At 31.4% G+C, this 57,671-nt stretch carries 45 protein-coding genes, 1 pseudogene and 1 riboswitch (2 of these 47 cut by a window edge); of the genes and pseudogenes, 14 read left to right on the top strand and 32 right to left on the bottom strand.

Annotated elements, in window-relative coordinates:
* Positions 1-222, bottom strand: partial view of an ATP-grasp domain-containing protein gene (locus IPK06_15120; GenBank protein ID MBK7981305.1) — the beginning only. Its footprint begins 990 nt before the window's first position; 222 of the gene's 1,212 nt are visible here — the first part of the coding sequence; it begins with the start codon at positions 220-222; its stop codon lies beyond the left edge, outside the window.
* 134 nt (positions 223-356) lie between these two features.
* On the opposite strand from IPK06_15120, the gene sppA reads away from it, so the two are divergent.
* Positions 357-2,123, top strand: coding sequence for a signal peptide peptidase SppA (sppA, locus tag IPK06_15115; GenBank protein ID MBK7981304.1), 1,767 nt, complete (start codon positions 357-359; stop codon positions 2,121-2,123).
* 47 nt (positions 2,124-2,170) lie between these two features.
* Here the strand turns inward: sppA and IPK06_15110 are convergent, their stop codons facing one another.
* The 3 genes from IPK06_15110 to IPK06_15100 form a co-directional block, all read right to left on the bottom strand.
* Positions 2,171-2,842 (bottom strand): hypothetical protein, encoded by a 672-nt coding sequence (locus IPK06_15110; GenBank protein MBK7981303.1) that lies wholly within the window; start codon positions 2,840-2,842, stop codon positions 2,171-2,173.
* A gap of 177 nt (positions 2,843-3,019) precedes the next feature.
* Positions 3,020-4,387, bottom strand: coding sequence for a sigma-54-dependent Fis family transcriptional regulator (locus IPK06_15105; GenBank protein MBK7981302.1), 1,368 nt, complete (start codon positions 4,385-4,387; stop codon positions 3,020-3,022).
* Positions 4,380-5,858: a HAMP domain-containing histidine kinase gene (locus tag IPK06_15100; protein MBK7981301.1), complete on the bottom strand. Its 1,479-nt coding sequence runs from the start codon at positions 5,856-5,858 to the stop codon at positions 4,380-4,382. The genes IPK06_15105 and IPK06_15100 overlap by 8 nt, the downstream gene beginning before the upstream one ends.
* 240 nt (positions 5,859-6,098) lie before the next feature.
* Between IPK06_15100 and IPK06_15095 the strand changes: the two genes are divergently transcribed.
* Both IPK06_15095 and IPK06_15090 read left to right on the top strand, forming a co-directional pair.
* Positions 6,099-6,476, top strand: coding sequence for a response regulator (locus tag IPK06_15095; protein ID MBK7981300.1), 378 nt, complete (start codon positions 6,099-6,101; stop codon positions 6,474-6,476).
* A 21-nt stretch (positions 6,477-6,497) separates the two neighbouring features.
* A complete protein-coding gene (locus IPK06_15090) occupies positions 6,498-8,600 on the top strand; it encodes an ammonia-forming cytochrome c nitrite reductase subunit c552 (protein MBK7981299.1) in 2,103 nt (700 codons plus the stop codon).
* Positions 8,601-9,186: 586 nt separating this feature from the next.
* Here IPK06_15090 and ccsA (IPK06_15085) read toward each other — a convergent pair.
* From ccsA (IPK06_15085) to ccsA (IPK06_15070), 4 genes and pseudogenes are all read right to left on the bottom strand, one after another.
* On the bottom strand, positions 9,187-11,592 hold the full coding sequence (gene ccsA / locus IPK06_15085; GenBank protein MBK7981298.1) for a cytochrome c biogenesis protein CcsA: 2,406 nt from the start codon (positions 11,590-11,592) through the stop codon (positions 9,187-9,189).
* Between the two features lie 18 nt (positions 11,593-11,610).
* Complete coding sequence (locus IPK06_15080; GenBank protein ID MBK7981297.1) at positions 11,611-12,000, bottom strand: cytochrome c maturation protein CcmE; 390 nt, start codon at positions 11,998-12,000, stop codon at positions 11,611-11,613.
* The gene (locus IPK06_15075; GenBank protein MBK7981296.1) at positions 11,997-12,140 is read right to left on the bottom strand and encodes a CcmD family protein; all 144 of its coding nucleotides are present in this window, start codon (positions 12,138-12,140) and stop codon (positions 11,997-11,999) included. The genes IPK06_15080 and IPK06_15075 overlap by 4 nt, the downstream gene beginning before the upstream one ends.
* 18 nt (positions 12,141-12,158) lie before the next feature.
* Positions 12,159-12,856: pseudogene (gene ccsA / locus IPK06_15070) on the bottom strand (cytochrome c biogenesis protein CcsA).
* A 471-nt stretch (positions 12,857-13,327) separates the two neighbouring features.
* Here ccsA (IPK06_15070) and IPK06_15065 point away from each other — a divergent pair.
* The 6 genes from IPK06_15065 (at position 13,328) to IPK06_15040 (ending at position 23,037) form a co-directional block, all read left to right on the top strand.
* Positions 13,328-14,827, top strand: a complete 1,500-nt coding sequence (locus tag IPK06_15065; protein MBK7981295.1) for an OmpA family protein — start codon at positions 13,328-13,330, stop codon at positions 14,825-14,827.
* A 204-nt stretch (positions 14,828-15,031) separates the two neighbouring features.
* On the top strand, positions 15,032-16,366 hold the full coding sequence (locus tag IPK06_15060; protein ID MBK7981294.1) for a YihY/virulence factor BrkB family protein: 1,335 nt from the start codon (positions 15,032-15,034) through the stop codon (positions 16,364-16,366).
* A gap of 473 nt (positions 16,367-16,839) precedes the next feature.
* Positions 16,840-17,460: a TetR/AcrR family transcriptional regulator gene (locus IPK06_15055; GenBank protein ID MBK7981293.1), complete on the top strand. Its 621-nt coding sequence runs from the start codon at positions 16,840-16,842 to the stop codon at positions 17,458-17,460.
* Positions 17,461-17,465: 5 nt separating this feature from the next.
* Positions 17,466-18,800, top strand: a complete 1,335-nt coding sequence (locus IPK06_15050) for a TolC family protein (protein ID MBK7981292.1) — start codon at positions 17,466-17,468, stop codon at positions 18,798-18,800.
* Between the two features lie 16 nt (positions 18,801-18,816).
* Entirely contained in the window at positions 18,817-19,923 is a 1,107-nt protein-coding gene (locus IPK06_15045; protein MBK7981291.1) for an efflux RND transporter periplasmic adaptor subunit, read from the top strand.
* A gap of 12 nt (positions 19,924-19,935) precedes the next feature.
* Entirely contained in the window at positions 19,936-23,037 is a 3,102-nt protein-coding gene (locus tag IPK06_15040; protein MBK7981290.1) for an efflux RND transporter permease subunit, read from the top strand.
* A gap of 73 nt (positions 23,038-23,110) precedes the next feature.
* On the opposite strand, the gene IPK06_15035 is transcribed toward IPK06_15040, so the two are convergent.
* The 6 genes from IPK06_15035 to IPK06_15010 all read right to left on the bottom strand — a co-directional run bounded on the left by IPK06_15035 (position 23,111) and on the right by IPK06_15010 (position 28,468).
* A complete protein-coding gene (locus IPK06_15035; protein MBK7981289.1) occupies positions 23,111-23,707 on the bottom strand; it encodes a PepSY-associated TM helix domain-containing protein in 597 nt (198 codons plus the stop codon).
* On the bottom strand, positions 23,676-24,608 hold the full coding sequence (locus IPK06_15030) for a CbiX/SirB N-terminal domain-containing protein (GenBank protein MBK7981288.1): 933 nt from the start codon (positions 24,606-24,608) through the stop codon (positions 23,676-23,678). The genes IPK06_15035 and IPK06_15030 overlap by 32 nt, the downstream gene beginning before the upstream one ends.
* Before the next feature lie 31 nt (positions 24,609-24,639).
* Positions 24,640-25,605: an HmuY family protein gene (locus IPK06_15025; GenBank protein ID MBK7981287.1), complete on the bottom strand. Its 966-nt coding sequence runs from the start codon at positions 25,603-25,605 to the stop codon at positions 24,640-24,642.
* A 9-nt stretch (positions 25,606-25,614) separates the two neighbouring features.
* Positions 25,615-25,917, bottom strand: coding sequence for a hypothetical protein (locus IPK06_15020; protein ID MBK7981286.1), 303 nt, complete (start codon positions 25,915-25,917; stop codon positions 25,615-25,617).
* A gap of 21 nt (positions 25,918-25,938) precedes the next feature.
* Complete coding sequence (locus IPK06_15015) at positions 25,939-28,104, bottom strand: TonB-dependent receptor (protein ID MBK7981285.1); 2,166 nt, start codon at positions 28,102-28,104, stop codon at positions 25,939-25,941.
* 109 nt (positions 28,105-28,213) lie between these two features.
* Positions 28,214-28,468 (bottom strand): response regulator transcription factor, encoded by a 255-nt coding sequence (locus IPK06_15010; GenBank protein ID MBK7981284.1) that lies wholly within the window; start codon positions 28,466-28,468, stop codon positions 28,214-28,216.
* Positions 28,469-29,164: 696 nt separating this feature from the next.
* Between IPK06_15010 and IPK06_15005 the strand changes: the two genes are divergently transcribed.
* Complete coding sequence (locus tag IPK06_15005) at positions 29,165-30,571, top strand: amino acid permease (GenBank protein MBK7981283.1); 1,407 nt, start codon at positions 29,165-29,167, stop codon at positions 30,569-30,571.
* Between the two features lie 46 nt (positions 30,572-30,617).
* On the opposite strand, the gene IPK06_15000 is transcribed toward IPK06_15005, so the two are convergent.
* Positions 30,618-31,310, bottom strand: a complete 693-nt coding sequence (locus IPK06_15000) for a DUF2202 domain-containing protein (protein MBK7981282.1) — start codon at positions 31,308-31,310, stop codon at positions 30,618-30,620.
* Between the two features lie 326 nt (positions 31,311-31,636).
* Between IPK06_15000 and IPK06_14995 the strand changes: the two genes are divergently transcribed.
* From IPK06_14995 to IPK06_14980, 4 genes are all read left to right on the top strand, one after another.
* The gene (locus IPK06_14995; GenBank protein ID MBK7981281.1) at positions 31,637-32,089 is read left to right on the top strand and encodes a hypothetical protein; all 453 of its coding nucleotides are present in this window, start codon (positions 31,637-31,639) and stop codon (positions 32,087-32,089) included.
* A gap of 5 nt (positions 32,090-32,094) precedes the next feature.
* Entirely contained in the window at positions 32,095-33,207 is a 1,113-nt protein-coding gene (locus tag IPK06_14990) for a hypothetical protein (GenBank protein ID MBK7981280.1), read from the top strand.
* Between the two features lie 72 nt (positions 33,208-33,279).
* Entirely contained in the window at positions 33,280-35,298 is a 2,019-nt protein-coding gene (locus IPK06_14985) for an ATP-binding protein (protein MBK7981279.1), read from the top strand.
* Between the two features lie 10 nt (positions 35,299-35,308).
* A complete protein-coding gene (locus IPK06_14980; protein MBK7981278.1) occupies positions 35,309-36,685 on the top strand; it encodes a sigma-54-dependent Fis family transcriptional regulator in 1,377 nt (458 codons plus the stop codon).
* A gap of 77 nt (positions 36,686-36,762) precedes the next feature.
* Here IPK06_14980 and IPK06_14975 read toward each other — a convergent pair whose 3' ends face one another.
* The 17 genes from IPK06_14975 to IPK06_14895 form a co-directional block, all read right to left on the bottom strand.
* The gene (locus IPK06_14975) at positions 36,763-37,116 is read right to left on the bottom strand and encodes a hypothetical protein (protein ID MBK7981277.1); all 354 of its coding nucleotides are present in this window, start codon (positions 37,114-37,116) and stop codon (positions 36,763-36,765) included.
* A 161-nt stretch (positions 37,117-37,277) separates the two neighbouring features.
* Complete coding sequence (locus tag IPK06_14970; GenBank protein ID MBK7981276.1) at positions 37,278-37,496, bottom strand: cysteine-rich CWC family protein; 219 nt, start codon at positions 37,494-37,496, stop codon at positions 37,278-37,280.
* Between the two features lie 2 nt (positions 37,497-37,498).
* Positions 37,499-38,806, bottom strand: coding sequence for a T9SS type A sorting domain-containing protein (locus IPK06_14965; GenBank protein ID MBK7981275.1), 1,308 nt, complete (start codon positions 38,804-38,806; stop codon positions 37,499-37,501).
* A gap of 13 nt (positions 38,807-38,819) precedes the next feature.
* A complete protein-coding gene (locus IPK06_14960) occupies positions 38,820-40,745 on the bottom strand; it encodes a TonB-dependent receptor (GenBank protein ID MBK7981274.1) in 1,926 nt (641 codons plus the stop codon).
* On the bottom strand, positions 40,735-41,259 hold the full coding sequence (locus IPK06_14955; GenBank protein ID MBK7981273.1) for a hypothetical protein: 525 nt from the start codon (positions 41,257-41,259) through the stop codon (positions 40,735-40,737). The genes IPK06_14960 and IPK06_14955 overlap by 11 nt, the downstream gene beginning before the upstream one ends.
* On the bottom strand, positions 41,252-41,464 hold the full coding sequence (locus IPK06_14950) for a hypothetical protein (GenBank protein ID MBK7981272.1): 213 nt from the start codon (positions 41,462-41,464) through the stop codon (positions 41,252-41,254). Before IPK06_14950 ends, IPK06_14955 begins: the two co-directional genes overlap by 8 nt.
* 100 nt (positions 41,465-41,564) lie before the next feature.
* Positions 41,565-41,784, bottom strand: a riboswitch (cobalamin riboswitch).
* 106 nt (positions 41,785-41,890) lie between these two features.
* The gene (locus tag IPK06_14945; protein MBK7981271.1) at positions 41,891-42,673 is read right to left on the bottom strand and encodes a hypothetical protein; all 783 of its coding nucleotides are present in this window, start codon (positions 42,671-42,673) and stop codon (positions 41,891-41,893) included.
* A complete protein-coding gene (locus tag IPK06_14940; GenBank protein ID MBK7981270.1) occupies positions 42,660-44,192 on the bottom strand; it encodes a response regulator in 1,533 nt (510 codons plus the stop codon). Before IPK06_14940 ends, IPK06_14945 begins: the two co-directional genes overlap by 14 nt.
* A 6-nt stretch (positions 44,193-44,198) precedes the next feature.
* Positions 44,199-45,662 (bottom strand): HAMP domain-containing protein, encoded by a 1,464-nt coding sequence (locus IPK06_14935; GenBank protein MBK7981269.1) that lies wholly within the window; start codon positions 45,660-45,662, stop codon positions 44,199-44,201.
* 168 nt (positions 45,663-45,830) lie between these two features.
* Positions 45,831-47,363, bottom strand: coding sequence for a sel1 repeat family protein (locus IPK06_14930; protein ID MBK7981268.1), 1,533 nt, complete (start codon positions 47,361-47,363; stop codon positions 45,831-45,833).
* A 25-nt stretch (positions 47,364-47,388) separates the two neighbouring features.
* Positions 47,389-47,805 (bottom strand): ATP-binding protein, encoded by a 417-nt coding sequence (locus tag IPK06_14925; protein MBK7981267.1) that lies wholly within the window; start codon positions 47,803-47,805, stop codon positions 47,389-47,391.
* A gap of 130 nt (positions 47,806-47,935) precedes the next feature.
* Entirely contained in the window at positions 47,936-48,145 is a 210-nt protein-coding gene (locus IPK06_14920) for a cold-shock protein (GenBank protein MBK7981266.1), read from the bottom strand.
* Positions 48,146-48,651: 506 nt separating this feature from the next.
* The gene (locus IPK06_14915) at positions 48,652-50,196 is read right to left on the bottom strand and encodes an alpha-N-arabinofuranosidase (protein ID MBK7981265.1); all 1,545 of its coding nucleotides are present in this window, start codon (positions 50,194-50,196) and stop codon (positions 48,652-48,654) included.
* 36 nt (positions 50,197-50,232) lie between these two features.
* Complete coding sequence (locus IPK06_14910) at positions 50,233-52,173, bottom strand: glycoside hydrolase family 127 protein (protein MBK7981264.1); 1,941 nt, start codon at positions 52,171-52,173, stop codon at positions 50,233-50,235.
* Positions 52,174-52,185: 12 nt separating this feature from the next.
* Positions 52,186-53,922, bottom strand: a complete 1,737-nt coding sequence (locus tag IPK06_14905; protein ID MBK7981263.1) for a glycoside hydrolase family 43 protein — start codon at positions 53,920-53,922, stop codon at positions 52,186-52,188.
* 158 nt (positions 53,923-54,080) lie between these two features.
* Entirely contained in the window at positions 54,081-56,468 is a 2,388-nt protein-coding gene (locus IPK06_14900) for an endo-1,4-beta-xylanase (GenBank protein ID MBK7981262.1), read from the bottom strand.
* A gap of 26 nt (positions 56,469-56,494) precedes the next feature.
* Positions 56,495-57,671, bottom strand: the 3' portion of a protein-coding gene (locus tag IPK06_14895; protein MBK7981261.1) for an SMP-30/gluconolactonase/LRE family protein. It continues 38 nt past the right edge of the window; the window shows 1,177 of its 1,215 coding nt (coding positions 39-1,215); the start codon falls outside the window, past its right edge; the stop codon is at positions 56,495-56,497.

Raw genomic sequence — 57,671 nt, 5'->3', positions numbered from 1 at the left:
ATAACTTATACTTTTCATCACCACATCCATATTCCATTCATTTTGATTATCCGGAATGAAAAATATTTCATCAATAAATTCACGAGGCCAATTTGCTTCCATTAGACTTTGAGAAGTAACTAGCAAAACTCTGTTCCCCATATTTTTGCATTTAATTAAAAAATCAAAACCTTTTTCATAACTAGCCAAACACAGAACCGTTAACAGATTTGTCTTTTGCATAAATGCCTCAAGTATTTTTTATAATATGTACAAATATTTATTTTTGTTCAACACTATCTGTAAAACTTAACAAAATTGTAGAATGATTTAAAGTTATATAAATTTGTTTTGTAAATTTTTTATAAGAGGAAATAATGAAACAATTTTTCAAATTTATGTTTGCGTCAATGTTAGGATTTTTTATTTCAATGTTTTTAATAACATTAGTGATCTTTGTTTTTATGTTTGCCGTAATTTCATCATTAGAAACTGAAGAAACAGTTGACGTTAAAGATAACTCCATTTTAGAAATTAAACTTGATTATGAATTGCCGGAAAGATCCGCTAAAGACCCAAGTTTTAATTTTGGAATGATTCCGTCATTTGAAAATTTAGTAGGATTAAACGATCTTTTAAAAAGTATTAAAACGGCGAAAAACGACAAAAATATTAAAGGGATTTTTATTGATTTGGATAATTTTGTTTCGCCCGGCATAACCAAATTATCTGAGATCAGGAACGGTTTGATTGATTTTAAAAATTCAGGTAAAAAAATTATTGCTCACGGTAACTCAATAAGTGAAGCCGGATTCTATTTAGCCAGTGCCGCGGATAGTATTTATTTAACTCCAACCGGGTCAATGGAATTTGACGGTTTTGGAATTGAATTAACATTCTTCAAAAAAACTTTGGATAAGCTTGAAATTGAACCGCAAATTTTTCAGCACGGCAAATTTAAAAGTGCGACTGAACCTTTTAGAGTTGAACAAATGAGTGAAGAAAATCGCGTTCAATTAAACAAGTATCTAAGTTCGGTTTTCGATAAAATTATTTCTGAAATTTCAATTGACAAAAAGATATCTGTTAATGATTTGAAATCAATCTCTGCGGAACTGAAAATTAATTTTGCGGAAGACGCAAAAAAATATAGACTAGTTGATAACTTGAAATATGAAGACGAAGTTGATTCTGTTCTCGCGAAAATTGTAAACGATGATGATAATGAATTTAACTTAATTTCTTTTAAAAAATATTTTAAAGCTGCTGCTTCAAATGAAGAATACAGCAACAACAGAATTGCGGTAATTTATGCTGACGGCGAAATTTTAGAGTCCAAAGGTGATGATAATTCAATTGGGACAGAAAATATAATAAAAGCTTTAGATGAAGCAAACAACAATGACCGAGTAAAAGCAATAGTTTTAAGAGTTAATTCTCCAGGGGGATCCGCATTGACTTCAGATATGATTTGGAGAAAAATTAACTTACTAAAAAAAGAAAAACCAATTATTGTAAGCATGAGCGATTTAGCCGCATCAGGAGGATATTACATTTCATGCGCCGCAAATAAAATTGTTGCGGAACCTACGTCATTAACAGGATCTATTGGTGTTTTTGGCATTATTCCAAACGCGCAAAAATTCTTCAACGAAAAATTGGGAATTACATTTGACGAAGTTTCGACGAGTGAAAATTCAGGTTGGGCAACAATTACAAAACCCTTAAATAATGTTCAGAAAAAATTTATACAAAATTCGGTTGATAGAATTTATACGGATTTTGTTTCAAGAGTAGCCAGCGGCAGAAACATGACTTTTGAACAGGTTGATTCAATTGCGCAAGGAAGAATTTGGAGCGGAATAAATGCTAAAGAAATTGGACTTGTAGATACATTGGGCGGAATAAATTTAGCTTTGGATATTGCCGCAAAATCTGCCGAAATTGAAGATTATAAAATTGTGGAATATCCTGTACAAAAAGAAACTGTTGAAAAAATTATGGAAATGTTTTCATCCAAAATATTTTCTGGAATAAATTTTTCTATTTTTAATGAACAATTAAACCAAATTGAAAAATTATCAACTGCGATGAAATATACTGGAATTCAAACAAGATTACCGTTTGAATTTAAAATAAATTAATTATAAAATAAAACATCCTAAGTTATTTTTGCTTAGGATGTTAATTTCTAATAATAAAATTTAAAACCAATTCTTGCCATCAATCCGCTCATGTCAAATTCTCTTTCCAATATTTGTTTTCTTCCAACAAGCGGATCATTTATTTCATACGTCCAGCTTGGATTTGAAGAGTGATACGTAATTTCAGCGACAAAATCAGAATTTCGTCCCAACTGATATGCGACTCCAAAGCCCAATCTCCAATTAAAATCAAATGCGCCTTCAAATTCGTTTTCATTTGGATGTTGGTAATCTCTATAAAAAATTAACAAAGCTTCTACACCAACTCCAGCTGTAATAAACGAAGATAATCTCGAAGCCATAGGAAATTTCGCAGTCATATTGAATAAAATAGGAATGCTGTGCAAATTAGTTTTTGCTCTAACTTCATTTAGATCCGATTCGAAATAACCGTAATAATCATTAAATTCTTTTACCAAAACTTGATCAACATAATTTTTGTTGAACCAGTCAACGCTCCAGCCGATATCAAAATTTCTATCAATATATTTTCCGCTTTCATAGCCGATAATCAATCCTGATTCTGTTGCAGATGGTCCAAAATTACCTAACTTAATTGTTGATGATCTTGTAATTTCGTGTTTGTTAAAGTAATATCTTGACTGTGCAAAAATTTGTAAATAGAATGAAAAAATTATTAAAAATACTATACGTTTCATAAGCGCCTCGTTTTTGAATCTAATATTCCAAAACAATGATAGTGCCAGAAATTTAATTTGAAAATAAGGTTTTTTAGGAAGTATGCTTAAGGAATGTATAATATTTTCTACAATTATTTTTAAAACCGTAATAAATTTAGGTCAATTCTAATGAAATAAATTTTTAAAAGAGAAAAATTATTCTTTATAAATTATATTATATTTTGCAATTAGTCTGTGAAGTGATCTTCTGTCGAGTCCGCATTCAATAGCGGTTTTAGAAATATTTCCTTTATTTTTCTTTAAATGATATGACAAATATTCAGTTTCAAATTCAGTAATTGTTTTTTCTTTTGCGTCATTATATTGAAGACTTAAAATATTATTTGAAATCGGAAGTTCATCTTTCAAAATATACTTTGGCAGATCTTCTTTCTGAATTATGTTAGATGTTGAAAGATAAAACGCCCTTCCAATCATATTTTGAAGCTCCCTTACATTTCCCGGCCATTGGTATGATTTCAGCAAATCTTTCGCGTCATTGGAAAATGTTTTAACCTGCTTATTTTCTTTATCGCATAGAATTCTCAAATTATGCTCAAGCAGCGGCATAATATCCTCAACCCTTTCACGCAAAGGCGGAATATGAATTTGTATATTATTAAGCCTATAAAATAAATCTTCTCTGAAATTTCCGTTTTCAACTTCCTTCTCTAAATCTTTATTTGTAGCGGCAATTATTCTAACGTCAATATCAATTTCCTTTTGTCCGCCCACTCTTCTTATTCTTCTGTCTTCAAGCATTCGCAAAAGTTTAATTTGTAATTGCTGACTCATATCCCCTATTTCGTCAAAAAAGAAAGTCCCCAAATTTGCAAATTCCAACAGTCCAGGTTTTGTTTTTACGGCACCGGTAAAAGCGCCTCTTTCATGTCCAAACAATTCACTTTCAAAAAGGTTTTCGGGCAATGCGCCGCAATTAACCGGAACAAAAGGATTTCCATCACGATTACTTAATTTATGAATTATTCTTGCAATTAGTTCTTTTCCCGTACCGCTTTCACCAATAATTAAAACATTCATCTTTTGAGGCGCAATTTTTTTTAAAATTTCTATTACGTCTTTCATTTGCTGACTTTTATAAACAATTCCGGAATCAGCAATAATTGGGTCAACATCTTCAACAGTATTTTCCGATTGGATTAAAGATTCCAACGCTTTATCAATACATTGAAATAATTTTTTCGACGTAAAAGGTTTTTCAATAAAATCGAACGCGCCTAATTGAATAGCTTCAACGCTTGCTTCAATCGTTCCATAACCGGAGATAATAATTACATTTGCGTTTGGGTTATTCAATTTTGCTTTTTTCAGAATATCAATTCCGGAAAACTCGTTCATTTTGAGATCGGTAATGATTAAATCATATTTGTTTTTTTCAAGTAAATTAAGGGCTTTCTGCGGTTCCATCAAAGCTGTAACCTTTAAATTATTTCTGCTTGATAGAATTTTTTCTAAGCCGACCAGCATTTCCTTTTCATCATCCAATAAAAGAACGTCAAACATTTTCAGAGTCTCCGTTAAAGGTTATTGTGAAAGTCGTACCTTGATCTAAATTACTTTCACATTTAATTTCAGCATTATGATTTTTACAAATATTTTGAACAATATATAATCCCAAACCGGTTCCTTTGCCGGATTCTTTATTTGTATAAAATGGTGAAAATATTTTACCAATAGAATCGTTATCTATTCCAATTCCGTTATCACTAACGCTTAATTCAATTTTATTTTCCGTTTCAGCTTGAACTTTGACATCTATTTTTCCATTTTCCTTAATCGCATCCAAAGAATTTCCAACTAAATTTAAAATTACTTGTTCAATTTGATTAGGATCTCCGAAAATTTTTGCATGATCTATTTTTATTTCTTTTGATAAAACGACTTTTCTTTTTTTAATTAATGGTTCGAGCATATCTGTGCTTGTTTCAACAAGTTTGACCAAGTCAAAATTTGTAAAAGTTTTAGAAGTTTTTTTGCTGTGTTTTAAAATATTACCCGTTATTCTGGAAATTTTTTCAATTTGATCATTTACTACGTTGAGATCATCTTTATAACCGGATAGCGAATTATTATTTTCAGATTCAAATAATAAATAATCAGCTCTTGACATAATTATTGCCGAGTGATTATTTATATCATGAGCCATAGAAGCTGTAAGTTCTCCCAAAGTTACCATTTTATCCGCACGCTGTAACTGTTCAAAATGCATTTCTTCAATTTGTCCGCGCGAAGATTTTAATTCATTTACCATTCTATTGAAGTGGTTATGAAGTATTGAAAACTCATTTTCACCTGAAACGGGTAAATTTAAATTTAAGTTGCCCTTTTCAACTTCGCTTAGCGCGAGAATAAAATCATTTAATGGTTTATTAATATATTTATTAAATATGAGATAAAATGAAAATGCCAAAATAAAAATTAAAACGAGTCCTAAAAAGAACATATGAAAACTGCCGGTATAAAAATTAACCTCGGCTTTTGTCAAGTCAGTATCAACATCAAGAAAAGAATTTATAGGATTTTTGTGGCATGAATGACATCTTTTTTCCATAACAATAGGTTGAATGGCAGTATACGTATTAGTTTTAGAATTAAGTGAAATACTTCTTGCATGTATCTGTGATAAATTTGTTTTTAAATGACCTGGTTCAATAACATCAATATTTTTTCCAATTTCATCGCTGTGTATCGCGTATTTAATAATTCCGTCGCTGTTAATAATTCTTATGTGTTCAATTGATTTATTTTTTCCAATTTGTTCAACAATATTTTGAACATTCTTATTGTCGCCTTTCATCATTGAATTATTTAGTCCGAAAATCATCAGATCAATAGCGGCGCCGACCATAATTACGGATCGATCGTGAAAATTTTTATTAAACTGATTTAATAAAAATCCAACAGGAATTCCAATACTTAGTATTATTATAATGATTGAAAGTAAAATAAATTTACTTTTGATAGATTTGAACATTAACCCTCGAAAAATTATAGGTGTGACTAATTTGCCACACTGTGACAATAATATCACACGTAAAATTAGTTATTTTATTCTTTTAAAATATCATTTAAAAATATCAGCTTTAAATGAGATAAAAAAGGCTGATTTCGTTTAATTTTCAAACCATTTTTTTTAGTAAAAAGTTTTAGGAATAAAATATTAGTTTAAAATAAACTGGCATAAGTATTGCATTAATAAGTTATTATGGGAAGAATGCTAATAATATCGACAGACAATCAAATTTATGAATCTTTAGAAAATTTTTCTAAAGAATTCGGATGCGATTTCAGCATATACAATCGCTCAAACGATCCTTTAGATATTATATCGGAAGTGCTTAGCAAAAATTCAAATATCGTAATTTTAGATGATGATTTCATTGCTCCAAATTCAACCAGATTATTGGAAAATATTCGTAAAGTAAATCCAAAATTATCGGTGATATTTATTACATCAGACTTAAGTATTGAATTAGGCAGAGCAATAAATAGTATTGGCGTAAAGTATTATTTAATCAAGCCAATAGATTCAATGAATTTAAGAGAATTTATTAATTCAGTTAGAACTCAAAATCAAAATTTAATTTTTTAATCAACAAATAGGAGGAGCCTAATGCTCAAAAAAATAACTTTAACTATGCTGCTTTTATTCCTGTCTTTTGGAATGATAAACAGTCAATCATTAGAAGTTAGACCACTTGGAATTTCAGATCGTGGTGTAGCTGCTGATACATCGGATATTTTCAAAGTAAAATATAATGGTTTGACAAATGTTGGTGTCGGCTCAACCGTTTACTTGGTTGGCGAAGCCGTTGATACTAATTTTACAAGTCCGGCTTGGAGCATCACAACAAAACCTGAAGGTTCGGAAACTGTAATAATCGGCGAACAAGATTTAACCGAAACTAAGAAAGCAATTTCATTAAAACCAGATGTACTTGGAACATATGTAATTGAATTTACAGATGGCGGAATGACAACATCAATTACAATTAATGCCGCAAAATATATTGGAATGCCCGCAAGCGGATTAACATGCGGTACTTGCCATAATGAATTTGACGGTAGTTTTATCTATGATAAATGGAAAGAAACAGGCCACGCAAACACAGTAAAACCATATACAGATGATCCTGCAGGTCATTTTTCAAACAGATGTATGGGATGTCATACAACAGGTTATGATGCCGCAGCTTCAAATGAAGGTTTCGACGATTTTCCATTTGTATTCCCAAGCTCATTAGCGGAAGGTAATTACGATGCATTAGTTGCAGCTTATCCTGATGCAATGCAAAGAGCAAATGTACAGTGCGAAGCTTGCCATGGTCCCGGCAGCAACCACAACGGAATAGTTTCAAATTCAAAAATGACAATAAGCCAAGCAACATCTGTTTGTGCTTACTGCCATGATTCTGGTACACACCACGCAACACCTGCTTTGTTTGATCAATCCGGTTTAGATGCTTCTGATTTTGACGGACGCGGATTTGAAGGCGGACACGCTCGCGGAGAATATGTTCTTGACGCTGATAGAGACGGTTGTTCACCATGCCATAGCGGTGCCGGATATGTTCAATGGGTTAAAGAAGGAAGACCATCCGACGCTTTAGGTTTGCCTGCAAAAACAAGTGTAAGACCAAAAGCTTCAAACTTTACTTGCGTTACTTGTCATGATCCTCATGACGCAACTAATCCATTCCAATTGAGAGCAAAAGAAACCACGCTTGGTGACGGAACCGAAATTTCATTTGAAAAATATGGAACAGGCGCTCAATGTATGGATTGTCATAGAAGCAGACGTCTAGCTTCAACATACGCAAATGACATAAAGAACGGCAGTGCTCATTACGGCGCACATCATGGACCGCAAGGCGATATGCTTTTAGGAAAGAACGCTCCTGATTGGGGTGTTGAATTACCTAGTTCACCACACGCAATCGCTGGCGGAAATGCTTGCGTTGATTGCCATATGGCTGGTGAAAGCGCATTTGATTCAGAAGGTAAATTAGTTACATTCGGCGGTCATACATTCAACATGAACAATGAAGAAGGTGAAGATAATGTTGAAGCTTGCGAACCTTGCCATGGAAATGTTGGTGAATCGTTTAAAGAAAAGAAATTCTATATCAACGGTAATGCAGATATAGATGAAGACGGCACTGCTGAAGGATTGCAGGAAGAAGTTCATGGTCTATTAGCTACATTGGCTACATATTTGCCAAAAGATGCAAGTGGCGGTGTATTAATTCAATCAACAGCTGATTTTTCAACCGCAGCAGATACTAGTTTAACTCCAAGAATAATGAGAGCCGGTTATGCTTATTTCTTCGTAGAAGAAGACAGAAGCTTTGGTATTCACAATCCTCAATTTACCGTTGGAATGTTAAAAGCAGCTATTTCTGAAATGAAAGGCGGAGTTGTTGATATTAGTGATATGACAAATACTTTACCTACAGATTATAAATTATCACAAAACTATCCTAACCCGTTCAACCCAACAACTAAAATTAATTTCACAATTCCTGAAGCAACAAACGTAAAAGTAACGGTATTTGATGCAATCGGTAGAGAAGTTTCAGTTTTAGTAAACAAACAAATGAATGCAGGAAGTTTTGATATAGATTGGAACGCTGTTAATAATGCAGCTGGTATTTACTATTATAGAATAGAAACAAAGAACTTTGTTGAAACCAAGAAAATGGTTCTACTCAAATAATTTGCCTCTTACTTATGTGAAGAAAAACCCGGCTTTAGAGTCGGGTTTTTCATTTTAAATAATTAGCTTACCTTAATTCTTTTTCCATTTACTCAATTACTTTTTAATTTTTAACAGGCAATTAAATAGATGAATCTGACTAATAACCAGTTTAACAATAACTATTCAATATGTAAATACTGAATCCAAATAAAAAATTTACATTCAGTATTAAATGAAAGATTAGAAAGATTGTTGTTAAATGTAATTATCATTCATATTTCAGCTTCACATTTTTAAACTTTTACAGCATTTAGAGAACATATTAAAGTAATGTTAACATTTCGAATGTTCAATTTCTGTTCTTCATATGAGTATGAAAACTAAAAACTGTTAGTAAAAAAAATACATATTGCTAAAAAAAGAAGTAAAAAAATCTCACATTAATTGCTATATATATTCATCTTGTTTTAAAACAATTGGTGTCAATAATATAATAATTACAATTCTTTTGCAGAGACTGAGAATAAATTATTTGTCAATTTTACATTAGACAAAAAAAAAGCGAATAAAATATTCGCTTTCTTTTAAAAATATTTAGAATTGATTAAACTTCTTTAGTTCGCTTAATTGCGGAAATAATAAAACCCGCGACCATTAATAAAACTCCGGTCCAAACTAAATTAATATAAGGCTTAATACTGGCTTCAATTGAAAGTACTTCTTTAGGTTCACTCTGCACTTTGGTATCACCGTTGTTAGAGATATTTGAAAGTTTCAATCCAACCGAACCGCTTGCGTCTAAATTTGTCAATTCTATTTTTAGATCCGCGTCAGCTATTTCTACAGGAACATATTCTTTATTGCCGCCAGTGCTGTTCATTTTCGGTTCAACATTGAATTTTTTTCCATTGTAATCGACTATTAATTTTGCGCCAATAGTAAAATTACCGCCGCCCATCATAGCCGACATTGCTTCGGGAGGAAAATTAAAACTATCGAATGTAACCTTACTTCGCTTGAAATCGATATTGTCGCCTTTTTTCAAAGTAATATTTGTTCCGCCGCCGCCGGAAGAATTTTCTTCTGAGCCGTCAGTATAACTTAACGGAGTTACATAGAAATCTTTTGTAAACATGTTCCAAATATCCGGTTCTCTCATCAAACTATTATTCATTGATGAGAAAAACATTATCGGGGCAATTACTTTTGAGGAGCTTTCTTTTTCAACTTTGATTTTAAATTCAAATCTTTCCGTATTTTCAATTTTATCATACCCTAAAAAGGTTAAATTATAACCGAACGCGTTTGTGGTTTTTCCCTTTTCTAGATCAATTGATTCTTGTTGAGTAAAACCTCCTGTTGCCACAACACCCAATAAAAATAACGCTATCCCAATATGAGCAATATAAGCACCCAGTGATAATGTTTTTTTTCTGGCAATTTTATATGCAATTTCAAAGTTAACAACTATGGCAAATAGTGATGAAAATGACAAAATTATTAACATTAATTTACTAACGTTGAATAAAAATACAACAATCAAGGTAAGAACAGCAGATATTGCAACAGGAGCAATTAATTTTTTCCAAAGATCTTCGGCTTTATTGCTTTTCCATTTTAATATTAAACTGAAGCCGTTTAATAAGCCGATTATTATTGCGATGGGTAAATTTAGTTCGTCATAAAATCTTAGTTCAACGGATTTTCCAAAAATTGGCGCTGATGTTCCTGCAATAATAACAATTGCCGAAGCTATTAAAGCAATTGAACCAGTAAATAATGCCAGTTCTCTTGATAATATGCTATCTTCATTATCAAAATTGGAATTTAAAGATTTCCACCTGTAAATAAATCCCCCGATTCCCATAATCAAAAATGTAAGCATAAAAATTACTAGTAATAAATAGACAAGCATTCCGGGTTCTGCAAATGAATGAACCGACGAGTCGCCTAAAATTCCGCTTCGTGTTAAAAAAGTACTATACAGAACAAGAATATAAACAAGCATGGAAAGTATAATATTTGTTTTAACAAATCTTCCGGCTCCGCCCGATGATTGTGTTTTTTTCTGTATCAACATTGTATGAACGGAAGCAACGCCAACCAACCAAGGGATCAGACTCGAGTTTTCAACTGGATCCCAGCCCCAATATCCTCCCCATCCCAAAATTCCGTAAGCCCAATATCCACCAAGCATAATAGCTAATCCTAAAACCATTGTACCGACCAATAACCAAGGCAAAGATTGTTTTACCCAATCTCTGTAATCATTTTTAATTAAAGATGCGTTGGCAAATGCAAAAGGAACAGCGGACATTGCGAAACCGACAAATAAAATTGGAGGATGGATCTGCATCCAGAAATTCTGCAGCAACGGATTTAATCCTTTGCCTTCAATAATAAAATCGTTAACTGAAATTCCTGCCGCTTTCAATTGAGCATATAATTGTTGATCCATTCCAACAAAACTTTTGCCGCCGGCTTGATCTTGAAAAATAAAACTCTGCATAAACGGCATTGAGAGAAATTTACTGTTTATGTTTTTTAATTCAATAAAGCTTGGTTCCATCCAAATATAATTGAAAGGGCTTTTTAACAGCGGATTAACAAGAAGAAGTAAAAATGTGAAACTCAAAGAATACACCATCATTACTCTCGGTTCCAAATCACCTCTTTTAGAAGTATATTCTAATAATATTATTCCGATTATTGCGGTGAAGAGAGTCCATAGCATAAAACTTCCTTCTTGTCCGCCCCAAAATGTTGAAAGCAATAATCCTGTAGATAATGTACTGTCGCTGTAATTAAAAACATATTTATATTGATATTGATGAGTTAAGATTGCGTGGAATAATAACAAACTTGCTGCAATTGTCATTACAGAGGCAACATGGTAACCGATACGCGCTTTACCCAATGTATTTGAATAACCTTTATAGGTCAAATAATACATAAAAAAAGTGAACAATCCGGACAAAAAACCGATTGTTAAAATTATATTTCCAATCATTTGTTTTCGCCTTTCTAATTATGATTTTGAAGATTTATCAAACTGCTCTTCATATTTGGAAGGACATTTAGTCAAAATGTCATCAGCGTGAAAACAGCCGTTTTTATATTTTCCTGTAACAACAACAGATGTAGCGGATTCAAAATTATTTGGAATAGTACCGTTATAAATTACTTTCATTTCGTTTCCAAGATAATCTTTCATATAAAATGAAAATTCTTTTTTCGAATTATCCATATTATAATTCTTTTCTTTCACCCAGCTACCGGTAGCTTTCATCGTTTTGCTGGAATTCATTACTTCAGTAAAATTTTCTTCATAGGAAATATTTGTTTCCGTAAACAGATACGACATTATTCCTAAAAATACAACTATGATTATACCGCCGAAAATATATTTATTTTTCATTTTTTTGTTTCCTTTAATTCAATTTCTATTTCTTTTAATCTTTTATCTAATGAATTCATGTAAACAAATACACCAATCCATATTGTTAAAACAATGAATAAAACAATGTATAAAGAGTTGTTTTCCAAAAATCCTAAAATATTTTCCAACTTAATTCCTTATAAAATTTTTTTTGTGAGTCTATCTTTAATTATTATCGATTTATAACCAATTTTCCACATCCAATAGTAAAACATAGTAAAAGCAACTAACGACAGATAAAATATAATCTGCATAGTTCCGTTCATTTTAAAATCAACAACCGGACCCAAATTATCGTCATTTGAAGATCCCGGGTGTAAACCCGACATAATTCTGGGCATTATGAAAATAAAAAACGGTACCGTTAGAAACGCAATTATTGAATATACCGCAGAGAGTTTGGCTCTTTTATCCTCATTTTCAACTGCTGATCTTAACGCAAAGAGTGAACCGTAAATTAACAGAAGAATAAAAATGCTTGTTTCTCTCGGATCCCAATGCCAAAATGCACCCCATGTAAATTTAGCCCAAATTGATCCTGTAACTGTAGCCAAAATTGTAAAGATCATTCCCAATTGAAGAGCTGCCTGAGATTTCGCATCATCGTCCATATTTTGCTTGCGTAAATATTTTATTCCGTAAATCATTGCCATAAGAAAAGCGACAACGGAAAGCCAAGCTGTCGGGACGTGAAAAAGATTATTTTAGCTTTTTCTTCCAATCCGGGAATATTCGAAATTTCATACCAAGCTGATGGGCTTGATACAATCGGAAATGAAAATCCGCAGATAATTACAATTACCATTAAAGTAAAAAGAATTGATTTATATATCATAAGCTGCTATAATTTCAAAAATTGTTAAACAAATTTAACCAATATTATAATCTAAAAAAAGAACACTTTGTCTTAGAATTAATATTAAAAATTTCATGAAAAAATATGCGAATCAACTAATATATTCAAGTGAATTAAATTGGACTGTAATCCCTTTTTTTTCTTATAAGTTAAAATAGAAGAAAAATAAACAATATCAATATTGTTTGCTTTCTACATTTAATTTAATAATTTTGAAAATAGAATCTATTTGTTAATTTTATCAGGTAGTTTCAAATTGAGATTAAAAACAACTTTAATAAAATTATTGAGTCGTTTTAATTTCGAGCACGCATATAATCTTCATTTAATTGGGGGGATTAAGGAAAATTATCTGCCCAAACATTTAAATTTTCTTATACGAATTAATATTGAATATAAATTAAATTCAATATAAACTCAATTAATCATTCACAAATAAAAGGAAGAAATATGAAAGCAAAGTTATTAATATTTTTAACTATAGTAATTGTTGCAGTTTTCACTTCTACGTCATTTTCACAGTTAAACCAGCCAGGTTTAGGCGGAGGTGTTAGTCTTGGCGGTTCTATTGGTAAAACAGATTTTGGCAACAGAGAACATATCAACAGCATCGGCAGAGCATTTCTAAGATATGGTTTCAGCAGTTTTTTAGGTGCTGAATTAGGCGTCGGCGTATCTGTACTTGAAGGAACAGATTACAGAACTTTAGTAAGACCCCTTGACGCAAGATTATTGATTTATCCTTATTCTGAAGATAATATTGATTATTTCATTTATGGCGGTTATAGTTACATGAACTATGAAGTAGAAAATATACCTAGTGTAGCTACGCCTGGTGAAGACCTAAATGGCTGGATGGGAGCTGTTCCGGTAGGACTTGGAATTCAATTCAGATTATTGGATAATGTCGCGTTTGAAACAACAGCCGGATATTACATGGCTTTAAAAGATAATTTGGAATCGCTCGTTAAAAACGACAACAATGATGGCTTCTATAATATTACAATTGGATTAACCGTTGTTGGCGGCGATCCTAACAAAGATACAGATGGCGACGGTTTAACAGACAAACAAGAAAAAGAGCTTGGTACAGATCCGGAAGTTGCCGATACAGACGGTGACGGTTTATCAGACGGACAAGAATTCTTAACAACTAAAACCGATCCAAAAGCCGCAGATACAGACGGTGACGGATTGAATGACGGCGAGGAAGTTAATCAAACCAAAACTGACCCAAACAAAGCTGATACAGACGGTGACGGTTTATCTGATTCAGATGAATTAAATAATCACAATACAAATCCTTTAAAAGCTGATACGGACGGTGATGGATTAAACGATAACGAAGAAATCAGCAAAACGAAAACTAATCCAATAAAAACAGATTCTGATAATGACGGATTGAAAGACGGCGAAGAAGTAAATAAATATAAAACCGATCCTTTAAAAGCTGATACAGACGGCGATACTTTATCAGACGGTGATGAAGTTTTAAAACATAAGACAAGTCCATTTAAAAAAGATTCTGACGACGGAACAGTTGAAGATAACGTTGAAGTTAAAAGAGGAACAAATCCATTAAATCCGGATGATGACGTTGTTAAAGTAGGTGTTGCAATTGTATTGGATGGAATTACTTTCGCAACCGGAAAAGCCGACATTACAGCGGAATCCGAAGAAACTTTACAAAAGGCATTAAAAACATTAAATACTTATCCAGAAATTTATGTTGAGATAAGCGGACATACAGATAACGTAGGAAACGCAAAAAGTAATCAAAAACTATCACAACTTAGAGCAAATGCTGTTAGAGATTGGTTAATTGCTCAAGGAATTGACGGAAATAGATTGACAGCAGTTGGTTATGGTGCTTCAAAACCAATGGTAGCTAATGATTCTCCTGAAAATAAAGCTAAAAATAGAAGAATCGAATTCTCAAGAACAAAATAATTTCTAAAAGAAGGGTGTTTAAAAAGCACCCTTCTCTTTCAATTCAATTTATTTCACTCATTTCAATTTCGATAATGATTCTAATTAAACAAGTTATTAATTTTAATTGATTTGTTATAATTTTAGTTATTAATAACCGAAAAAATTTATTTAGTTGAATTTATCTCCAAATATCCGCTTTTTTGTTCCGGAATAAAAAAAATTATGAAAAATTTATCTTATCAAATTAAAAAGTACATTAAGTTTTTTACCGAAGACATTTGGAGAATTAGATTAAGTGAACTCAAAGGTAAAAAAGCCTTTTTCATAAAACATCAGAGAATTATTATTCTTTCAATCCGCAATTTCCGCGATGACAATTGCGTGTTAAAATCTTCCGGACTGACTTTTTATTCTATGCTTTCCGTTGTACCTGTTGTCGCAATTTTATTTGGAATTTTCAAGGGATTCGGACTTCAAGAAAATTTAGAAAAAATCCTAATGGAAAATTTCAAAGAATACGAAGCTGTTATGGTCAAAATTGTAAGTTATTCAAATATGCTTTTGGAAAATACAAAAGGCGGAATTATTGCCGGAGTCGGCATTATTTTACTTTTATGGACTGTAATAAAATTGCTTAATAATATTGAATATTCTCTTAATGACATTTGGAAATTCAAAACTTCACGTTCCGTTGTCAGACAGTTCAGCGATTTTCTCGCAATAATATTTTTGGCTCCGTTATTTTTTGTTCTGTCAAGCGGTTTAACCGTATTCATCAGCGTTTTTATTGATGATTTAGCGGAGAAATACAAATTGCTGGGAATGATAGTGCCGATAATTTCGTTTTTATTAAAATTTCTTCCTTATATAATAATTTGGATGTTATTTACTCTATTTTATGTCGTTATGCCAAATGGTCCGGTAAAATTTTCATCGGCATTTTTTGCGGCAATATTTGCCGGAACTCTTTATCAAATAGTTCAATATATTTATGTTACTTTTCAAATTGGCATTGCAAACTACAACGCTATTTACGGAAGTTTTGCCGTGTTTCCTTTATTTTTAATTTGGCTTCAAACGAGCTGGCTTATATTTTTATTCGGAGCCGAAATATCTTACGCGATTCAAAACATAAGTAATTTTGAATTTGAAGCGGATTCGAAAAATATAAATTACCACCAAAAAAAATTAATCTCTTTAGCCATCGCGCAAATTATCGCTAAAAATTTCCAGATGGGCAAAAAAGCAATGTCAACTAGTGAAATTTCCGAGAAATTAGGAATTCCAATAATACTAACGGATAAAATAATTTCCGAATTCGTTGAGGTTGGTTTATTTTCAAAAATTTATTTGGATAAAGATAAAGTGTTTTTATATCAGCCAGCTAAGGATTTAAAATATTTTACGATTAAAAATGTATCCGACGCATTGGATAAACGCGGTTCAAAAATACCATTAAAAAAGAATGATGAATTTAAAATTATTGATCATTTAACCGAAAATTTGGATCAGCTCATTACAAAATCTCCGGAAAATAAACTGCTAACCGATTTATAAATTTATTTAAAGTAAATTATTTCCAAAGCAATGAAAAATTGATTGACATTTTCATTCATTTTAAAACCAGATGCAAATGCAATTTTAAATTCTCCGCTTAAATTACGTTGAAGTGAAATACACTTGTCGTAAACCAGAACATCAAGCAATATTAAACGCTATATGTAATTTATTATTAATTTAGAATTTTAACGAGATATACATTATTATTGGATATTTGTCGAATCATCAAGAAAAATAATTGTAGATAAATTTAATTATCATAACTTATGAGATTTAATATTTCTTTTAACAATACATGTTATCGCAATAAATAATAAATATTCAAACGTAATTAATAATTTAGCATCTTAAAGAGCAAGCCGTAAAACTTTTTATATAATTCTTCGTCAAATTGAAATATTACTTAGCGGTAAGTAGAAAAATTTTCAAGAAATGATTAATTTACCGAACGGTAAGTAAAGGATTATTCAATGAGCAAAATACAAGATAAATTAATTTCAAACGAAACTAAAAATAAAATATTTAACGCGGCGGCAGAATTATTTGCCAGAGACGGATTTCATAAAGTTTCCGTTAGAGAAATTTGCGAAGCGGCTAATGTTACTAAACCTGTTCTGTATTATTATTTCAAGGATAAGGAAACTTTGTTGGAAGAATTAATGAAAGAAACTTATGTGAAAGTTGATGAATTAGTTCTTAAACATATTAACGAAAATGACCCAATAGAAATTTTGTTGCGGAATATTGTAAAACTGTACATTGAGTTTTTGTCGATTTATCCAACTCTAACAAAATTTTCGGCGTTTATTCAATCGACAAATGTCCCAAATAGAATTTTAGAAATGAAATTAATAAGATATAAATCCGAAATGGGAAAACTAATTTCAATTATCAAGGCAAATCAAAAACTTGGAATTATTTCAAAAGAATACAATCCCGAGACTTTGTCAATCAATTTCTTTGGTACAATTATAATGTACATAGGCGAATTTTTATTTTTTGATATATCAATTAAAGAAGTAAATAAAAAGCTAAACAATTTTGTTGAGTTCTGGATCAACACATTTATTATCAAAGATTCGGCGGAGTAATTTTTATGAGAAAACTATTATTATTTTCAATTTTAATTTTAATTTTTAACCAGTACTTATTCTCACAATCCAAAAAAATTATTGAATTGTCATTTGACGATGTTATTGGAATTTCTAAATCTGAAAATTTATCACTCAGATCAAAAATACTTGAAAATGAATATCAAGATTTAGAAGTGTGGAAATCTTATTCATATTTTTTACCGTCTTTAAATTACCAGGTTCTGGCAACAAATAATTTAGAACTTCCGGTTTTTGTTTTTATGGGACAAAAATTTACGGTAGGGACAAAATTTGCATTCCAGCATTCACTCGATCTTTCTTTACCAATATTAACCGGCGGTTCAAGATGGTTTAATATAAAAATTCAAAATAACATTAAAAAATCGTTAAGTGAAGAACTAAAAGGAAAAGAAAAAGAAGTTGTGCTTCAATCTCTTCAAGCTTATTACGGAACTATATTAGCTGCATCATTGCTGAAAACGGCAAATGAATCCGTTGATGTTTCTAAATCTAATCTTGAACAAGTTAAAAAATATTACGAAGCCGGCACAGCAACGGAATTGGATTTGCAAAGGGCAAAAGCACAATTAGCCGCTTCACTGCCAAATTTAGAAAAAGCTAAATCTGAAAAAATTCTAAGTCTGCAAAGATTAAAATTTCTTTTAAATATTTCATTTGAAGATTCCCTTGTTATTAGCGATTCATTAATGAAAAAAGATTTTCTGCAAGATTTTAGTTCAACAAAACTTAGCGAACTAAAAGATATTTCTTTTGAAAATAGAAATGACATTAAATCATTACTTTATAAAATTGAGGCAACAAAACAATCGGAAAACATTTCTTTAGGTAGTTTTACACCGACTGTTTCAGTCTCCGCAAATTTAGCGCATCAAGCACAATTGAGTAATTCAAATGTTATGTGGAATGATTATATCAGATCAAAATCAATTTCACTAGCTTTAATTTGGCCTTTGTTTGAAGGCGGCAGAAAAATATTAAATTATCAGCAAGCAAGAATTCAAACCGAGCAAATGGAATTAATGTTTGAGCAAGCCGATAAAGGACGCATTTTGGACGTTGAGCAGAACTACTACAACTTCTCCGAATCGGTTAAAAATTTGGAAAGTTTAAATGAAGCTATGATTCAATCAAAAGAAAGTTTACGTCTTGCAAACTTGCTTTATGCGGAAGGAATGAGTACGCAGTTAGATGTTTTAAATGCACAGCTGCTTAACACATCAAACCAGACTCAATATTATCAAGGGATTTATAATTATAATATCAGCCAACTTAACCTTTTGTATTCGATGGGAATATTGAATAAAATTTGGGAATAAATTCATAGAGGATAAAATGAAAAAATTATTACTGATATCTGCAGTTTTTTTAATATTAATTGTTACAGCTTGCAATGAAGAGACCGAACAAAAAAGTGAGAAGATTATACCCGTAAAGGTATTTACTATTAAATTAAACAATATCGAAAATTACGTTAAAGCAACGGGAACGATTACCGGAGGAGAAGATGTTGTACTATATTCAAAGGTTTCGGAAAGAATAACAAACATTTCGGTAAAGCCTGGCGATAAAGCCGCAAAGGGTCAAACTTTAGCAGTTCAATATAATGCAATTTTTAAGCAAAGCGTAGAAGCGGCAGAAACCGGGGTTAAGTCTGCTCAAGCGCAATTTAATTTAATTCAGCAGGAATTTGCAAGAATGCAGAAACTGTATGATCAAAAAGCAATAAGCAATCAGCAATTTGATCAGACAAAAACACAATATGAATCTTCTGAATTAGGTTTGCAAGCTGCAAAAGTCCAGCTTCAGCAAGCAAAAGAACAATACGCAAATAGTTTTATTACGGCTCCTTTTAGCGGAACTATCGCATCAGTATTTGTTGAGCAAAACCAAATGGCAGCCGCAGGTTTGCCAATTGTTCAATTAATAAATTCAGGCGAAATGAAAGCGAAAGTAAAAATCCCTTCAACTGAAATTGAAGGAATTCATAAGGGACAGTCTGTTAATGTTGAATTCCCTTCCGTGCCAAATAAAATTTATGAAGGAACAGTAACTGAAATCGATCATGCCGTAGATCCAATTTCTAAAAATTTACAAGTCGAAGTTGAATTAAAAAAACCTGACAATTTATTAAAGTCAGGAATGTTCGGCGAATTTTTGATTAAAAATGCGGTTAAAGAAAATTCAATTATTATTCCCGAAATCGCGATACAAAGCAGAACAGAAGTCAAAATAGACCGTGAGACCGGACTGCAAAAGTCATTTAAAAAATATTTTGTTTTTGTAATAAAAGACGGCAAAGCTAATCTATTGGAAATTAAACCCGGCATTAGCAGTGATGGAAGAATAGAGATTATTTCGGGTTTAAATGTTGGAGACACGGTGGTAGTTGTCGGGCAAAATATAGTTAAGACCGGTGATAAAGTTAAAATAATTGATTAGAGCGAGCAGAAAATGATACTAACAAAATTTTCATTGAGAAGGCAGATTACACTTATAATGTTTTATGCTGTGGTAATTGGATTCAGCTTATTTTCTTTTTCACAATTAAAAATAGATTTCTTCCCGGATATTACATTTCCGATTGCTGGAGTAATTACAAATTATTCAGGCGTTGGTCCCGAAGATATTGAAAATCTTATATCGCGACCAATTGAAGAAGCTGTTTCCTCGGTAAAAAATATTGAAAAAGTAAGCTCACAATCTTTTAAAGGCGCTTCAATTGTAACACTCGAGTTTAAATATGGAACGGATATGAATCAAGCTGAAATTGATATCCGTAAAAATCTGGATTATATTAGAGACTTTTTACCGACAGACGCAACAGAGCCAATTACTTTTGTATTCGATCCATCGATGATGCCGATTATTTATTTGAATTTAAGCTCAGATTACTTGGGTTCTGCGGAGTTGAGACGACTTGCTGAAGAAAAAATTGAACCGCTTCTTGAAAGAGTTGTGGGCGTAGCATCCGTACAAACACAAGGCGGATTGCAAAGACAAATTAACGTTAACATAAATCCAACATTATTAGCTTCCTATGGATTATCTCCCGATAATGTTTCACAGGCAATTCAAGTCGGCAGCGGACTTTTACCCGGAGGAACAATTGAAACGGAAAGCAAAAGTTATAATCTAAGAATCTTTAGTGAATACCGATCGCTTGAACAAATAAAAAATACTATTGTTACAATGCGTGGTAAAGAGCCTGTACTTGTTAAAGATGTGGCAGTTGTTGAAGACGGTTACAAAGAAAACGCTTCCGAAGTCAGAGCGGATTACGGTGAAGGTGTTTTCATGTTTATTATGAAACAATCCGACGCAAATACTGTTTTAACAACCAGAAGAGTAAAAGAAGCTTTACCGGATATTTTAACCGGCTTACCTCAAGGTACCAAGTTAACTGTAATGTGGGATCAAGCTGATTTTATTATGCAGTCAATTAATAATTTGAGCGATACAGCCATAATTTCTTTCATTCTTGCTTTTCTTGTAATTTATATCTTTTTAAGAAATATCCGCGGAAGCATTATTATGGGAATTTCAATTCCTTTATCCGTAATTATTACGTTTGCTGTGCTTTATGCGGCGGATCTTACTTTAAATATAATTTCAATGGCTGGATTAGCTTTGGCAATTGGAATGCTTGTAGATAATTCTATTGTTGTTTTGGAAAATATTTACAGACATCGAGAAATGGGTAAATCAAAATTTGACGCGGCAGATATAGGTACCACTGAAGTCGGCATGGCAATAACAGCTTCAACACTTACTACTATTGCGGTGTTTGTACCTGTGTTATTTGTACCCAATATAACCGGACAATTATTTAAAGATCTTGTGCTAACAATAACATTTAGTTTAATTGTTTCTTTAATTGTTGCACTTACAATTGTTCCAATGATGTCTGCAAATATATTAGGCTTGGAAAGCAAAAAGAATAAAGAGGGAAGATTCAATAAATTTAAAGAACGAATTGGATCAATGTTAGACAAGCTTGCAAATAATTACGCAAAGATTTTAAACTGGTCACTGATAAGAAGAAAAACCGTTCTATTAATTGTTTTAGTACTATTTATTGTTTCATTAAGTTTGACCGCATTTCTCGGCGGAGAATTTTTACCGAAAAGCGATCAAGGTTTTATTGACTTTCTATTGGAAACGCCATCCGGAACCCCGATTGAAAAAACAAGATTATACGCGTATCAAATTGAAGATATCGTAAAAGAAACCATTCCCAAAGACGCAATGGAATCAATAGCAATTTTTTACGGTGAAAGAGAAGGAATCGGCGCGTTCGGCACAACCTCAAGTACAGTTGAAGCCATAATTAAATTAAAATCAAAAGATCAAAGAAAATTAACTCAATTTCAATTTCAGGATTCATTGAGAAAAAGATTGGACGATATTCCGGGTGTAACATATTTCTTTCAAGACGGCGGAACTTTTTCAACAGAAAAAGATATTGAAGTTAAAATTACCGGATTCGATATCGACAAGGCAAAAATTATAGCTAACGAATTAAAAGGTAAATTTGATAAAGTAAAAGGATTTGTTGACATAACATTGAATACCAAGGAAACAACTCCCGAACTTCAAGTTCATTTTAATAAAGATGTTATGAATGATTTAAAATTATCGAGCATAGCTGTCGCCAGCAACATTTCAACCGCTATGGCTGGTAAAGTAATTTCACAATACCGTGAACTTGGTGATGAATATGACATAAGAATTCAATACGATAAAAAATTCAGAAATCAAAAAGATATGATTGAGAATATGCAGTTATCATTACCCAATGGCGATATGATCAAATTAAAACAAATTGCTCAAGTTACTGAAGAAGAGGCATCGCCTACAATATTCAGGGAAAATCAAAATAGATTTGTTTCCATCGGCATTAGTTTATCAGGTATTGATCTTTCGAAAGCTACGGAAGAAGTAAATAAAATTGTGGCGGAAACCGCTATACCATCAGAATTCCAAGTTATAATTGGAGGAACTGCAGAAGATCAGCAGGAAGCATTTTTCTATTTGATGTTGGCATTTATAGCCGCAATACTTTTAGTATATATGATAATGGCTGCACAATTTGAATCTTTTGTTGACCCTTTAATTATTATGTTTACCGTTCCACTGTCGGTAATCGGTGTATTCTTTTTCCTTTTTATTACTGGAACAAGTATTAGCGTTATGGCTTTGGTGGGACTTGTAATGTTAGTTGGAATTGCGGTTAATAATGGTATTGTGCTTGTTGACTACACTAATCAACTGCGGAAACAAGGCTATGAATTATTTGAAGCAGTTAAAGTATCTTGTTCAGCTAGAATGCGTCCTGTTTTAATGACAGCATTAACTACAATTCTTGGAATGGTTCCATTAGCATTGGAACTTGGCTCAGGTTCGGAAACTTGGACTCCTTTAGCACGTGCGGTAATTGGCGGATTAACTACTACAACTTTACTAACTTTGATTGTGATTCCAATTCTCTATATAATATTTGAAAAATTGGAAGATAAAATAAAAATCAAATGGAGAGTAAGGAAGAATAAATAATCAACTTTAGTTCAATACCTTTTTAATCAAGTTAAGAAGGTATTGAACTTCATAAAATTTTTTAACTTTAAATTCATTTTATACTGAAAATAATCAAAGCAATTAATGGTGGTAGAAATCCGGCAGCAATGAACCACTTACCCCTTCCAAAGATTCCGTTTTTTCCTTTTAATATAAACAGTCCGGTAACATTTATAAAAATTAACGCGGCGGCAAAAATATCCGAAAACCATTTCCACTCAGCCAAACTATTTCTATGTAAAACATTAACCTCATAAAATAAAATACGTTTTGTTACTCCTTCATAAAATCCTAACATCCGCGAAAAATCAATATGAAACGACGCGTCTTCATAATAAATTTTTACTTGGTCTGTTGTCGGCGAATCATAAAGTTTAAATTCATTGTGTCCAACAATTTTACTAAGCGAAGTAATATTTTCGTCCGAGATATTTTCATAAGTAAATTTAGAAGGGATAGAAATTGTATCTTTTTGAATTACAAAATCCGGATTCCAATCGTTAACATGATTTAATGCCAATCCGGATAATGAATAAACAATAACCAAAGAAGAAAAAAAGTATCCGAAATCCCGATGAAGATTATTATTAAGTTTTCTAATCGTTCTCTTGTTCAATTTATTTACTAGCCATTCTTGATTCAATTTCATCTGCAAATTCATTCGAAATATCAATAACCCAATTTTGAATATTTTTATCCGGTAAAATTGCATCCGGCTTGTAAATAACTTTTTTATCCGATTCTTTTATTTTCTTTATTCCATCGCCGATTATCTGTATTTGAAACATTTCGTCATGGGCAACTAAAACCGGAATTACAATTGCTTTATTTTTGTAATTCAGCACTTTATTTATAGCGGTAGCAGTAGAATCAGGATTATAATGTGCTACGTGCCCACACCATCCATAACTGTATTTGTTAATACCAATTTGTTTTTCAACTGTCGCTCCGACTTTTTCCAATAATGCGCTCCACTCTTTATTATATGTTTTATCACCATATGCAATTAGAACCAGTCCTTCATTTTGCGAATTTCTACTTAAATTTTTAACTCTGCTCACAATATTTTTTTGCAGAATATCCGTAAAATCCAGCAGCGGTGTAATATGTATTTCGGCAGACGGAGTATATCGTTCAATTTTTTCTATTTTCAATAACTCCAAAGAATGCTTATCGGTTTTTCGTCCGATGATTGTTGGAATGTCATCAAACGAATGCGAACTAACGGTCAAAAATATTGGAATAATAATTACATCCGTAAAACCTTCTTTATCAAATTCTTTTAGTCTTGTAGCAATTGAAGGCTCTGTATATTCCATAAACGATGTGGTTACTTTTGCTATACTTTTATTTTTAAGTATTTCAGGTTTTACTCTATTTTCCAAATCCAGTAAGGCATTTCTCCAAGTAGCTGAATGCGAACCGTGGTTAACCAATAACACTCCTATTTTTTTTGATTGAAGATTCTTCGAGACTACTACATTATTGTGTAAAAAAAATATAGAGATTATTAAAAATGATAAATACTTTAGTCTATTTATTTTAATCATGATTTCCCTTTCTATACAAATTAATTTTTGTTTAGTTTAAATATTTCCAATCAATTGTAAATGTGCCTGAATTACCTTGTTCATCATAATAATTTATTATTTCAACCGCGGCATATTTTCCTTCGACTGTTTTAACCACATATACAAAATCTTCTGGAGTTAACAAATGACCTTCGCCGTAGTTATACCAACCGAGTGTTGTGTAATTAGTTTTTATATCTGAAGAAAAATCTGAGTTTGTAATTGTTGAAACATTTTCAATTGACGTATTTTCTAATTTTTTTATTTCAACGTTTTCTCCAAGCCAAATTGAACTGCCGCTAAATTTTAATTGGCAGGTTTGACTCGATGTTACATTTCCTTCTTCAAATGAAAAATATTTCATTTCGGAATTAGCATTTTCGGTTTTAAATGAATCCAATGGAGTTGTTGTAAAATCCATTGAACCGGAAGCATTGAATTTATATTTAAAGTGAATGGAAGATATTTGATGTAAAGGAAAGTCGTAATCGTAATTTGAAATTTCTAATAACGAATAATTACCGGAACAGCTTTTTATTACAAATACGTCATTCCTTACGGCATTATTTGCGTCGTACCAATTCTTTCCAATAAATGCTTCACCTACTGTTTTATCCGTTTTGAATTCGCTTTCTGCCGGAATTGTTGCTACGTCAGATAATTTCGCGGCATTCAATACTGCAATTGATGAATTCGATCCACATAAGATTAATGGATCATTCGGCATTGTAAAAAATTGGCATGGCGCCGTTTCAATTGTTAATGGAACTGTTCCAAATGCAATATCGTAATTCTCCGGCTCAGCAGTTTCTGCTGTGTTTGTACTAAATGTAAAATATTGCTTGCCGATTGTTTTTACATTCTGTGATTTAAATTGCTGTACTTTTGTATTATTTTCATCTTTGGGGTCAGTTGAATTATCATCACATGCCGTAATTAAACTTAATACAAAAATTATATAAAATAATTTTTTCATAATTGCTCCTTAGTTGTTCAAATAGTTATAAATATTGAATCGTTGAATACTTAGTTTTTGCATAACAACATTTTCAACTTCTTCCTTAAACCAATTGTAGTCATTATTGTCTATTGTAAGAAAAACCGGATCGATCTTTATTCTGAAAGGTTTTTCAGATTTAATTCTTTCGTCTAAATTATCATATTGATAGATACCCGAAAGAATAAACTGCAGACTTTTAAAACTTACATGTATTTGCACTCCTTTATAAAACAAGTTAAATGCATTGCATTCTTCGCAATGCGTAATAAAACATTTTCTTTTATTCACTTTCTCACTCACTTTTGTTTCTTATTTATATTCATATTTAAGTCCAATGTACCATTCACGTCCGGGCATTGGTCCCCAAGTTTTGTTTATATAATTATTAAGATTTCTCATTCCTAAATATGTATTTAGCTTTTCTGAAATTTTATAATTTAAATTCGTGTGGAATAACCAATATGAAGAAATAACTTCATTCCTTCCGGTATAAATAATTTCTTCATAATCCTTCCATATTTGCTTACCAAAAAATTGTCCTCTAAAACTAAAAGACAAATATCCAATGAAATTGAGGTTGAAGGAAAAATTTATTTTGTGCTTTGATTTTAAGAGAAGTTGATCATTTGTTTGAAGATCCTTCGAATCAAAATAACCATAACCGAATTTAAAATTGAGAAAATCATACGGAAAGTATTCAACGTCAAAATCACCTCCCCAGGTATTTACCTTTTCCAAATTCGCGGTTTTATAAATTCCATAGTTGTCCTCTATACCTAAATATTTATAATCAATTAAGTTTGAAATTTGGTTATAGTTAAAGTGAATCTTCAGATGATAATTATTATCATTCCAATATTCTATATCAGTTTGTAAAGATGTTGATTTTTCTGGACGTAACTCCGGATTGCCGGTTATATGATAACCAACATTTAAATTAACGTATTCTATATATAATTCCTTAAATGAAGGTGCGCGAAACCCTTCGGAATATGAAACTCTAATTCTGGAATTAATTGATGGTTTAAACATTACCGCTGCTTTTGGAGTTAATTGACTGCCATAAACCGAATGCGCGTCTAAACGAATTCCTCCAAGAAAAGTTGACCAGTCATTTATTACTATTTCATCTTGCAGAAAAATATTATTAAGATTTGAGTTTTGATTCTCGTTTATTACTCTGTCCGATCCAATTATTTCATACTCAAATGAATAACCGCCGTTTATTAAGTTTTTCCCTAATGCAAAATCAAACAATACATCACCTCGCAATAATTTTTCAAGTGTAGCGTCGCCATTTTTTATAAAGCCGCTGCTTATAACTTTTTGATCATAAGTATGATCAAACACGGAATATTCAATTCCGGTTTTCATATTAAAAGAATTAATAATTTGCTTAGACGTAAGTTCAAGTCTGCCCGCGAATTGTATATTCTCAATACGATCTCTGAAGATTATACTGCTTTGTGAATTTTGATTTTCATTAAAAAATAAAGTTCTCAAATTCAGTTCAGTATTTTCATTTAGATTTCCATTTAGATTAAATTGCCCGTGGTATTTTTTATACGCCGTTCCGTCATCCGAAGGAGTTAGTTTATTAAGATCATATCCGTCATACTTTCTATAACTAAAATTTAAACTTGGTCTCCAATTATTTACAGGTACATTAAGATTTATGCTTCCATCCAATCTTCCATAACTTCCGGTCGATAAATCTGATGTCATTGAAAAATCGTTGTTCATTTTATTTGTAATAATATTTATAACTCCGCCCATTGCCTCGCTGCCATATAAAGCCGAAGCAGCGCCTTTTACTAGCTCTATTTTTTCAACTTGATTAATTGGAATAGTTGAAATATCAAGCTCACCGTTTACTCTGCCGATCATTTTAATTCCATCTACCAAAATTTGCACGTGCTGACTTCCAAAACCTTGAATTTCAACAGTATTAACGCCGGTGCCAAATTGGTTTTCATGAATAACAATTCCATTAATTTCGGAAAGCGCTTGTTTAATATCGCTGGCCCCGGAATTTTGAATTTGTTCTTTATTAATGACTCTTGTGCTAACCGGAGTATCTTTTAAAAATCTTTCGGTCCTTGTTCCCGTAACAACAATTTGATCTAGATTGAGCAGTGAAGGTTTTAAGTAAAGTTCAATTGAAATATAATTTTTGTTTAATTCAATATCTTTTTCTTCAGAGAAATAACCGATATAGGATGCAATTAATTTGAATTTATTTTTATTTGATTTTGTACTAATTAGAAAATTCCCATTTTCATCACTTAAGGTTCCGATAGATGTATTTTCTAAATAGATATTTGCGCCAACTAATGGAAGCTTTGTATTCGAATCATAAATTTTTCCGTTAATAACATTTTGCGCGTTGTTTGAATTTGAAAAAGATAAAAGCAATAATAAAATTCCGGCAAGTTTTATTTTATATAAAAAAGAAAATGTATGTGTATTATTCAATTTATTCTGGCTATTAAGATTTAATCTTAATAGTAAATAAAAGATAAGCGTGGATTTATATCAATACTTTGGAATTGGTAATTTTTAATACTAAGAATTTAGTATTGTGTTAATCTTTAAATGTTATAATTCCGTTTCTAATGGAAGCGACAATTAGTTCAGGTGTGCTTTTAACATTCATTTTCTTCATAATATTTCTGCGGTGCGTTAAAACAGTATTTTCACTAATGAAAAATATTTTGGCAATTTCCTTATTTTTTTTCCCAAGCACAATATGCTCTAAAATTTCTTTTTCTCTTCCGCTTAATAAAAAATTAAACTCCCCATTTTTCCGCTCGTTTAGGTCTTCATCAAAATTATTCATCACATATTCATATATTTTTTTACTGTAATATTTTTCACCGCTATGAATTTTTTTTGAGGCAAATATTAACTCATCTTTCGACGTATTCTTTAGCAAATATCCGTCTAATTTATATTTTAATAATTCACTTATGTGCTTTCTGTCGTTATAATCGACCAATACTAAAATTTTTAATTTGGGAAAATCAATCTTAATTCTTTCAATTAATTGGCAAGTTTCGTCCTTACTTTTTTCAACTTCACAAATAAGTATATGAGGATTAAATTTCTTAATTTCAGTATGTATTTCTTCAGGGGCCACTCCGTATACTTCAAAATCATTCAGTCGCTGAAGGATGCAGGTTATAGCAAAATTCATTAAAAAATATTTATTCGAAATTAAAATTTTAATTCGTTCCAAAAAAAACCTTATTAAGACTAAATCTAAATTACTTAAAATTCGGAATTTTTCAAAATGATTATAAAAGTAGCTATGATTTTAAGAATTCTGGAAAATTTGGTTTTAATCAAAATTAAAGTTTATTCGGAATTTCCATTTTACAAATAAGTATTAATTAAACCATTCCAATTTTTACATTAACTTTTAATACAATTACCTGGTTTGTTTAAATTTTACAATAATTTGGAAGAATTAATTTATGGGATTATTAATTATTTTAATTAAATTCAAGACAATATTAATTTATAAAACATTGTAATGAAAAATTCAGCTCCCAAAACAGAATTAGTCAGAAGTTTAACATTAACCGCATCAATAATGATAGTCGCCGGCTCAATGATAGGCTCCGGAATATTTAGAAAACCGGCTACAATGGCGGGTCAATTAGGTTCACCTGAATTACTTATCATAATTTGGATTATTGCCGGCATTATTACTTTCATTGGTGCTTTAGTAAATGCTGAAGTTGCCGGAATTATTGATTCAACTGGAGGTCAATATGTTTACTTCAGAAAAATGTATGGTGACGGAGTAGCGTTTATTTACGGCTGGTCGGTTCTTTCTGTAATTCAAACCGGAAGTCAAGCGGCAATCGCATATGTTTTTGGTGAATATTTAGGTTATTTTATTAATTATCCACAGCTTCCGCAAAGCTTGCAGGATTTTACATTTTATATGCCGTTGGTAGGCAATATTCATCCTTTCTTTGAATTCGGACCAAAAGCCGCTGCAATTATATGCATATTATTTTTAACCGGAATAAATTATATCGGTGTAATTTTCGGCGGAATTGTACAAACTATTGTTACAATTATAAAGATAGCCGCAATTATTGCCTTGGCTGTTGTGCTAATTACATTAGGCAACGGTTCATTCGCCAATGTTATTACAGGATTTTCAATTGCGCAAAATAATACAAGTGAATTGATTTCCGCTATTGGACTCGCACTTGCCGGAGCTTTCTGGGCATATGACGGCTGGAACAATGTAACTTTCATTTCCGGAGAAATGAAAAATCCGCAGAAAAACATTCCTCTTGGTTTGCTTTACGGAACATTAATTGTAATGGCGGTTTATGTAATTATTAATATTGCCTATTTATACATTCTTCCAATTGACGTTATGAAGAAATCACCTTTAGTTGCCGCATCTGCAATGGAACTTATTTTCGGTCAATCCGGAGCTTCAGTAATTTCTATAGCCGTAATCATTTCAACATTCGGCGCTCTCAACGGAAGTATTTTAGCTTCCGCAAGAGTTCAATTTGCTATGGCAAAGGATAACTTATTTTTTAATTATTTAGGTAAAGTACATCCAAAATTCGGAACACCTCACACATCTTTAATTATTCAGGGATTATGGTCAAGTGTACTTGTCCTTTCAGGATCCTTTGATACAATAACCGATTATGTAATTTTTGCGGCTTGGTTGTTTTATATGCTTGGGGCTTACGGAGTAATTGTGCTAAGGAAAAAGATGCCGAATGTAGAGCGACCATTCAAGGTTTGGGGATATCCGTATCTGCCGTTGATATTTGTTGTTTTTTCTTTTTTATTTTTAATAAATTCAATAATCGCCGACACAGAAGACGCGGCGATGGGAACAATTTTAATTTTATCAGGTTTGCCTTTTTATATTTACTGGAAATATTTTTCGAAAAAATAAAAACCTCCCAAAGGAGGTTTTTCCTATCTAAAGTTGAGGATTCATCCTACCTATTTCGTCCTCTGCCTCTGTTAGAACCTTTTTCAATGCTAGTTGAAACAATTGCTTCAAACTGATCTTGATCAAGATATTGCGCCTTGTAATCAACTTCCTGTGCCTCTAAATTTTGATTAAATGCTCTTAAATGATTTCTTGAACCGCGCATTAGATTATTGTAAACATATGTAATATCTTCGTTATCGACTTTTTCCAAATTTTTCTGAAGATCCAAAATATCAATTTCTTCAATTGCCGCACCAACTTTCAAAGCTTCTATTAAAGATGTATTTCCCTTTTCTATCAATGTGTTATAAAGTGCCTGTAAATCCGGATTGCTGAAGACACCAACTTCATCAGAGATAACCGGATCCGTAATTTGATATTTATCCAATAAAATTTTTATAGCGTCAGTATGTTTTTGTTCACTTTTAGATATGTTATTAAATACATTTGCATTCCATTTTTTATATAAAACCAAATAAATATCTCTTGCAAGTTTTTCTTCTTCACGCATAAATACTAATCCTTCATTTTCATCAGAATTAATTTCTTCAATTGGCATTGCCTTTAAAACCTCAGAAACATCGCCTGAATTAATAACATTGTTAGATTCAACCGGCGAATTGCATGCAGTAATAATTATTATAGTTGTGAATGCTGTTAATATTAATTTTGCGAATATTTGACTTAAACTTTTCATTTGTCATTTCCTTTTTTTTTCGAACAGTCGACAATTGGTGTGCCAAATCTCAAAATTTCATTTCCCAATATTTATTTAATAATTAGAAAAACTTTAATTCAATTTTCGACCAGTTTGTCGATGCTTTCGACGAAAATGTTGGATTTAAAATTTTAGTTAAATTAGAAAATTAGAAATAGAATTAATTTATTAATCACAAAAACCAAAACTCTTTGAATTTCCTCAATTTCCTTTTGTTTTTAAATACTAAAAATTTTCAAACAAAAAGAATACGATTGGCACAATTCTTACTACAATTCTACATTACAATATTCAGCGAGGCTAAAATGAAAAAAAAAATCATACTTTATTTAATGCTGTCCGGATTCTTTGTATTTAGCAGTGTTCAATTTGCTCAGGATTCATCATCGGCACAAAATCAAAATAAAATTAAAATGCAAAATGCCGAAAGAAATCAGCATGGGAATAACTTTGTAGACGCAAACGGTGACGGATACAACGATAATGCGCCTGATCATGATGGTGATGGAATTCCGAATGGATTGGATGAAGATTATAATGGAAAAGGTAAAAAAGGTTTTGTTGATTTAGATGGAGACGGAATTAATGATAATGCGGGAAACAATCGTAACAGTAAAAGATATGGAAATAATAACGCGAATAAAAGGGCCGTTAATGCACAAAACGGAAATATAAACGGCGCCGGCAATAATATAGATAATTCCGGCAGCGGTAATTCCGGAAAAGTCAGAAAAGGCGGGAATGGCAAAGGAAATTAATTAAATTGAAAACACCAAAATATTTAAATAAAAAATTATACATTTTTGCTTTGTATTTTATTTCACAAAGTTTGTTTGGGCAATTGAACTTCAGTTTATCAACTTCACAGGAGTATTCCGATAATCCATTTCATTACCCTATCCCGGTTTCTACATTGATTAGTTCTTTAGATTTAGGTATAGAATATAAATTGAATAATTTAGGATTTGGTTATTACGGCGATTATTCAATATTTCACGAAATAAGCGACAGAAATTTTTATTGGCATCAATTTGGTTTTTGGAATTCTGATGAAAATCTTATTTACGGTTTATTTTTGGAACAAAGAATTAATAACTCAAATTATGAATTTTATAACCTAACAAATTATAACGGATACACTAAATATAAATTACCCTTTAATGATCTCAACTGTAATATAAATGCATCTTTAAGCTATACCAATTATTCATATCTAAACGATTTGGATAATTTACTTGGTTCGGCCGGCATTGACTTTAATAGAAGTTTTGAGTCCAAAACCACTATAATGGGAGGAATTTCCTATAATTATAAAAATTATTTTGAAACTGATCTCAATGATCCTTCAATAATCGGAGATAGTTTGGAACAATCATTTTCTTCAAGCGCATTTACCAGTCAATTTAATTTTTATGGAAGAATTGCTCAATCAATATTAGAAAATACCGGCTTGGCTGTTCAATATTCGCAGCAAAACATTATAGGCGGCACTGCAAAATATATAAGACAATTAGACTATGTTTACGGCGATGAATCTCAATACTTCGATGATCCAATCAGTTATGAATCTAATTCAATTTCAGCTCAATTAACTCAATTATTTGGTGATAATTTTATGCTTAAAGGCATTTTTACTTACACAAAAAAAGAGTACCCTTCGCAGGGGATTTATTTAAGCGAAGAATTGTTTGATTCAAACATTTTACGAAACGATAAACTTACTGCTGTGAATTTTTCATTATCCAAACGTTTTGAATTGGAAAATAGTTATATTCTGCTCTCTCTGTCTTATATAAATACAAACAATATTTCCAACAGTTATTGGTATAAATACAAAAACAATCAATTCAATATTCATTTTGATTATCAATTTTAAGTTGATATTTTTCACGAAATGGAAAGTGTAATTTCACAAAGATTCTTTAAAAAATAATTATTTCTAATACGAGTGAAAATTTTTAATAAAGTTGATCTTCAGCCTAAGAGTTTAATTCTAATTTTTATTGCGGTAGCAATTTTAGTAATATCTTCCGTTTTGTTTGAATATTACCAAAGTAAAAAAGAAATGTATAATTTAATGGAGGAACAGGCTCATTCACTTTTGGAAACAACTCTTACTTCTTCAACAAACGCATTAATATCATATGATCTATTAAATTCAGAATTAAAGAATCGCTTATTCAACAATGCCAATTATATAAAATTACTTTTTGAAAAAGGGCAAATCAACAATAATATTCTTAAACATTTTGCCGAACAAAATCAAATTTATAGAATAAATATTTTCAATAAATTCGGGAAAAAGATTTTCAGCAATCATGAAATAATTCACACGGATTTGGAACCAAAAATTGATCCTAATGATGTTTTGGCTCCGATTTTCAAAGGAATAACTGATTCTTTATTTATTGGATTTAAAAAAGCGAGATTCGAAGATGGATTTAGATTTGCAATTGCTGTTTCGGCAAAAGACAGAAGCGCTATCGTTTTAAACTTGAATGCTGAAAAGATTTTGGAATTCAGAAAACAAATTGGCTTCGGAAGCCTATTAAAAAAATTAACGCAAAACAAAAACTTAATTTATACAGTATTGCAGAATTCAGACGAAATTATCGCTGCCTCCGGAAATATTTCAACCTTGGAAAACTTTGATGATTCTGATTTTTTAAAGAAATCACTAATAGATTCAACATTTGCCTCAAGAGTTATTGAAAACGACTCTTTAAATATTTTTGAAGCCGTTCACCCTTTTTCATATAATGGTAATACGGTAGGAATATTTCGTTTAGGAATTTCACTTCAGCCGTTGATAAGTATAAATCAACGAGCTATTAGAAGATTAGTAATTATTGGAATAACTCTATTCGTTTTAGGCTCCTTGCTTCTCACTTACATTTTCACGCGTCAAAATTTCGATTTTCTACAAAAAAGATTCAGAACTATAGAAAATTTTTCCAACAATGTAATACAAAATGTAAGCGATGCTGTAATTGTTTTAGATGAAGATCATTTTATTAAAATCGTTAATTCAGCGGCTATAAATTTATTTCGTTTTAATGAAAATGAAATTAATACGAATAAATTTTTTGATCTATTAAAATCAAATGATCTAATGGATATAATAAACTCAAATGATGGATTAAAACAATTAGAAATAAAAATCAATAATCAAAATAGGTACTTATTACTTTCCAAAACTAACTTTGATACGGAAAGTAATAATAAAAATACTATATTCGTTTTTAGAGATTTAACAAAACAAAAATTATTAGAGGACCAAATCCAAAGAAAAGAAAGATTAGTAGCAATGGGTGAATTAGCTTCAGGCGTAGCTCATGAAATTAGAAATCCTTTAAATACAATAAGCACAATTACACAGCAATTACAAATGGATTTTGAACCGATTGACCGAAAAGATGAATTTAAAAATCTTGCTGGCTTGGTTAATAAAGAAGTAAAAAGAATAAACGAAACAGTAAATAGTTTTTTAAGATTTTCCAAACCGGAAAAAATAATATTAACTGAATTTAAATTGTCTGATTTGACAGGTCAGATAAGAAACCTTTATATTCCAATGTTTTCGGATAAATCAATTGAATTCTTACTTAAAGCCGAATGGGACGGAATTGTAAACTGGGACAGGAATCAAATTCAGCAGGTTTTTATGAATCTTTTACAGAACTCTTTTGACGCGACAAAAAATAACGGAAACATAATATTGACAATAAATCATGAAGAAAATAATAATATAAAAATTGAAATAGCGGATAACGGTATTGGTATTTCTAAAAATATGTTAAATAAAATTTTTAATTTATATTTTACAACAAAAGCTAAAGGTACCGGAATTGGTTTAAGTATTGTACAAAGAATTATTTTTGAACATGGCGGAACAATTTCAGTAAATAGCGAAGAAAATTCAGGCACTTTATTTACAATTACTTTACCGCAATTTCCAATTATTTAATTTTAATGTTATGAAAAAACTATCATTACTTATCATTGACGACGAAGCAGCGCAATTAGAATCATTAAAAAGTTTTTTAAAAAGACGGGAATATGAAGTTCTTACCGCGTCCGATGGACACGAAGGGTTTAATTTAGTTCAAAGTAATTTAATTGATGTTGTACTCACGGATTACAGAATGCCCAATTGGGATGGATTAACCGTATTAAAAAATGTAAAAGAATTTAATCCCGAAATAGACGTTGTAGTGATTACAGCTTATGGAAGCGTTGAAGATGCGGTAAATATTATGAAAGCCGGTGCGTATGATTATTTATCAAAACCAATTGATCTCGACGAATTAGAAAATTTACTAAATCGAATTTATGAAAAGCGGTTGCTTTTTTCGGAAAACAAATTACTGAAACAGCAGCTTGTTGAAAAATTCAAATTTGATTCAATTATTTCGGAAAGCGGAATAATGCAGGAAGTTTTAAATACAGCGGCAAGAGTCGCAAATAGTAAAGCTTCTGTTTTAGTAAGAGGTGAAAGCGGAACGGGTAAAGAACTTATTGCAAAGGCAATTCATTTTTCAGGATCGAGAAAAGATAAACCATTTGTAACTGTAAACATTTCTTCCTTATCCGAAAATCTTTTGGAAAGTGAATTATTCGGACATGAGAAAGGCGCGTTTACAGGAGCAACAAATCTTCGAATAGGAAGATTTGAGGAAGCAAACGGCGGAACTCTATTTATTGATGAAGTTGGTGATATACCAATGCAAGCGCAAGTAAAACTTTTACGCGCAATTCAGTTCAATGAAATTCAAAGAATTGGAGGAAACGTAACTATTAATGTTAACGTAAGAATAATAACCGCTACACATAGAAACCTTGAAGAAATGATTAAGAAAGGTGAATTTAGAGAAGATTTATTTTACAGATTAAATGTTGTTTCTATATGTTTGCCAAAGTTAAGACAAAGAAAAAGTGATATTCCTATTTTGATTGATCATTTTATTAAGAAACATGCCAACTCAAACCAGAAAGAAGTAAGTTCATTATCTACCGAAGCCTTAGATATATTAATGAAATATGATTATCCGGGAAACATAAGAGAATTGGAAAACATTATTGAACGAGCGGTTGTACTTTGCAGATCGGATATTATTACAAAAACTGATTTACCGAAATTAGTTAATAAAATAGCTGAAAATAAAATCCTCGACCCAACCGATTTTGAAGACGGTTATGAAAATAAAGTCAAAGCTTTTGAAAACGATATTATCTTGGAAGCATTAAGCAGAACAAATGGAAATAAAAGCGCGGCAGCAAGATTATTAAACATAAGCGAGAGACATTTAAGATCGCGAATGGAAATTATAAATATTAAATACACAAAAGAATAAAATAACTTTCTATTTTTTAAAATGATTTTAAAAAAAGAGAAGCGTTTGCTTCTCTTTTTTTTAGATTTTTTTAATATTTATTTTCTGCCAGATCTTTTTGCAGTTCCCTTAGATCCGGTTCCGTCACATACTCCCGTTCCATTACCGGCACCATTAGTTTTGCCGTATCCAGTTCCATCTTGAGGCTGAACATGTGATCCGCTTCCGTCTTTTACACCGTAACCTTTGCCTGAACCTTGATTTCCCGTGCCTGCATTATCACAAATTCCGTCTCCGTCTGCATCAACCCAATTTGAACCCGGTGTTGTAGTTTGCAGGGTTTGAGATTTAACCATATTTCTTGTTTGATTATTTGCTTGCTGTGCAAAAACGCTGGTTGTTAATAAAGAAACAACTAATAACATTACTGATAAATTAATTAAGCTTTTCATTTTTTTCTCCTTTGTTTGTGTTAATGTTTGTGTAGTAAACAAAGAAAATAATGTGCCAATTTTTAATGGTATTATTTAATTAAAAAATGATTTTTTTTTTATTCTGAAATAATTTTTAAACCAAACAGTCGGATGTCTCGCCTATTATGTCGAATAAGGCTTTAGGTTAATTTGCTATTCAATTTTTGATTTCTCGATTTTATTTCATTTAAGCAATTACCGCAAAGACAATCCTTATAATTATCTTTTATGAATATCAGTTCTTGCTTTGTTAAGTAAAACTCAAAACACTGGCATTGAGTTATGTTCCCTGGTTTGCATTCAAAGGTTGAAATGCAGCGCGGGCAGTATTTAAGTTCATATTTTGATAAATCTTTCAATTTTATTTTATTAACATCATTCTGCGAGTTGAAATAAAATTACCAGATTGTAATTTGTAAATGTAAATTCCGCTTGAAAGATTGCCTGCATCGAATTTAATCGAATAATTACCTGATGATTTTCGCGCGTCAACCAAAACCGATACTTCATTTCCGAGAATATCGTAAACAATTAATTTAACGTTTGATGTTTCCCGATTGGCGTTTGACGGAATACTAAATTCTATAATTGTATTTGGATTAAAAGGATTGGGATAATTCTGGTCTAATTTAAAGTCACTAGAAATTAATTCATTATTAATAGAAACCGTATTTTCATCATAATTTAATGCAACTCTTCTTGGCGCTATACCGGTATTATAACTATTCAATAACTCTCCGTCATTATTATAAACGTTTAGTGTCCCGTTAGAAGAGAAATCTTTAGCATCGGTTAAATAATGTTTACCCGCGATATAATCATAGCTATATCCATAAGCAAAAATAATATTGGGATCATCGACAACTGTTTTTGGTTCACCTGCATTTAAATTTAGTCCGATAATTTTATTTGATCCTGATTTGAAATAGATCATATCACTTGATTTATCAACATAAATATCATTTCCAAATCCTGAATCGGTTACCAAAAAAGAGTCAACTTTTTCAAATGTTGTTAAGTCAACTTTATAAATTATACCGCTTGGACATCCGACCAATAATTTACCATCATTTGTAATAGCGAGCGAGGAAGGATTTAATTTAACTTTTATATTATGTATTACTTCATCAGTCTCTGAATCAATTACGGTTATTGTGGAATCGGAAGCTCCGCCCCAAATACCGTTGTTTGCCACAAATACTTTATTATTGTAAGAAATTATTTCCTGCGGGTAAACTCCAACTGTAAGGTCTTTTACTTTACTAAAATCATTTTCATTAAGAACTGAAACTCTGCTTGCAGGTCCATTTGTAATATAAATTTTTCCATTTGCAATTGTAATAGAATAAGGATTTGTGCCAACTTCTTTAGAATTAATTACGGTTCCATTTGTATCAAGTTTGTAAATTTTTCCAGCTCCGCCAAAACTTCCCTGCTCAACAATATAAACCTTATCATTTTTTATAATCATTCCATCAGGGTATAATCCAATATTTCCGGGAGAGAAAATATCTTGTGTAAATATTTGGGAAGTAATATTTAATTTGCTCAGCATAGATGTTCCGGCGCTGAATCCGCCTTCCGATAAAACATAAACATCTTTAAGCTGTTGAGCATTTATGGAAATAACAAAAATAAAGTATAAATATATTATTAAAGTTTTTTTCATAGAATTTTCCTAATTAGTAATTCACTGTTAAAGTAAGTTTGTAAAAACGCAAAGGCATTGGATAGCCGGATACGACTTCATATTTTGTATTTGTTATATTGTTAATTTCCAATTTAAATTTTGAAACCAACTCAAACCAATTGATTTGATAACTTATATTTCCATCTATTGTATGATAAGATTTCACTTCAATTTTATTTTCAAAATCGGAAAAATGCTTTCCGCTTAATGAGTAAAAAATGTTCATATCCAAGTTTTTATAATTTGTTCCAAAATTTAAGTTTGCGGCTTGCAAAGGTATGTATGGGATATATTTATTTTGTGTTGGATCACCAAAATAAGCAGAACTCGTTTTACGCGTATTTGTAATTTGAATTCCTGAATTTATATTTATTTTAATATTTTCAAATATCGATTCAACAAGATCAATTGATATTGAAAAATTATTCGACAATGATTCCGCAATATTTTTTGGTTTCCATAGTCCGTTTGTTTGCGGAACCCAAACAATTTTATTTTCCGCCGAAATATGCGTATATGTTAATTCAATTTTTCCATCTAATACATTTGAAAAAAAATAATACAATCCGCCTTCAACATTAATTGATCTTTCCGATTTAAGATTTTCGTTACCTGAGTTTTTCCAATAAAGATCGTTAAATGAAGGCGCTCTGAAATTACTTCCAACATTTGCTTTAATTCCAAATTGGCTTATAGCTAACGGCTTAAAGTTTATACCGAATTTATAAGTAAAAGTACCTTCATCTATATCCGATATATAGTCATATCTTAACGATGGAAATATTATTAATGATTTATAAAAATTATATGAGGATGATAAAAATAATGCGTGCTGATTTCGAATTATTCCATCTAACAATTCACGGCTTTCTAAAGACGCATTTGTAAATTCGTATCCTGAAGTTATTCCGTAAATATCATTTTTAAACCTTAATTCACTGCTGCCGGAGTATACCAAATTTTTATAAATACTGCGGATAAATTTACCAACCGAATAATCCAATAAATTATTTTGATAGCCAAAATTAGTTTTAAGGAATAAATTATCAGTTAAATTATTATCAAGCGTTAATATATTACTCCAATTTCTATCTTTTTGTTTTGTAGGCGCGGGAGTTGTACCTGTTTCTATACCGGGTATCTGTTTGTTTTGATCCGCATAAGTTGAAAAGAATTTTATTACATTTTTATTATTTATTATGTATTGTGTTCTTAATCCAACATCGCTTAATATATACGCCGCGTTCTGCCTTTCTTTAAGTTTATCTTGAAAATAATATTCATAATTTCCGTCAGAAGATTCTTTATTATAATTTATACCAATGTTAAAATTTTCAATCTCTTTGTATGCGTTAACTTTATAACCCAAAGTATTAAACGAGCCTTGAGAAACCGAAGCTCCGAATTTAATTGATTTGTTTTGCGCTAAATGTTCCTTGTTTTTTGTAATTATATTAATAACCCCGCCAATAGCGTTGCTTCCATAAAGAGAACTAACTCCATTATTAATAAATTCAATTCTTTCAATAAATTCTTTCGGAATAATGGAAAGATCAATTTGAGAATTTTGAAATGAATTTAATTTCATCCCGTCAATCAAAATTAAAGTATGTTCGGCACCCAATCCGTTAGTGGATATTGTACTTAGCGCCGGAGTTAATCCATACGACTTAATAAAAATATTGGATTTTGTCTTTAATATATCGGGCAGTCTTTCGCCGTTTACAGATTCAATTTCCTTTGCTGAGATTACTTCAATTTTTGTAGGAACATCTGAGAGTTTTGTATCAATCTTATCTGAAACAACAGTTATTTCATCCAGGGAATAATTATTAATTACAAAAGATGAATCTTGTCCAAATAAATAATTGGCGCAAATTATTAAAATTATTATTATATGACAGTACTTAATTTTCAATTTTTAATTCTTTTATATATGGAATGTATTTTTTCAGCAATTCAAAGCTTCCGAATAAAAGTATGGTATATGTTAAATCACCACCTAGACTATTTTGGAAAAAAGGAATTGCTGTGATATAACATTTAATTAAACCATCAATTGTATGCGGATAATAATTACTAATAATCCAAACAGCAAAATTTGTTATTACAAAAAATATTACAGAACCCGAAATTGCCGCAAGACCAATATTGATTGGTGTTTTTTTCTCTCTTAATTTGAATCCAATAAAAACAATTATTGCGAAGCTTGTGTAAACAGCGGGAATTAAGCGATGAAATCCCAAATAAATATCACTTAAAAACATTGCGAGCAATGGAATTATAAACGATAATTTTTTATCACCGAAATATGCTCCGCCGAATATTGCAATTGCAGCAATTGAAGAAAAATTTGGCGGATGCGGAATAAATCTGGATGCCGCCGCGGCAATAATCATAATAGTGATTAATGAAAATTTATATTTATTCATTATTCAACTCCTTTTCTTGAAAATCATTTTTGAAATATTTCATTTTAATCATTTCAAAAGAAGAGTGTACTGAACGAATAAATTGCAGTTTTTTCATTTCAATAAGAAATGTATTAATATTTATTTTATTGTCTTGAAAAAAAATTGAATTGGTTTTAATTAAAAAGCCATATTTAACGGCTTCTCTTAAGACGAGTCTGTTCACAGTTTTCCCGCTATGATTAATAATGAATTTTAGTAATTAGAAAAAAGAAGTTTGTGAAATGGAAACAGAGTTTGAATCAGCTTCAATTCCCGAAAGCTTCTTTTTTATAGAACTTAAAGGCAGGTCTCCTGGCTTTTCCGAATTATAAGCGCCTTCCCGTTCTTTTTATTTTTTGAACAGTGGCATATTGCTTATAAAATTTTATTCCGTAACAACGGAATCAGAATTACAGTTGCGGGTACAGCTCCGGAATTTCCCTTTTTAAAGAATCACCGGATTCCCTTTTAATTCGTTTTGATACCTTTTGTTTTATGAATTTAAATAAAAGTAATTGAGACACTAATTGCAAATTAAATTTAAATAATTTTTTTTTACTTAAATTTAATTTGATTAGTAAATTTGTTCGTAAAGAATAAAAATGAATTTTTATTCGGAGTAAACCAGTGTGTGTTTCACTGTTTTATTTGTATCTGACATGTTAAAACTGTTACCGGTCATTGAATTAATAAAAAGCCCGCAGCCTTGCATTTTTATAATTCCGATATTTTCCGCAAGCCAGACATTTGCGTTATACGTTTGGATTTTACTTTCCATAATGTTGTTAAGATTAGGAATATTTATTGTAAGCGTGTATTCAAATTTATGTGCCTGTGTTTGCTGGGAATTATTTAATGCAACAGATTCTTCACCAAGATACTGTGCTGTAAGTGAAAAAACGTTAAACTTAGCCGTCCCCATAATTGCATACGCTTTAAAAACTTCCCAAGTCGAATTTTTTTCCAAAGGAAATTGAATTACTTTAAATGTTTCATCCATTTCCAATTTTACCGAAAGATTCAATGAATCCGGAATCATATTTGAAGTGCCGTTTGTATCGGCAATTATCTCAATTGAATTTTCAGTCATTTTGAATTTTGTCTTTAAATTCAGCCCCTGCAGATAATTATAAATTTCACTGCATACGATGTAATCGCCGTCAATTTTATCCACGCTGAATGTTCTTTGTCCAATTTCAACATAACTTGCGGAATTATTATCCAAAGTATCAACGTTATATGAAAATGTTTTTCCAACTTCCAAAGGTAAAAGTTTAGCAATTTGATCTGAATAATCCGTAATTTCAGGATCATTTCCATTTGTTGAATTATCTGAGCATTTTATAAAAAATACCGTTAATAATATTGCAAGAAAAAGTTTAACTATTTTCATTCTTCAATTCCTTATTAGCTTTATAGATATTATTGCTGTTAGAATTCATAAATCTTATACTGAATTTTGTACCGACACCTTTTTTACTGCTTACTTTAATGAAAGCATCATTTAATTCGCAATATTTTTTTACAAGCGCCAATCCCAAACCGTTTCCGTCAAATTTTCTTCTGTATCCGCTTTCTTCCTGCGTAAACGGTTCAAAAAGCGTTGGTAAAAATTCTTCTGAAATTCCAATTCCCGTATCTTGAATATCTACGCTTAAATTTCCATTTTCATCATTGAAAACTACAATTTCAACATGACCTTCTTTTGTATACTTTAATCCATTATCAATTAGATTAACAAACAATTGCGAAAGCGAATATTTGTCTCCCAGCAATTTTGTTTTTTCTGTTTTATTATAAAATTTGAGTTCAAGTCCTCTTTGTTTTGCGGTATGTTTAAATTCTTCGTAAAGATTTTGGAGTATATCGTCTACAAGATCAATATGTGTTCTAAATGTTTCAAAAGTACCCGATTGAAACTGAGCCATATTTAAAATTGAATCGATTGTTCTTGTCAATCTTCTGCTGCCAAGATCAATAGCGTGAAAAAGTTCTTTATAATTTTGCGCATCATCAGCCGTCAGTTCGTTTTGAAGTAGGGAAATGTAGCTTAAAATTGTATTTATCGGAGTTCTGATTTCATGAGACATTCCCGCAAGAAATTCTGTTTTTAATCTATCTGATTCTTCAGCTTTTTCTTTTGCTTTTATCAATTGAGTTTGATACTGTTCTTGTAAAGAAACGTCTTCTATTGTACCGTCAAAAAATGGTCCGTTTTTGTCGCCTTTTATTAAATTTCCACTTATACTTACCGTAATTATTGATCCGTCTTTTTTCTTTACAATTTGTCTAACACTGTTTATCGATCCTTCAAATTTTATTCTGTCAATTAAATTGTTCCAAGCATCAATACCATTGATAAGTATAGAAAAAGTTTTTTCATTTAACAGTTCATTTGAATTTGAGTAACCGAGAATTTTTACTAATGCCGGGTTTACTAAAACAAGTGTTCCTTCCAATTTTGTTCTGAATATTCCCATTGTAGAATTTTGAACCAAGCTTCTAAATCTTGCCTCATTTTCTCTAAGCTTTGTTTCCATTTTATGTTTATACAAAGCCATTTCAATTGTTGTATTTAATTCTCTTTCTTCAAACGGTTTGATTAGATAACCGAAAGCATCGGAAACTTTTGCTCTTTGTAAAGTGGAATCATCCGCGTTTGCGGTTAAATAAATTACGGGGATATCTGAAAATGATCTTATTTTGGTTGCGGTTTCAATACCATCTATTTCGCCTTGTATCATAATATCCATTAAAATCAGATCGGGTTCTTCTCTAATTGCATTTTCAATTGCCATCTGACCGTTTGAAACAATTCGCATTACTTCGTATCCCATTGCTTTTAGGCGTTCTGCTATTTCCATAGCAATAATTATTTCATCTTCAACAACAAGAATTTTTGCTTTTTCCATAATTATTTAACTCGCTTTTGCATATTTAGGATCTTCAAATATTAGCCGGACAGTTGTACCGTTTTTATTAAAAAATTCTACCTTTCCATTTAGTTGAACTGTCAAATTATTTACAAGCCGTAACCCTAAAGAATCTGATTCTTCAATTTTAAAGTTATTTGGTATTCCTTTTCCATTATCGCTTATTTTTAATATTAGTTTATTGTTTTCGTTGTGTCCCATGTCAATTTTTATTTCACCTATTGATTCGTTGTCAAATCCGTGTTTAAGTGAATTTGAAATTAATTCATTTATAATTAAACCGCATGGAACTGCTGTATCAACATTTAATTCAATATTGGCAATATTTGCTTTAAGTTTAATTTTATTCTGATTAACTCCATACGACTGAAATAAATAGTTGGTAAGTTTTTTAACATATTCTTTAAAGTTTATATTTGCCAAATCTCCCGATTGGTAAAGTCGTTCGTGTATCAATGCCATTGATTTAACCCGGTTCTGACCTTCTCTAAACATTTCCAAAGTTAACGGATCGGTAATTTTTTTAGATTGAAAAAAGAAAAGACTTGAAACAATTTGTAAGTTATTTTTAACTCTATGATGAATCTCTTTTAAAAGAACTTCTTTTTCCTCCAAAGATTTACCTATTTCTTTCTCTGCTTTTTTTCTGACTTCATTTTCCTTTTGAAGTGATTTCATCGCGTGTTCCAATTCAACGGTTCTATCAACAACGCGAGCTTCCAATTCCTTGTTAATTATTTCCATTTCAACTGACGTTGCGGCAATTTTCTCAACCATTTCGTTAAATGAATTAGCCAAATAACCGACTTCATCATTGCTTACAACTTCGGCTCTTTGTGTATAATCTCCATCTCTTATTTTATTTACTGTATTAACAAATTTCGTTAAAGGTTTAGTAAAATAAACACCGATTAAATATGCGAGAATACTTCCTACCAAGAAAATAAATAAACTGACCAATCCGATATTGTATTTTAATTCATCAATTTTATCATAAACTAATCTAAGTGAATATCCGATATAAATATTTCCGACTGTTTCACTTCCCAATAAAATCGGAGCATGAATTTTCATTATTTCCCACTTTTTTGAAATGCCCTTGTCATCTGCATTAGTGTAATTATTCATTACCGCGGTAAAATAGTTGAAATCAAAGAAGAGCGAATCGGCTTTTTCAATAACAACATAGCGTATCTCTTCATTTTTTATTAATGATTCTATTTCATCAACGGAGGTATTGTTCTCTTGAAAATAAAGTCCGGAAGAAATGCCGTAAGCCGCTATTTTTGCCACTGAATTTGCTTTTTCTCTCAAACTTTCAATTCTTTCCTGTTCAAACTTTGCCGGAAAATAAAAGAAGATAAATAATGAAAATAACCCCAATAATATTGTAAAGAGTGAAGTTAATTTAAATTTGAGCGAAATATTTAGTCTATGCTTGTGTGCCATATACGTTTAATTAAAATATTTAATTTTACTTCAAAATCTTAAATTATCTTTGATATTTATAATTTAGGTTTTAGTAAAGTTTTAAAATGTTTACTATACTATCGGAATTGAAAACTGTAAATTAAGTTTGAGGTTATTAATTATTATTTTTTGGTGAGATAAATCAATTTATTCCAAATATATTTGAAATTCGTCGTCATTTGGTCTTAAATTATCGTACATTTTTCTTAAAGAATTGTATGCGGCCTCATTTCCTCTTCGCGCTGCTTGCCGGTACAAACTGGCGGCTTTGGATTTATCGACTTTAACAGAAATACCGTGTTCATAACAATTAGCCAAAGCTGCTTCAGCTAAAACCGAGCCTTTATTCGCAAATTCCTGCAAAGTTTTTAATTCATGAGAATCAAAATTACTTCTATCTGAATTTATTTTCAAAAATGCTAATCTAACTTTTGCTTCACTGCTGCCTAAATTACTTGCTTTTTCAAAATATTCAACGGCTTTAACCGAATCTTTTTTAACTAAAATGCCAGTATAATACGCCAACCCGATTTCTATAATGGAATTTATATGGTTTTGTTTTTCGGCTTTTTTCAGGAGATCAAAAGCTTCATTTTCCGTTAAGGAATAATCCATTCCCAATGCAATTAAACCTGCCCAAACGTACATTGCTTCGGGGTTATTGTTTTTAACTTCGTTTCTTAACTGGGCGATAATACTGGTGCTTCTAGAAATTTTTAGCAGCGGTTCCGCTGCTTTGAATGAGCCCAATCTAAAAGCTTTAAGATAATTGGATGCCGCTGAAATTTTATTTCTTTCAATACCAATGCCTTGATCGAGTAATTTGGCATTTATTAGTAATGCTTCAGGACTTCCGGAAACAGCCGCGTAATCTATCAAACCCAAAGCGGAAGTATCTTTAATTCCTTCTTGCAATTCGCTTGAATTTATATTCAGCATATTTTTAATTTCGCTGTTCTTCGAAGTTAAAATTTCATTTAAATATTTTTTTTCGTCGTCTTCGGAAAGTGAATCGGTTTTAAAATCGAAAAAATCCAAATCGTAATTTTCAAATGCCAAAGAATTTTGATCGTTTGATTTTACAATTTTGGACTCTTCATATTTCGTTGAATCGTTTGAAAATGAAATTCCATTTTTCTTAAATTCATCCAAAACTTTCTTCGCATCTTCAAATCCTTTATCAGCTGAGCGTTTTAACCATTTATGCGCTTCATTCAAATTCTTATTTACAATTAAATTATCAGTATAAAGAAGTCCTAAAATATATTGTGCTTGTTCCATTCCGCTTTCGGCGGCGACTTTAAAATTTTTAAAAGCTTTGAACGGATCCCATTCGGTTCCAATTCCATTACTTAACATAATTCCATAATTAAAATTTGCGGCTGGTAAATTTTTCGATGCGGCTAAACCAATCCAATCAGCCGCTTTTACGGAATCTATAGGAACACCGATTCCAAGAATATATCTGATACCTAATTCATGCTGAGCAAAAGGATCGCCGCTTTTAGCTTTTTCAGTTAGTAAAAAAGATGCCGCTAAGTTATAGTTAGGATATTTCGGTTTTATCAAGGGTGCTTTGTATTGAAGTCCGGTTTTTTTAACAACTTCGCTTTTTACTTCATCTTGGCAGAAAATAATAGCTGGTATGAAAAGAATTAGAAGGAAATGTTTAAAATTCATTAAAAATTAAAATCTCATTTATGGATTAGTGAATATTTTTAACCATAGTAAAAATATTTTTGTTCCCGTCTCTAATATACTTTGTTTCATCCATTAGCTGTTCAATAATAAACAGCCCCATTCCGCCTTCAGGCAGACTATCAATATCGCTGGGATCAAAATCCAAAGTAGGTTTTTCCAAATTAGATCGTTCAATTCCATTATCGGTAAGAACAATTCTCAGTTTTCTATCTGCGATTTCAATAAAAATTTCAATAGTATTATTTTCCTCACCTTTATAAGCGTGTTTAATAATATTATTTAAAGCTTCGGCTAGGCTTAATTCAATTTCTCTAATACAATTTTCAGAAATCAAATGATCTTCACAGAATGTCTTTGCTATAAAACAAACCGAGTTTACATTTTTGTATTCGCTATTTATAATAAATTTTTTGGAATCCATTTGAAATATTTATTGGAATAAAATATTTGTAATTATCGAAATTTCAATTTAAAAAATATATTATTTAAAGTTATTAGACAAAAAAAATCCAGCAAAAAGCTGGATTAAATGCATCAAAATAAAGTAAAAATTATAAAACTTTTACATCTTGAGCTTGAGGACCTTTTTGACCTTCACCTACAGTAAATTCAACTTTTTGTCCTTCTTTTAAAGATTTATAGCCATCACCAACAATAGATTTGAAGTGAACAAATAAATCTTCACCTTCTGATTGTTGAATGAAACCATAACCTTTAGCATTATTGAACCATTTTACGGTTCCTTCTTTTCGCTCTGCCATTACAGCTTTCCTTTATATTATGTTAAAACTAGGAGTTGAACAGAGCTTCAAAATAACAACAAAGACAATATCCTACCTTGAAAATTGCTGATCAACCACTTACTTATTTATATAACTTCCTAAGAAGTTATTCCTGAGAGTTGGGGACTCTCAGAGCCCGTAAAATTATTTACTTTTTTAACTAAAATCAAGCATTTTAAAAATTTTGTATCATTAATCCAGGAACTTTATAAAATTTTTATAAATTTAGCTTCCTATAAAAATATATAGGATACGCGGTACTTTAATAATTTTATTTAGTATTATCGAAGTAATAATACCAAATATTAGTTTAAGTATTCTATTTTCAACTTATTCTGCAATTCAAAGTGATAAAAAGTAGAAATCCGCATGAAAAATCAATATTCAATTTTAATTTTTTTCATAATAAAGTTGATTTTCACTTTAATCGTAAAATTTTAACATAATTGAATAATTTTTAATTAGAAATCCCAAATTCAGTTTTTTCATTTAATATTTAATGTAACTACTGATTTTGCCGGAAGATTTAATTTAACTGAATTTTCAGACAATTTAAATCCGGTAAAAGCTTTGATATTAACTTTTTCTTCTTCCCCAAAGTCATTGAAATCATTCATATTCTTTGAAACAATAATTTCACCTTTGGATTTATTTGAATTTGAAATTCCATTTAATTCTATTTCAATTTCCAAGTCCTTATTTGGATTTACATTAGCCAAAGATATATTTATCTCCCCTTGCGCGTTCTTTGAAGCTGATGCAGTAACCGCAGGAATTTTATCTCCATTATATTCATAATCTTCACAAATTAAATTTATCGGCAGTAAATCGGCATTCTGATGAACTTTGTACATTTTAAATAAATAAAATGTGGGTGTTTTTACCATTTGATTATCTTTTGTAAGAAGCATTGCCTGTAAAACATTAATTGTTTGAGCAATGTTCGCCATTTTTATTCTTTCCGCGTTATTGTTAAAGATGTTCAAATAAACTGCACCCATAACAGCGTCGCGCAAAGTATTTTGCTGAAATAAAAATCCAGGATTTGTTCCAGGTTCCACTTCATACCAGCTTCCCCATTCATCCGCAATCAAACCAATTTTATTATCCGGATCGTACTTATTCATAATATTTATGTGTTCTTTTAGTCTTTCATTCACAATAAAAGTATTTTTCATCATTCCAAACCATTCAGCTTCTTTAAAGTCTGTTGCGGAACTTTTTGGATTCCATCCAGGGTAAACGGTATAATAATGGAACGAATAACCTTGAATCAAATGTCCGAATTTTTGAGTCTTCTTCATAACAGTTTCAGTCCAATCATAATCGGCATCAGTACCGCCGCTTGCAACTTTATATAAATTTCGTCCGTTCATGAATGTCGAAAATCTTTTGAAAACGTCTGCATAATAAGAAGGTTCCATATTTCCGCCGCATCCCCAGCTTTCGTTCCCGACCGCCCAATATTTCACATTCCAAGGTTTTTCTCTTCCGTTTTGCTTTCTCAATCGTGTCATCGGACTTTCATTATTTGAGTTAATATATTCAACCCATTGCGAAGCTTCTTCAACTGTTCCGCTTCCAACATTAACGCATACGTATGGTTCTGCGCCAAGAATTTCGCAAAGATCTAAAAATTCGTGAGTCCCAAAACTGTTATCTTCTGTTACTCCGCCCCAATTTGTATTTATAATTGAAGGACGTTTTTCTCTCGGTCCGATTCCATCCATCCAATGATAAGTATCCGCAAAACATCCTCCGGGCCATCGGATAACCGGGGGATTAATTTCTTTTAACGCATCGATTACGTCTTTTCGCAAACCTCGTATATTTGGAATTTTTGAATTCTCTCCGACCCAAAAACCGCCGTAAATACAATTTCCCAAGTGTTCGGCAAAATGACCGTAAATATTTTTGTCGATTTTTATTTTCCCGGCATCTTCTTTAATTATAATTTTATTTCCATCTTTTGCGGTAACTACAACAAAGGATATAAATAAAAGGATGAATAAATGTTTTAATTTTTGCATGTTTTCTCCTTGTTGTTTATTCTAAAAATATTTTTTTTAATTGGTAACGCGAAACCAAACCTTCATTTTATTAACGCCGCGGTTCGACCATATGTAATATGGAATTAATGAAAAATTACAATTCTCGTTTTCGCCGTTTATTTCAACAATTGGCTGATCCAAGATTACTGCATGATTTGCGTTTAATTTTGTTGCGTCGTCTATTGTAATATTTGAAATAATTTTGTTGTCGGCTTCTTCGGCACAATAAACAATCGGACCAAATTCAATAGCGACTTTGCCGCTGTCGTCTTTCACATTTTCATTTGCCTCTACTTTTTTAATTTCCATAGGAATGTTTAATTCAACATTTTCTCTTTTACTCCAAACTTTTGAAACGACGGCATACCCGTTTACAAGGTTAAGATTTTCTTCCTTTCCGTTTACCAATAATTTAATTTTGTTATTGTTATGATTAACATATTTGTACAAATTACCCGGAACCGGTTTGTTAATTGCCCAGCCGGGAATTCTTATCTTCAAAGTAAACTCTTTGGGATTTTCAACTTCAATATTAATTTTTATTTTTCCATCCCAAGGGTAATTGGTTATCTGCTCAACTTTTACTTTTTCATTATCAATTTTTACATCTGCTTTGTTTCCAATAAATAAATTTATGTACAAACTATCATTATTTACTCCGTATATTAATCCGGGAATTGATGGAATAAATCTGATAATATTAGTAGGACAGCACGAACAATCAAACCAAGGCGACCTGGTACATGACCCCATATTGAATTTATATTCGCCGTCTGATTCTGTAGGATTCGGATAAAAGAAATTTTTTCCGTCAAGCGAAATTCCTGAGATCATTCCATTATACAATGTTCTTTCAATAATATCGAAATACTTTGAATTTCCTGTAAGCAAAAACAATCTATGATTCCAATAAATATTTCCTATTGCGGCACATGTTTCATTGTAGCCAGTTAAATTCGGTAGTTCATAATTTTCACCAAATGCTTCCGCGCCGTGTTTAGATCCCATTCCGCCGGTAATGTACATTTTTTTATCAGTGGCGTTTTCCCAAATTTTATTGATCGCATTTAAATATTTCCGGTCTTTGTATATCGCAGCAATATCCGTCATTCCAGCATACATATAAAGAGCTCTTACGGAATGACCAACGGCTTCTTCCTGCTGCAAAACCGGTATATGATCTTGACTGTATTCACCATATAATTTATGAGTAGTGGAATCTCCTCTGGATTCAAGATACATTTTTGCCAATTCAAGATATTTTTTGTTTTGCGTGATATGATAGAGTTTAATTAAACCGGTCTCAACAATTTGATGTCCGGGAGGCGTTTTTAATTTATTTGGACCAAAATTATTTACGAGTAAGTCTGCATTTTTTATTGCAATATCCAAAAAATTTCTTCTGCCGGTTGCCCAATAGTGAGCCGCGGCAGCTTCAAACATATGACCGCTGTTATATAATTCATGACTCGCGTCTTCGGAGCCCCATCTTACCTTTGAAGGTTTTACCCAAGCTGCTGGAGGATTATCTCTATCTATCGTGAACCAAGTTGTTAAATATCCGTCGGGTTCCTGACCAATGCCAATAATATTTATAAGCGAATCAATATATTTTTCAAGAACAGGGTTCGGCTGACTAACCAACGAATATGACGCGCCTTCAATAATTTTATAAATATCCGTATCGTCAAACGGCATTTTTCCCTTAAACTTTCCTTCTTTCTTTCCGCCGGCAATTAAAAAATTTTCAACTCTGCCTTCTTCCTCACATTTGCGAAACGCATAATCTATGGTTGTATTTTGAACGAGCTTTATTTTCGGAAGCCAGAAATCATCTGTCAGTTTTACGTTTCTAATATCAACATTGCCGATGGGATAATCCGGAAAATCCAATTTCCTTTCCTGCGCAATATTCAATGAAACAGCTATGCAAAAAAATAAAATTATCTTTTTCATTTTATTCTCATTTTATTTTGGCAATTCATTATAAATTTCATCATTACCTTCATAGTTAAAATTATCGAAATAAGCTTTGTTCGTGCTTTCTTTTCCATTTGATGTAGCGTATAGACCAAAGACTGAACCCACAAAATCTCTTGGAATTACTGCATGTAGAAATGTCCCGTCAACTTGATCTTTCAGTAAATTCCATTCTATTTTGTTATATGAATAATAAAAAGAAAAGTCTCCGCCGTTTATATTAATTTTAAAAATTACTTCTTTGTTTAAATCATTACTTCCTATTTCATTCGAGGCAAGTAATTCTACTTCAATTCCATTTATGGGTTTTTCTATACTTTTGTATAATTGAATTACTTCTTTGCTGTTGTTTAGAGACTTACAAATATAAAAGTAATGGTTTTCATTAGTTAAAATTACTAAACCCGCTTTTTCATTTTCGGTTTTCGGATTGAACTGTAATTTCGTATATGCGGAACATGAATTGTTTTGCTGACGATGACCTAAGAAACTTGGATTACCAAGTCCGCCGCATGTCTCCGGCCGCAATTCCAATGAGACATAACCTTTTTTTTCATCCAACCTGAACCATTTTTTAAGCGGAGTTCTTAAGAAAATAAAATTTTTGTGAAGTGAATTTTCGGTGAATTCATACATACGTTTAAAATTTCCACTATATTCAATTGTATTGATAGGATTATCAACCTTAATATTTGGATAAGGGTAAGAAAATTGAATTTCTTTGTACTCCGGATTTATTATCGGCCAAAAATCACTTTTTGAATTTGAATCTTCAATCCATTTTACAGGCGCTAAAAATGTTTCACGGGATAAATTGGAATTATTATTTTCAAATGGTTCATACGGTCGAATTCCCAAAAATATCGCCCACCATTCACCGTTTTGGGTTTCTAACATATCCGCGTGTCCTGTGGATGTTACCGGATTTTTTCTTTTGGGATCTAAATTCCTCTGAGTTAAAATTGGATTACCTTTAAAAGATTCGTAAGGTCCCCAAATATTTTTACTTCTAAAAATTACTTCCGAATGATTATCAGCAGTCCCGCCTTCTGCAGCCATCAAATAATAATAATCAAACATTTTGTAAATGTGCGGGCCTTCAATCCATTCGGGTTTTTTATTAATATCTGTACCGCCATTAATAATTATTTTTTCCTCGCCTATCACTTTCAATGTCTCCAGATCAAACTCATACATTCTTATCGTTCTGTGTCCACTATACAACGGCTTATTATCCGGAGCATCGCTGTTATATAGAATATAAGTTTTTCCATCATTATCAAAATGAAGTGAAGGATCTATTCCATTTAATTCAGGCAAATATATCGGATCGGAATATGGACCTTCAGGTTTAGAAGATGTGACTATAAAATTTCCGCCTCCATCAACAATTGTACATGTTATATAAAACTTTCCATTATGATAATTTATTGCGGGGGCAAATATTCCTCTTGACAAACCTAACCCGTTAGTATTAAAAGTTTTTGGATTTTCCAAAGCATGACCAATTAATTCCCAATTGACCAAATCTTTGCTATGAAAAATCGGAATGCCGGGGAAATATGAAAAAGTTGAATTTACTAAATAATAATCGTCATCAACTCTTACAAAACTCGGATCGGGATAGAAACCCGATAGAATTGGATTAGTAAACATTCTTGTGTCCGTAAGATTTGAACATGAAATTATTCCCATAAAAATTACAATTAAATATTTTTTTCGCATATTGTTATTCCACAGTTTATAAATAATTTAACTAACTGATTTTTTCTTATTTCAACTTATTTCTTTGAAAATGTTATTACTAATTGCATAATTAAATCAAATTTGGAAACTTTTGTTTCTCCAAGCATTTTAGGCAATTCCACGCCTTATGAATCTTATTATTTAAGCACAACAAATTTTTTTGTATCAATAAAATTTCCGGATGTTAATTGATAATAATAAATTCCGCTCGAAATATTTTTAGCATTAAATGTACAAGAATAATTACCAGGAGATTTAATTTCATCTATTAATGTTTGAATTTCACGTCCCAAGATATCATAAACTCTTAAAGATATTTTTGAAGTATTTCCAATGCTGAATTTTATTTCTGTTGTTGGATTAAATGGATTCGGATAATTTTGTTCCAACGTAAAATTATTGGGTAAAGGATCTTTTTCTATTTCAATTCCAACAGGATTTTCATTTATATATTGAACCAGCCAATCCAATGCAGGTCTATTAACGCCGTCTTTATGAACTAAAAAACAAGTCGTTTGCCACATTTGACCTTCAACGTAACCCCAAAGCGTAATTCCATTTACACTGGGATGTTGCCACAAAACAGGAAAATATTTTTTAAAGAGTTCTAATTGTTTTGCATCATCGGGAGTTCCCGCGTCTCCAATGTTTCCAAGATCCATTTCGGAAATGTAAACGGGAAGTCCAGTTGAGCCCAGTTTATCTAAGTTTCCTTTTAATGTGTTCGTACTCGAATTTTCAAATTCAAATCTATGGCCTTGAATACCAATTCCATCGATCAATTTTTGATCTTTGAGTAAATTTATTATTTGCATATAAGATGTTGTTGCGGTGTTGTCGTTTATAATTCCATAATCATTCAAAATTAGTTTTGCGTTAGGCAGATATTTGCGTGCAAGCTTAAATGAATTTATTACCCAATCCCATCCTGTTTTACCATCGCCGCCAAGTGCTTTTTTATAATTAGCCCTTCCGTTTTTTCCATCTGGAGGATTATGAGTAGCTAAAGGTTCGTTAACAACGTCGATCAAATCAATATAAGGATATCTTTCACCGACTTTTCTAATCCATGTTTCAATAAAATGAAATTGCTGAGCAGAATCTAAAGACGATATCCACGAAGGCTGCTGCTGCCCCCATATTAATGTATGATCTTTGAAAATCAAATTATTATTTTTCGCACAATTATATGCTCTATCCAAACCGCCCCAATTCCAATTATTTGTATCAATTGATGCGGCAACCGAACCCCATTTTCCCGCATTTCCGGGAGTAAGCTGATTCCAATAATTTTGAAAAACATCATCTTGAATATCGCCGTAAGCATTGCCCAAGAATTTCGGCATTCCTTGAGCATAAGGCGGCCCTTGATAAAATTTATTTTCAGGTTTGTCCATTGAAGTGGAACCGGGCAGCATGTTATCCAAATCATTTACCGTGAAATATAAATTTGATTTTCCAAATGCGAATTTATCTATTTCCAATCCGTCTTCACGACTTGCTATTTGAAATGTTTTAGTTAGATTATTTACATCAGCTTGAAAATATTCACTCGTCGAATCTTTTGGGAAAAAGTTTTTTGTTACATTTATCCATTTCCAGATTTCAGAACCTGTAATACCAAAATCATATACATAATCTGCAGCTACATCAAAACCTGCGTTTGCCAATCCATTTATAAAAACCCAATCATTTGCGGAAGTATCGTTTTTGTTTCCAAACCCTCTACCTGCAAAAAAACTATCATCATTAAATGAGTCCGGACCAACCTTAACTCTTGCAAACAAATTATATTTTCCGGAGTCTTCCAATGTTACATTATAGTTTATCACGCTATTTGAATCTTCCGGAAAATTAAGTCCGGTATAGTTCTTTACCGGGGCAACAAAAGTAATTTCACCATCTTCCATAACCGTAAAACCGTTTCCGACACTTCCCGATTCGGCTTCAAATATTATAGGTACTTTACCAAAATTTTCACCTTTTATTTTAAGATTATCTATATATATCGCATTGCCAATATTGCTAGAATAATTTAAATGAATTGGCGCGCGGATAACAGTTTGATTATCACTAACAGAAAATGTAAGTTTATATTCTTTCCATTCAGTCGTAAGATTTGCCGGTCTGATTGCCGCATACTCTGAATATGAGTAATTACCTACGGTAAAGTTTACTTGAGCGCCCGGTTTCTCTGCTTTTGCCCAAATTGTGTAGACATAAGTTTCACCGGGCATAATATGAATACTATCAGAAACGATTTGAATATCCCATTGATTTGAGGCAACGGAATTAATGGATATTTTTAATGCTTTGTTGCCTTGCTGAACCGGCGTATTAACAATTTCGAATAATGGAGAAGGATTTAAACTTGCGGATTGAATCAACCAGCCTTTAACGTCAGCATCAAAAACATTTCCGGTATCGGAAAGTTCAAAACTTCCGTTAGTTTCAAGTTGTGCAAAAACACTTCCTTGTAAAATGGTAATTAAAACCAATGCTGCAAATATTGTATAGTTTTTCATATGCTTTTTCTTGTCAATTAGTAATATTATTTATTTATTATAATCTTTTTTGATTCGGTGAAATTTTCAGATTCTACTCTATAAAAATAAACTCCGCTACTTAATCCATCTGAATTTACAGTTACCGAATGATAACCGCTTTGAAGAATGCCGTTCTTTAATATTTTAATTTCCTCACCTAATACATTAAACAGTTTCAAGGAGACGAAACTTTGTTCGGGAATTTCAAAATCTATATTTGTAATCGGATTAAACGGATTTGGATAGTTCTGGTAAAGAACAAATTTATTATTATTTGATAATTTATGTTCATCAATTTTTGTTATTGCCGGTTTGATTTTGTAAACCGATTTACCTGCTGTAATAAACAAAGTTTTCTTATCCGATTCGCCCCAAGCGCAATTGGAAGCCGAAACATTTTCAGGCAGATTAATTTTACCTAATTGTTCTCCGCTTGGAGAAATAATCCAAACCGCATTTGAACAAGTACAATAAATATTACCTATCGAATCTGTTTTCATACCGTCCGCATATCCGAAAACAGGAATCGTAAATAATAATTTTTTATTAACAATTATTGAATCGTCTACAACATCCCAAACATAAATTTTATGAGCTTGAGAATCATTAACGTATAGTTTTGTTTCATCCGGCGAAAAACAAATGCCGTTAGGTAAAGCAAGTGTTTCTATTAATTGAAGAATTCCCTTTGGACTTATTCTATATATTCCATTAAATGAAAGTTCCTTTTGCTGTCCTGCCGGAATATTAAAATCTGGATCAGTAAAAAATATTGAGCCGTCTGATTTAATTACTAAATCATTTGGGCAATTAAGTTTTTTATTATTATAATGATCTGCTAACGATGTTTGAGTACCATCTTTATTAAATCTTACTATTCTTCTTTTTCCCATTTGTCCCGCAATTAATCTACCATCTAAATCATATGTTAATCCATTTGTGCTATCCGAGTTATTAAGAAAAATATCCTTTCCGTTTTCTTTGGTCCATTTATAAATTTTATTCCCTTTAATATCAGAAAACAAAAGTCCATTGTTAATATTCCAAACAGGGCCTTCAGGCTGAAGAATATTATTTGCGATTTCTTCAAGCCCCGTATCTTTGTCAATTATAAATTGAGGGAACAATTTCGAAAAAGGGAAAATAGAGATTACTAGTACTGGAAATATTTTAATTACATTT

This window comes from Ignavibacteriota bacterium, from assembly GCA_016713565.1.
Classification (GTDB): domain Bacteria; phylum Bacteroidota; class Ignavibacteria; order Ignavibacteriales; family Melioribacteraceae.
This window is presented reverse-complemented; position numbering and strand designations above follow the sequence as displayed.

Excerpts from the sequence above, each read along its gene's own strand:
- IPK06_15110 (MBK7981303.1), bottom strand. The coding sequence starts at position 2,842 with ATGAAACGTATAGTATTTTTAATAATTTTTTCATTCTATTTACAAATT.
- IPK06_15035 (MBK7981289.1), bottom strand. The coding sequence starts at position 23,707 with ATGAAATTGAATCAAGAATGGCTAGTAAATAAATTGAACAAGAGAACG.
- IPK06_14975 (MBK7981277.1), bottom strand. The coding sequence starts at position 37,116 with ATGAAAAGCTTAATTAATTTATCAGTAATGTTATTAGTTGTTTCTTTA.
- ccsA (MBK7981298.1), bottom strand. The coding sequence starts at position 11,592 with ATGATTGGAAATATAATTTTAACAATCGGTTTTTTGTCCGGATTGTTC.
- IPK06_15090 (MBK7981299.1), top strand. The coding sequence starts at position 6,498 with ATGCTCAAAAAAATAACTTTAACTATGCTGCTTTTATTCCTGTCTTTT.
- IPK06_15005 (MBK7981283.1), top strand. The coding sequence starts at position 29,165 with ATGAAAAATTCAGCTCCCAAAACAGAATTAGTCAGAAGTTTAACATTA.
- sppA (MBK7981304.1), top strand. The coding sequence starts at position 357 with ATGAAACAATTTTTCAAATTTATGTTTGCGTCAATGTTAGGATTTTTT.
- IPK06_15030 (MBK7981288.1), bottom strand. The coding sequence starts at position 24,608 with ATGATTAAAATAAATAGACTAAAGTATTTATCATTTTTAATAATCTCT.
- IPK06_15040 (MBK7981290.1), top strand. The coding sequence starts at position 19,936 with ATGATACTAACAAAATTTTCATTGAGAAGGCAGATTACACTTATAATG.
- IPK06_15045 (MBK7981291.1), top strand. The coding sequence starts at position 18,817 with ATGAAAAAATTATTACTGATATCTGCAGTTTTTTTAATATTAATTGTT.
- IPK06_15080 (MBK7981297.1), bottom strand. The coding sequence starts at position 12,000 with ATGAAAAATAAATATATTTTCGGCGGTATAATCATAGTTGTATTTTTA.
- IPK06_15065 (MBK7981295.1), top strand. The coding sequence starts at position 13,328 with ATGAAAGCAAAGTTATTAATATTTTTAACTATAGTAATTGTTGCAGTT.
- IPK06_15050 (MBK7981292.1), top strand. The coding sequence starts at position 17,466 with ATGAGAAAACTATTATTATTTTCAATTTTAATTTTAATTTTTAACCAG.
- IPK06_15100 (MBK7981301.1), bottom strand. The coding sequence starts at position 5,858 with ATGTTCAAATCTATCAAAAGTAAATTTATTTTACTTTCAATCATTATA.
- IPK06_14925 (MBK7981267.1), bottom strand. The coding sequence starts at position 47,805 with ATGGATTCCAAAAAATTTATTATAAATAGCGAATACAAAAATGTAAAC.
- IPK06_15060 (MBK7981294.1), top strand. The coding sequence starts at position 15,032 with ATGAAAAATTTATCTTATCAAATTAAAAAGTACATTAAGTTTTTTACC.
- IPK06_14905 (MBK7981263.1), bottom strand. The coding sequence starts at position 53,922 with ATGCGAAAAAAATATTTAATTGTAATTTTTATGGGAATAATTTCATGT.
- IPK06_15105 (MBK7981302.1), bottom strand. The coding sequence starts at position 4,387 with ATGTTTGACGTTCTTTTATTGGATGATGAAAAGGAAATGCTGGTCGGC.
- IPK06_14940 (MBK7981270.1), bottom strand. The coding sequence starts at position 44,192 with ATGGAAAAAGCAAAAATTCTTGTTGTTGAAGATGAAATAATTATTGCT.
- IPK06_15095 (MBK7981300.1), top strand. The coding sequence starts at position 6,099 with ATGCTAATAATATCGACAGACAATCAAATTTATGAATCTTTAGAAAAT.
- IPK06_14965 (MBK7981275.1), bottom strand. The coding sequence starts at position 38,806 with ATGAAAAAAACTTTAATAATATATTTATACTTTATTTTTGTTATTTCC.
- IPK06_14920 (MBK7981266.1), bottom strand. The coding sequence starts at position 48,145 with ATGGCAGAGCGAAAAGAAGGAACCGTAAAATGGTTCAATAATGCTAAA.
- IPK06_14980 (MBK7981278.1), top strand. The coding sequence starts at position 35,309 with ATGAAAAAACTATCATTACTTATCATTGACGACGAAGCAGCGCAATTA.
- IPK06_14995 (MBK7981281.1), top strand. The coding sequence starts at position 31,637 with ATGAAAAAAAAAATCATACTTTATTTAATGCTGTCCGGATTCTTTGTA.
- IPK06_14945 (MBK7981271.1), bottom strand. The coding sequence starts at position 42,673 with ATGAAAATAGTTAAACTTTTTCTTGCAATATTATTAACGGTATTTTTT.
- IPK06_14900 (MBK7981262.1), bottom strand. The coding sequence starts at position 56,468 with ATGAAAAACTATACAATATTTGCAGCATTGGTTTTAATTACCATTTTA.
- IPK06_15055 (MBK7981293.1), top strand. The coding sequence starts at position 16,840 with ATGAGCAAAATACAAGATAAATTAATTTCAAACGAAACTAAAAATAAA.
- IPK06_15010 (MBK7981284.1), bottom strand. The coding sequence starts at position 28,468 with ATGAATAATTTTGATGAAGACCTAAACGAGCGGAAAAATGGGGAGTTT.
- IPK06_15025 (MBK7981287.1), bottom strand. The coding sequence starts at position 25,605 with ATGAAAAAATTATTTTATATAATTTTTGTATTAAGTTTAATTACGGCA.
- IPK06_14955 (MBK7981273.1), bottom strand. The coding sequence starts at position 41,259 with ATGAATAAATATAAATTTTCATTAATCACTATTATGATTATTGCCGCG.
- IPK06_14935 (MBK7981269.1), bottom strand. The coding sequence starts at position 45,662 with ATGGCACACAAGCATAGACTAAATATTTCGCTCAAATTTAAATTAACT.
- IPK06_14915 (MBK7981265.1), bottom strand. The coding sequence starts at position 50,196 with ATGCAAAAATTAAAACATTTATTCATCCTTTTATTTATATCCTTTGTT.
- IPK06_14910 (MBK7981264.1), bottom strand. The coding sequence starts at position 52,173 with ATGAAAAAGATAATTTTATTTTTTTGCATAGCTGTTTCATTGAATATT.
- IPK06_15000 (MBK7981282.1), bottom strand. The coding sequence starts at position 31,310 with ATGAAAAGTTTAAGTCAAATATTCGCAAAATTAATATTAACAGCATTC.
- IPK06_14930 (MBK7981268.1), bottom strand. The coding sequence starts at position 47,363 with ATGAATTTTAAACATTTCCTTCTAATTCTTTTCATACCAGCTATTATT.